Here is a 57,671-nt window from a genome sequence, read left to right on the forward strand (position 1 = left end):
TACCGCGCTGCCGCCGCCGCTGCCGCCGCCGCCGCCGCTCCCGCCCGCGCCGCCGCCGCCGCTCCCGCCGCCGCCGCCGCTCCCGCTCGCGCTGCTGCTCGCGCTTCCGCCGCCGGATCCGGGCCCTGCGCCTGCGCCGAGGCTCGTGCCCGAGGGGGTGCCGCCCAATTCATCGCCCCCGCATCCGAGGGCCGCGAGCGCGGCGAAGGAGACGAAGCACGAGCCCAGGGTGTTGCGAAGCACGTTCATGATGAGAAAACACGTCGCGTTTTCGCCCCGCTTGTCAAGCCCGAAGCGATTTGCGGTATCGTCCCGAACCATGACCGCCCTCGCCGCCGTCCCCCGGGCCAGGCTCTCGTTTTGGAACAAGCTCGTCTACGCCGCGGGGAACACGGGGAACGTCATCGGCTACCAGCTCGTCACGACCTACGTCCTCCGGCTCTACGCGCCACCCGACGACAAAGGCACGGCGCTCATCCCCGCGTTTCTCGCCGGCGCGATCCCGACCTACCTCCTCCTCAACCTCGTCGCGCGGGGCTTCGATACCTTCTGGGACCCGATCGTCGCGAACTGGTCCGATCGCAGCAAGCACCGCCTCGGCCGCCGCCGCGCCTTCATGATCGCGGGTGTCTTTCCCCTCGCGCTCACGGCGGGCCTCATCTTTTTCCCGCCCACGGCCGCCACCTCGCTCGTCAACGTCGTCTGGCTCGGCGCCATGCTCACGGCCTATTACGCGATGTTTTCGGTCTACGTCGCGCCCTACCTCGCGCTCCTGCCCGAAATCGCCCCCGACAAGCAGGAAAACACCTCGCTCTCGACCCTGCTCGCGGCCGCGGCCCTCCTCGGCGCGCTCGGCGTCATGGTCGTCGCCCCGGCCCTCTTCCTCGGCAAAGGCGGCAACGACCGCGTCGAGCTCCAGACCATGGCCGGAGCCCTCGCCCTGCTCTCGTTCGTCCTGATGCTCCTGCCCGTCGTGTTCCTCGACGAACGGCGCCTCGTGATCCGCGCGGAGGCCTCCGGCGCCGAGCCGAGCCACCTCGGCCTCGTGGATTCGCTGCGCGCCACCTTCGCGGACCGCGCCTTTTTGACGTATGTCCTCGGGTACACGCTGTATTTCTTTGCGTTCAACATGATCTCGACGGGCGTGCCGTTTTATGTCGAGGTGCTCATGGGCCGCCCGCTCGCGGAGGTGGGCAAGCTCCTCGGCCCCATGTTCGGCGTGGCCGCCCTCGCGTTTCCCTTGCTCGGCGGCCTGGCGCGGCGTTTCTCCAAAAAAGGCACGATGATCGCCTCGTCCCTCGTCTTCGGCGGATTGATGACCCTCCTCCCGTGGGTCCACGACGTCCGGCTCGGCATGGTCATCTTTGCGCTCGCGGGCGTCCCGGTCGCGATCTTCATGGCCATCCCGAACGCCATTCTCGCGGACGTGTGCGAGGCGTCCACGCGGCGCACGGGCCAGCGCCGCGAGGCCATGTTCTTCGGGGCGCAGGGATTCTTGCAGAAGATCTCGCTCGGCGTCTCGACGGGCGTCTTTCAGTGGGTGAAAGACGCCCTCGGCAGCTCCGCGGACAAGCCCCTCGGCGTGCAGGTCACGGGCCCGCTCGCCACGGCGATCCTCGTCCTCGCGGCCCTCACCTTCGCGCGGTACCCGGAGGCGCGGGTCACGAAGGAGATGGAAGGGGCGGGGTGAGCCTCACGGCCGCGGCACCACCGCGAATTGCGGCTCCGTGCTGTAGTCCGGCTTCACGCTCCTCGCCATGAACTGGTCCCACGCCTCCTTGGCGCCCGGGATCTTCGATTCCACCGCCGCCGCGAGCGCCGGCTGGAGATTCGAAGGATACCCCTCCGTGCTGGGCGAGTAGCCGACCATCTCGCCTTCCTGGAGCATGAGCGCGGCCGCCATCTCCGCGCCGCCACAGGACGCCGATTCCAGGGCCGATTGCCCCTCCAGCGCCAGCGTCGCCTTGTAGGCCTCGGCGAACGTCGGGTAGAACGTGCCTTGGGCCGTGTCCTTCACGCGCATGTGGTAGACGCTCGCGAAGATCCAGCAGAAGTCGGGACCGACCATCCGCCCGACCGGGAACTTCGCCTTGTAGTCGAGCAGCGGCCGCGCGTCCTCGAAGCCGAGCGAAACCAGGTGGCCGACGCTCCACGTGAAGAAGTCATCCATCCACGGCGCCACCGTGCCGTCGTCGTAGACCGAATAACCATTGGTGATGATGCCGAGCGCGTTCGCGTCCGCATGGTCGAGGTAGGTGGTCTTGTACCAGTCGAGGTTATAACCGACGCGGTCGGTGAAATACTTCTTCATCGGATCGGCGTCCGGCGTGATGTACGCCGCCTGCCCCAGCGTCCGCAGCGACCAGGCCTGGCCGCGCGTCTGATCGAATTGCACGAGCCCCTTCTCCTGTCCGCGGTACCCCGGGTTCGACTGGAGCATGTTGAAGTTCGCCCAGAACTGGAGCTCCTCCAGGTAGTAGCGATCCCCGGTGAGCAGATAAGGCAAGTAGACAAACGAAGGCTGGTGCGCCGAGTCGGGATCGAAGGGGCTCGTGCAGTCGCCCGCGCAGGCGGGGAACGCGTCGGAGACGCCGGTCTCGGGATTGACGGCGTCGCCGGGATTGCCGAGCAAGGTCATGTACGCGTGATCTTCGAGCGAGACGGGACGATCGGTCTCCTTGTCGCGGAAGTGGATGGGCCAGCTCCCCGCGCCGTCCGCGGTCCCGAGCGTGGCCCGCTTCGCGCGTTCATCCATGGAGAGGAGCCACATCGCGCTCCAGCCCGGCATCGGGCCGATATCGGGCCTTCCCCCGGTGGCGGGCATGTAGGGGTTTGCCAGGCCGATCCCCATGGGCTCGTACACCTTTTCGCCGTACTGCGCATCGATGTTCGCGAGCGCCGCTTCGGCCGGCACCAGCGTGGGATCGAAGTGCGGGACGGCGCCGGTGGAGAGCAGATAAGGGATGTCGTGCTGGACGTCGACCTTGGGATCCTCCCCCCACCAGAATGCCTTGCGCCAGCGCGCCCGTCGAAGATGAACGAGCCCGCTCTTCGTGGAGATGGATGCCTCGTCGGTGTCGATCGCGAGATCGTAGGTGAAGTTCTGCGGGTTCGGCTCGTACGCCCAATCGTTCTCGACGGTCACGCTCACGAACGCGCTCGGCTTGCCCGCATAGGCGCGCACGTCGAACCGCGCCGTGAGGTGCGGGTGCGCGCCGTCGGGGCCGGCCACCGGCGCCACCACGGACCACTCGGAGACCAAGGGGCCGTCGAGCCAGGCGGGTCCCTCCTTGGCCTCGAGGAGCGAGCGCGCGGACGCCTCGTAATGCGCGCCCGCGAGGTCCACCGAAACCTTGGCGTCGAACGTCGTCGCGAGGAGATCCGACGCCGCGACGGACGCGCCATTCTCGCCGGCCTCCGCGGGATACAGCTCGAGCGTCGTGCTGCCGCTGCCGGGCAACGTGGGAATACGCGCCGTCAGCACGGCGTGGCGGAGCGAGCCATCGGCGTGCGTCGCTTTGGCGTCGACCTGGAGGGGGACCTCCACGCCCTCGATACGCGCCGCCACGGTGGCGCCGGCGGGCACGTCGCCGACCACGAAGGGCTGCGCGAACGTGACCCGCACGTCCTGCCGATCGGACGCAGCGCCGCTCCGATCGACGACGACGACCTTGGTGAACGTCTCCCCCAGCGGAGAAGGACCGCCGGTGCCGCCGGTGCCGCCGGTGCCGCCCGTACCGGCGGGATCGGTGCCGCCGCAGGCCGCCAGGAAGGCGAGCGCGGCAAAAGCTGTGGTCAACGAAAAAGCAAGATTCCTCATCAGCAATCTCCGGGCACGTCGGCCTTGGGCTGAAGCCGGCCGTGTGCTTGCAAAAGGAGGCGTTGTCGTCCGGACCGTCGACAGCACAACCACGTCCGATTGCGAAATGCAATGGCTTCGCTCGTTTGTGTCCATGGCTTCGCGTGGGACCACATGATTCGAGTATGGATGTGGTTTTCGCGAAATCGTCCTACGACGAGGCGCGGCGTCGCTTCCCAGGGGCGGATTCGACGTGCTAGCGTCCGGTCATCGAAGTGACATCGCCGATATCGGGAGAGGTATCGGTGCAGCGTCCCGACGCCAGATCATTGCCGTCGGGAGAAAGAGTTTTGAATATGCTGAAATCGACCTTGCTTTCCCCGCGGCTTTGGCTCCCGCTCGTCGGGCTCACGGTGCTGTTCGCGGCGTGCGGAGACTCGTCCAGCACGCCGAACGAGCCGACGAACGCGTCCTCCTCCTCCTCCGGAGCGGGTGGATCGGGCGGCAGCGGTGGGGCCGGCGGCGAGGGGGCCGGTGTGACGTTGCCGGGCCCCGACGCGGATTGGGGGACCGGGAGCGACATCGGCTCTCTCGAAGGCAACGTGTGGACCCCGGGCCGCGATGAGAACGGCCTCGTCAATGCCGACTCATGGGCGCTCGTGCCCGGCGGACAATGGATCGAGGTGAACGGTACGAGGCTCGATGCCCTCGACGCCGAGGTAAAGGAGAAGGTCCCAGGCTGGAATGATTATGGCTCGGGCGACTGGAGCGCCGTCACGACCGCGTGGAACTCCCCCGCGTTCGACCCGGAGGGCAGCCGCGCGTGGTGGGTCTCCTCCGGCGGGCACGCCGATTCGAGCAACAATGGCATCTACCGGTTCGACGCGTTCCGGATGGCCTATGCCATCGAGCACCTCCCCTCGGACACCACGAAGTGGAGCGAAGCCTACAAGTCGGCGAGCACCTTCACGAGCTGCCCGGAGTCTTCCGCGGAGTTCGACGCCGCCGTCGCCGCGGGCACCTTGAAGGAGGAGAACGACTGGTTCTACGACGAGGTCTACTGGGATCGGCAGCCGACGGCGCGCCACACGTACTCGGGCGTGGTGTACGCGCCGAAGACCAACGAGCTCGTGATGGCCGTACGGCGCCTCTGGCGTTATTCGCGCGACGAGGGCAAGTGGGTCTACAAGCGGCTGCCCGCCATGGATTGGCAATACAAGCTGGGCGAGGAGAACCTCGCCATTTACGACGAGTACAAGGACCAGGTCCTCGTCGCGTCGTGTGGCTCCAACGGGCCGTGGAGCAACACCTTCGACATGAACACGTCGAACTGGACCGGCGAGGGCACGTCCTGGAATGGCTGGGACTGGAACGGCGCCGCCGATGCGCGCTTCGGCGATCTCGTTGGCATCATCAAGGTGCCGGAAGATCCCGCGACCGGCCAGTACGCGGCCAAGGGCCTGTACCAGCTCTTCAACGTGAAGGAACGCAAGGTCGTGAAGAGCGGCACCGTGCAATACGCGGACGGCCTCTCGGCGGTCGATTTCCCGGTGGGCGACGGTGGCGCCGGTATGGTGTACATCCCGCCGCTCGACCGCTACTGGGTGGCGGCGAAGACCAAGGAAGGCAAGCTCGGCTGGTTCGAGCTCAATCCCACGACGGAGCCGTGGACGCTCGGCCGGCTGGTGCAGGACGGCCCGACCCCCTCGCTCACGGAGGGCAACACCCTCGTGCGCCGCCGCATGCTCTGGATGCCGAAGCTCCACGCGCTCGTCTTCCTCGGGGTCGCGGAGAAGAACATCCTGGTCTATCGATTCTGAGGGGGATCGCGCGGAGGCACGGCACCTGCGAACCGGGTGCCGTGCGCCGACGCGGGGCTCGATCAGAGCGCGACCAGAACGGAGAAGCCGCCCCAGAACATGCGCTTGCCGTCGAAGGGCGTGTCCTCCGGCTTGTGGTTCGCGACGCGCGGGTCCTTCATGACCTGCTCGTTGACGCGATCGCGATGCTCGCGCGACTCGTAGACGATGTAGGAGAAGACGACCGTCTCGTCCTCCTTCAGGTGAACGGCCTGCGGGAACGACGTGAGCTTGCCGGGCTGGACGTCGTCGGCCACGCACTCGATGTACTCGAGCGCGCCGTACTCCCGCCATACCTTGCCCATCTCCTCCGCCATCTTGCGATATGCCTCCACGTTGGCCTTGGGGACGGGGACCACGAAACCATCGACGTACTTCGCCATGACAACCTCCTCGGTTTGTCTTAGCACGGCCTCGCGACCGTCGAGGGGTTCATGGGACCCGACCGGGCAGAACCTTGGGTCCTTTGCGCGCGGGCCCGGCCGGGGTAGAGTGCCCCCCGTGTATACCCTCTACATCGCGAACAAAAACTATTCGTCCTGGTCGCTTCGGCCGTGGGTCCTCATGCAGGAGGCCGGCATTCCCTTCGAGGAGCGGCTGCTCCCGTTCGGCGACGAGGCCGCGTGGGCGCCCTTCCGCGCGCTCACGCCGGCCGGGAAGGTGCCGGCGCTCGTCGACGAGGGGCGCGTGATATGGGATTCGCTCGCGATCGTCGAATATCTGGCCGAGCGGCACCCCGGCGTCTGGCCGCGCGACGCCGAGGCCCGCGCCTTTGCGCGCAGCGCGGCCGCCGAGATGCACGCGGGCTTCACCGTGCTGCGTTCGTTTTGCAGCATGAACGTCGGCATTCGCGTGCGTTTGCGCGAGACGCCGCCCGCGCTCCTGCGTGACGTCGGGCGGATCTCGGCCTTGTGGACCGAGGGGCTCACGCGGTTCGGCGGGCCCTATCTCGCAGGGGACACGTTCACGGCGGTGGACGCCTTTTTCGCGCCGGTCGTCTTCCGCGTGCAGACGTACGGGCTCGCCCTCGGGGACGCCGCCGCGGCCTACACGACGCGGATGCTCGACCGCCCGTCGATGCGGCTTTGGTACACGCAAGGGCTCGCCGAGACCTTGCGCGACGAATCCCACGACGCCGAATGCCGCACCGTCGGGGAATGGACGGCGGATCTCCGGGCGATCTGAATCCCCTCAGCGGATCATGTATCCGCCGTCGATGGCGAGAGACGTCCCCGTCACGTACGACGACCAATCCGAGAGCAGGAACACCACGGGCCTGCCGATCTCTTCCGGGCGCGCATAACGGTTCATCGGCACGCCCGACGTGAAGGCCGCGAAGACCGCGTCGCCCTGGTTCACGTGGCTCCAGATCTCCGTCTCCACCGGCCCGGGCAGCACCGCGTTCACGCGGATCCCCTCGGCGGCGTAATCGAGCGCCGCGGCCTTGGTCAACCCGACGAGCGCGTGCTTCGCCGTCGAATACGCGCCGAAGGTCTGCGCACCGACCATGCCCAGGATCGAGGCGCAGTTGACGATGGCCCCGCCCCCGCTCTTGCGCATGGCCCGGATCTGGTGCTGCATGCACAGGAGCACGGAATCCAGGTTGACGGTCATCAGCTTGCGGTATTCGTCCAGCGGCAGGTCCGCGAGTGATCCGAGCGGCCCGGGGATCCCCGCGTTGTTGAACGCGCCGTCCAGACGCTCGAAGGCCTGCAGCGTGCGCGCCACGAGCGCCTCGATGTCCGCGGGCACGGAGACGTCCGTGCGCACGAACAGCGCCTTGCCGCCCTCGCCGCGGATGCGCTCCGCGAGCGCCTCGCCCTTCTCCTCGCGCCGGCCCGCGAGCACCACCTTCGCGCCCTGACGCGCGGCCTCCAGCGCCGTCGCTTCGCCGATGCCCGACGTCGCGCCGGTGACAATGATCACCTTATCCCTGAGAAGCATGCTCGTTCCACCTCTTCCACGTCCCCCCGTGGCGCCGCATACTCCGCAGGTGGTGCCGAGGTCAACGCAATTCCATCCGCTCCCGCGTGGCATACCTGCTCTCGTCAGCGCTTGCTTTCGAGGGCGCGGCCGAGGAGCTCCACGAGCTCGTGGGATCTTCGAATACGGTGGGGAGAGGGGGCGGCGGGGGCGGCGGGGGCGGCGGAGGAGCGGCTCCGTAGGCGGGAGGGAACGTGGCGGGTTATGGGCCCCGAGCGCCGGCGGCAGGAGCGCGTCGGCTCATTCGCTCCAGTACGATTCCGTCAGCACGCTGAAGCCGGAGACGGTATCGACGAAGAACGCGACGTTGTTCCCGCTCCAGGGATCATGCGCGTAGCTGAAATAGCAGCCCTTGAAGGAGCGCCCCGTGATCCGCGCGTCGAGGTTCGCGAGCCCTTGCGCGACGACGCTCGGAGGGAGCTGATCATATCGGTTCGCATAATCGACCGTGGCCTCGACCTCCGCGCGCACCTCTGCCGCGTCGGCGAGGTTGGATCGGATGCTCGTGCCATAGGGGAGGGAGTCAGGATCGATCCCGAAGCACTCCAGCCCCTGCATGGAATAGTACTGCGACCCCGTCGTGAGCTCGTACCTGTCGAAGTGGCGGGCCATGATCGCGCCGAAATCAGGCTGCGGCAGCGCGTTCACCGCCGCGATCAGGTCCTCGAGGGGATCACTCAACGTCGCGGCGTTCCGGAGGTTCCGCAGGCTCACCGAGCCGATCCCCGCCGTGGCGGCGATGCTCTCGACCGTCGTGAAGGGTCGCAGGTTGAGGAGGTTCACCGCGCCGTTCCACGCGTAGGGCAGGATGTCGTGCAGCTCCGTGGAGCTGACCGAATTCACCAGCGAAACCATCCGGGACGCGTCGTCGGCGGAGACCGCCAGCTCGTCGATGATTCCGACACAGCTCGCCCCGATATACCCCTCGCTCCGCGCCCCGCCTTCGATTTGCTCGAGGCGCGCGGAACCGACGAGCGGAACGGAAGAGACGTCCGCCAGCGTCGCGAAGGGCGAAAGGGCGCGATACCCCACGAGGTTCGATGCCACGTCGCTCGGCAGATACTGATCCAGCGTCTGGAACGATGCCACGTTGAGGAAATCGATGATCCCCTGGCATTCCGGCGCCACATCGACATCGGTCTCGGTGAGCGGCGCTTCTTGTGTCCCGAGCAGCTCGGACGGCTCCTGGGAATCGATACCACCACAACCAACGACGAAAAAGCTCATGGCAAGAAAGGGCAGAGCTAGACAGCGCATTGGAGACTCCTCGTGGTAAGCAGGTCGAGGCGCCGAAGATAGCAGCGAAGACTCTGACGGCAAATCCATATAATTTTCTTCGTATACGATCAGGTGACCGAGCAAGCAGCGCCGCGCGTGTGGGGGGCGACAGGTGCAATTCTGTGTTTCTTTTTCGTGAAGATCACGAAACGCCCTGAAGGCACACGCGACGGCGCCGGGTGGGAGGAGACCGTCTCCGGGAGGGGGAGGACGGTCTCCAGAGACAGAGGCGCGTGTCTTCCGGGAGGGTGCGACCCTCTTGCAAGAGGGTCGGGAGCGTCGTCGAGGGGGAGGAGAGCCTCCTCCGGAAGGGGCGCGGGTGTCTCGGGGAGGAAGGACAGGGCCTCCAGGGAAGGACGCGACCCTCCTGCAAGAGGGTCGCGCGTGTCCTTGGGGTGCATGAGAACCCTGTCCCGGAAGGGACGAGGGGTCGCGAGCGGCGGTCGGGAGGGTCTCGGAGAGGGGGGATGGCATTCGAGGGGAGGGACGAGAGCGTCCTCCGGGAGGGGCGAGAGCCTCTTGAAGAGGGATGGCGGTGTTTTCGAAAAGGGTTGGGAGCGTTTTTGGGGGGGATGGGACCGTCGTGGGGGAGGGGCGAGAGGGGCGCCCGACTTCCGCCTTGCCCCTGCCCGTTCGTCCTGCGACCCTCGACCTCTCCGCAGGAGACCGTCTTGAGCCGCGCAACCGTCCTCCTCGCCGTCCTCGCCGTCCTCGCCGCGAGCCCCGCGTGCGCCGTGACCCCCGCCGGCAGCCACCCCGACGTCGTCACCATCGAGTCCCCGCGCCCCGCAGCCCCGCAACCCGGCCCCCGCGCGGCCTCCGTGATCACCACGTCGGCCACCCTCGACGTCCCCGCCGCCGTGATACGGGCGCATTCGAACGCGTGGAGAAGATCCCCGACTCGGCGCTCGTTCTTCGATCCGACGAATCGGGCGCGAAGGACATCACCTTCCACGCCCCCGACGGCCGCGTGCACGAGGGCGATCTGCTCCGCCCAGGGACGGGCGTCGGCGCGCACGTCGTCGGCGACGTCGCCGTCATCCTCTCTTTGCCCCGTCCCGCGACGAACGACGACGTGGTGCTCGATCGCCCGCTCGAATTCGCACTTCTGCCGCGCGCGAGCACCACGGCGCGCCGGCTCCCGGGGCGTTACGCGAAGCACCTCTTCGACGCTGGGCCGGCCCTCTGGATCGGCAGCCACATGCTTTCGGGCCCGCTGGTCTTCTCGCTCATCGACAAACGCTCCCAGGACATCCTCGCCTCCGCCGTGGCGCGCGACGATGCCCAGGGGGGATGTGCGATCGCAGGCGCCGCCGCCGGCGGCCAGAATGCGCTGGCATTCGTGGAGGCCGGCGCGGATTGCCGGCCGCGGATCCGGGTCGTGCGGGTTTCGCGCTGACGTCGCCGAGCATCAGCGCAAGAGCGCGTCTTGCAGGTACGTCACCCAGCTCCCGGTCTTGACATCCATGGCCTTCATGCTGCCCCCATCGTCCCAGTAGGCCCAGGCAATGCCTCGCAGCTCGGCTTCGCGCCGGATCAGGCGCACGTAGGTCGCGCGTGATGGCTGATCGGCGTTGTCGATGCAGCCGAACTCGCCCATGTAGACCCGGCGCCCGGTGGCCTGGATGTAGCGGTCCACCTTCTCGAACTCGGCCCGCACCCCCGCCGGCCCATTGGGGTTCTGCGACGCGGGCTGTGTATTGTAGCGGGTGAACCAATCGTTCACCCAGCCCACCCGCTGCGCCGCGGGGACAGGCGTGAGCGGCGCGGCCGGGGGGCCGGGGAAGACGATCCCGGTCGTGCCATATTCCGGATCCATCCACGGCGAGCCCTGGTGCGTGAAGAGGATGGGCTGATACATGTGAAACGTGGGGATCAGGTTGGGGTCGTCCTCGGGCAGGACGAGCTCGTCCAGCCAATCCGCCGAGGCCCAGAAGTAGCCGTCGACGATGATCCGCCGCGTGGGGTTTTTCGCCCGGATGAGGGTGATGGCCTTGTTGGAGATCTCATTGACGATGGCGGCGTTCAAGTTTCCGTTGGGCTCGTTGAGCAGCTCGAAGACCACGCTCGGGGGGCGATTCGCGTAGCGCTCGGCGAGCTGCGCCCAGATCCCCAGGAACCGCTCCTTGTGCGCGGCCGGGTCCTTCATCAGCTCCTCATAGTGGTGGAAATCGACGATCACCGAGAGCCCCCGCGCCGTCGCCCGATCGAGCGCCCAGTCGACGCGCCCGAGGAAGGCCGCGTCGAGGGTGAACGGCTCGCTCGCCTGCGCGTGCGCGTTGAAGCGCACCGGGAGCCGGACGTGATCCAGGCCGGCGGCGGCCGCCATCTCGAAATGGCGCTCGTCGAGCGTCACCCCCCAGGCCCCCTCGCTCGGCGCGTCGAGGGCGTTGCCCAGGTTGATGCCGCGCCGGAAACCCTCGAATGGCGCGGAATGCGCGACCCCGGCGGGGTTCGGCGTGATGTCCCGGGCCGAGCCCCGAGGGATGCAACCGGAGACCAGGGGAATCCACAAAAGTACAGGCCACGACGCGCGCATTCGAATCGCCTCCAGCCGCCACGCTGCCATGACGAGCGGCCGGCGGCAAGACCGGTTCCGCGGCATTGCGTGGGGAGACGATTCCGCTGCCGCACGAGGCCGCTGCGCTCGAAGTGGCGCCCACGTGTGTCCCTCGACGACTGTGAAGCCCGTGTGAAGGAATGTTGGGACAGTGCCTTCCCCTTCGCCGGGCGTGGACGTGCCGCTACAGTGCGCGGCACGAGGTGATTCGATGGACACGACGACGGCTTCCCCGAACTCGCTGAACCGCGCGGATGTGCGCGACCTGCTCGACCGGCTGCACCGCCGCGCGCGTGGAGACTACCTGAAGCTCCCCTTCAAGGTGCCGGCCCTGGCCAAGGGCCTTCTCCGCGGCCAGACGGTGACGGAAATCTTCACGGCCGGGGTGGCGCGTGATCTTTATCTGCCCGTCTCGCCCGAGCAGGGGCGTTTTCTCTACCTGATGGCGCGCACCGTGGGCGCGCGGTCGATCGTCGAGTTCGGGACATCGTTCGGCCTTTCGACCCTCTACCTCGCCGCGGCGGTGACCGACAATGGGGGAGGGAAGGTGATCGGCACGGAGCTTGAGCCGGGCAAGCACGCGGTCGCGACCGACAACCTCCGGGTCGCGGGTTTCGGCGAGGTGGCCGAGGTGCGGCTCGGCGACGCCCTCCAGACGCTGCGCGATGTGCCAGGGCCGGTGGACATGGTGCTGCTCGACGGCTGGAAAGACCTGTACATGCCGGTGCTCGAGCTGCTCAAGCCGAAGCTCCGCAAAGGTTCGGTGGTGCTCGCGGACAACATCTTCACGTTCAAGAAGGCGCTGCGGCCGTTCGTAGAATATATGCAATCGGGGAAGAACGGATTTCAGTCGACGACGCTCTCCATCGCCGACGGCTTCGAATATTCGTATTACGAAGGGGCGTAATCGCTCGCGGGAGGCGGAGGCGGGAGCAGGAGCGGCCGAAATCTGTTTGTGGACCGTTCTCGAGGAAGGCAGGGCAGGTCGAGCGCCAGAACCGTCGCCTTCGCCGCGGCGGCACGGTAGAAGGACGCAGAACGGACCCATGACCCGCCGCCACCTCAGCCTCCTCGCGCTCGGCGCGCTCCTCATCGGCTTCCTCGTGATCCTGCTCCGCGAGCCCGCATGGGCCGCGCGCAACGCGGCCATCCTCGTGGGTTTGATCGCGGCCGTTCTCTGGACCCTCGCGCGAGATTTCGTGATGGGGCAGGTCCCGGAAGAGGACTACAGCGCGCTTTCGTCATGGCTCGTCGCCCCCAGCCGCCGTAACACCTATCCCGTCGCCCAGATCGCCATCGTCGGACGCCAGGGGTGCGCGCGCGCCGACAGCCGCGCGCTCCGCGACGAGCTACGCGCCGCGCGACGCGCGCTCGCCAGCGAGGGTGTGTACGTGAAGCGCACGGACTGGGAACAGTTCGCGGATCGGCTCGACAAAGCGCCGCTCGTCCTCGATAGGGGCGAGGACGACCTCTTTCGGCTCGCCGTGCTCGGCCAGCTCGACCGCGGGCGAGAGCACCTCGCCGCCCGGGTCGCCGATCTGCGGAACGGCGGCAACGAGGAGGCCCGTGCCCTCGCGCTGCTGCTCGAATGGATGGCCTCCGGCGCGGCCGACGAGGCGGAGGCGGAGAGGATCGCGGAGAAGCTCGATCCGGACGCCACCCACTTCGAGTCCTGCGCGCCCTGGCTCCTCTTCGCTCGCCCCAACAAACGAGCGCGGCGCCTGCTGTCGCAGGCGCGCAAGGAGTGGAAGAAGGACTTCGCGGAAGCCGATGAGGAGGACAGCGATGAAGATTTCGCCGACCACGTCCATCGGACGGGCGCCGTGGTCGAGCTGCTGTCCGTCGTGGTGGCGGCCTGGGACGGCGGCGACGCGCGCGCGAGGCTCCCGCAGGCCTTCCGCACGTACTACGAGAAGTCCGTCGACTTTTACGGGCTCATCGCCCCCGTCTCGGCCGCCTGGCTGGAGACGAAGATCACCGGAGAGCCACGATCGCCCCGTGAGGCGCTGGCGCAGCTTCGAGCCTACATCCCGCCCATCACCCCGCCCCCCGATCAAAAGGCCGCCGCCGCCCCCGCGATCCGGGCGATCGACGCGACCCTCGAGAAGCTCGTGCTGGGCATGGGGCTGACGGTGCGTGAGGGCCCAGGTGGGATCTGGCTCGTGGCGAAGCCGCAGGAGGTCAGCCGGGACTTCATCTGACGGCGCGCGGCCGCTCCCGCGCCACGTCCTCCAGGATGGACCGCGCGATGCGTCAGCACGCGCCAATGGCAAGAACACGGGGCGCTTCGTCTGGCACGGGATCCAGGCGGATTGACGGTGCCGCAATGGAGGGCGCTGAAGGAGGCGCGTGATCCAGGTAGGTCGTCCATCCCCCTCTTCCACCCTACCCGATGCCCGGATATACCCTACCATCCGTGGCTCGAGCCCCCGTAGGGTTGTGATGACGAACGACTGCGCGTTGAGAGACGTTGATTCAGCGACGGCAAGCGAGTCCATAGACAGCTTCGTTCGCAAAGTGGCCCGCGCGCCGGCGATGCAGCCCCCCGTCTCCTTGGAAGTGGGCTCCGTCATCGATGATACATTCCGCGTCGAGCGGGCTCTGGGTCGCGGAGGCATGGGAATCGTCTTCCTTGCGCGCGACATCCGGCTCGATCGACCGGTCGCGATCAAGGTTCTACGCTTCGCCGACGCGCGCGCCGAAAAGCTCATGCTCCGTGAGGCGAGGGTCCTGGCGCGTTGCGCGCACCCCAACGTCGTCACCATCTACGAAGCTGGGACACACGCGGGGCAGGTCTTCCTCGCCATGGAGTACGTGGACGCGGGGACGCTTCGGAGCTGGTTGAACGAGCGATCCCGCACCTGGCAGGAGATCCTCGAGAAGTTCTTGCAAGCCGCGCGGGGACTCGCGGCGGCCCACAAGGCGGGCCTCGTGCACCACGATTTCAAGCCGGATAACGTGCTCATCGGCGAGGACGCCCGCGTGAGGGTGGCTGATTTCGGGCTCGCTCGGGTGATCGCCCCCCAGATGGACAGCGAGGAGCACCTCGGCATCGGTCAAAGCCACGTCCCTGCAGGCACACCGACGTACGCATCACCGGAGCAGCGCACGGGGATCACGGATGCGCGATCGGACCAATACTCGTTTTGTGTTGCCCTTCGTGAGGGGCTCGACGGCGTTCCGCGCGTCCCGAGTCGGATCCGTCGAATCATCGCTCGCGGGCTCGAAGAAGACCCGAGCCGTCGCTGGGAATCGATGGAGGTCCTGGCGACGCAGCTCGAGCTCGCGCGTCGGTCGAGCGCGCGGCGGCTCGTGGCGCTCGGTATCTCCATCGCAATGGCAGCATCGCTCGGGTTCGTCGCATTGCGCCCCAAAGCGCTGGTCGTCGACCCCTATGCGTGGACCGGCAGCACCTACGATGGGTACGACGCGGACTTGGGTGCGACGGACGAGCGTACGTGTTTCCTCACGGGATTCTCCGCCAACCTCGAGGGCGTCGACTGGACGAGGCCCGCACGCGCGGGTATTTACGAGGATCCACAGTCCAAGCGGTGGGGGCTGGAAGTGGACTCTGCCAGAGGAGGGGTCGTGCATGTCGAATCGGCGTGTGTCGATAGCATAACTGGATACATCGGTGTCAAGAGCTGGGACAGCGCGTCGAGCGATCCCCATCCGATCCAGCTCGCAGCCGTGACGCCGCGTCGTCAATGTTTCTTCACCGAAATCGCCGTCGTGGATGGTCTGGAATCCGAATTGGATGACGTGCGTGTTTGGCACGACGGGCAAAATTGGTGGCTCGGGGGGAGCCGCGCGAGCCCGGGAAAGCTTGGGCTCCGCGCCTACGCGGCGTGTATGGACATCGGTCGCGCGTTCACGTCCGGGAGCGTCGAGGGTCAAGCGACACCCTTGAAGAACGGCGTACCGGGGCAGGACCTGTCCCCTGACGCCAAAGTATGTTTTCTCTCCAGTGTTGGTGGGAGGTTTCGCTCGGACGAGCTCTACGACGGAGCGGGCATCCGCTACGATAAGCGGACAAAGAAGTGGCAGGTTTATGCCACGAAGGGAAAGCGCGTGTCGTACGTCTGCGTCAAGTAGACCTTGTGCTCCTTTGGAGGCGAAGGTATGTCGAAAGTGCCTGGAAATTCGGCCGACAGAATCGAATTCGAAGCGGAGATGCAGAGCTTATTTCGTGCCGGTGAGCTCAGGCAGGTGGTCACACGGACGTTGCAAGCGTATGGGCCCGAGGTCTTCGGCTTCTTGTTCGCGATCGTCGGCTCGGAGCACGATGCAGCGGACATCTTTGGTGAATTCAGCTTCGACCTATGGGCAGGCATCGCTGCCTTCGAGTGGCGCTGTTCGCTGAGAACGTGGGTCTACACGCTCGCTCGGCATCAACTTGGGCGATTCGATCGCACGCAAAAGAGGGAGCGGCGGCACCTGCGTCAAACCCCTTTTTCGGACATTGCGGAAATCCTGCAGTTCGCGGCGCAGCTCAGCTCCGAGACGCTGCCCCATTTGAAGAGCAACGCCAAGTCGGCCTTTGTTCGCATGCGTGAAGAGCTCGATCCGGAGGACCAAATGCTGCTCATCCTCCGCGTGGATCGGAACCTCTCTTGGACCGACGTGGCGAGCGTGATGGGGGGGGTCAACACCGCGGCGCTTCGCAAGCGCTTCGAACGGCTCAAGGAGCGGCTGCACGAGATGGCTCGCGCGGAGAAGCTCTTGCCGGAGTGACAATCCGCGAGGGCGCGACGCGTCGAACGCGTGGCCCGAGGCCTGCGCGCACGACCGATCGACGCGGGGGCGGGAGGCCAAGGGCCGGCGAGATGGGGTAGCTTGCGCGGCCTCATTCCCGCCCTCGACGCTCTTTTTTGTCCCCAGCAAGATTTCGACGGTCACGCGTCGAGCGAGCGTGGCTCTACCACAGATGTCACGCGCCGCGCATGGCGCATCACGCTCGATCTATCCATTGCTCGATGGCTGGAAGAAATGCCGCCATGGCGGAGCTACGTGATTTTTGTCTCTGCCGAAGATGATCGGACGGCGTGAACGAGGCGGCCGAAAGAAAGGATGAGGAGATTCATATGAAGCGATGGTATATCGGATTGGGCGCGTTCGCCACGCTACTGTCTTTCCACCTCGATGCGCGTGCGACTTGTACCGAGGGCATGAAACAGGACTGCATCAGCGCGAGCGGCTGCCCAGGAGAGAAGGAATGTATCCTGGGATTCGACTGGGGCACGTGTGAATACATTCCGGGTGCCAAGATAAGCTGTACGGCTCCGACCGCGACTTGCGGCAATACCGCGGGGACCAGGACATGCGACGAATACGGTAATGCCGGTGCATGTACCGCTACACAATCGTTCTGCAATACCAATGACTGCGACGCCGTCAACTACGCAGAGCTTTCCTCGCTTGCGAATCGAATCGAGGACCACTTCAACCCGTATGGCGGAACGCAGCTCGCGGTTGTTCGCAAGCAGAGCAATGGCCAGCTCTGCACGGTCACCCGTAACCACGGATTCGCTGTGAGTGCCTGGGATGTGTACAATCACAGCACGGCGATTTCGACCATGACCTACGACATTCCGATGAACATCTGGAGCGTTTCCAAGGCCCTTACCGGGGCGCGCATGGCGGAAGTTCTCGCGGCGCTCCAAATAAGTCCCCAGGCCGCGATCGGTCCCTACATCCCCAATTGGCTGTCCCCAGGCCCCGGTGTCGAAAAGATCACGTTCGAGGAGCTGTTGGAGCACAAAAGCGGTATGCCGCAGCCAGCCGGGGACTGCAACGTCCCGTCCGTGTTCCATGACTGGTTGGAAGAGGGTTGCGAGATACACTTCATCACACAGGAGTGCCTCAACAACGGCACCGATGAGTACAACAGCATGACGTACGTGTTGCTGCAGGTGCTCATCGCCAACATGACAACCAACCTGTCGCAGGAGATGACGAATTACGGCAAGTCGGACGCTTGGACGGCAGGGAAACTGCTGGATCTGCATGTAAGGGGCAGCTATTTCATGGGGGAAGCTGCGTACTCAGGCTGCACCCACACGCTTTCTCATTCCCCTTTTGCGTATCCGCCGAATGCCACGAGTACAACGGCGGGCTACCAGTACGGCACGGATTTCAACACAGGATGCGGCACAGGAGGATTCGCTTTGACAGCGTATGACCTGGCCAAAACCTTCTCTTTGCTGTATGCTGGAGACATCATGCAGCAGGAAGCTGTCGATATGGTTTTCGATTCAGGCTACGGTATGGACTGGGCTGGAACGACCATCGGCGGGACTCCTTTTGTGATGAAGGGTGGCGGATTCGAGACGAGCGGCACGGAGCAGCAGTCGATTCTGTTCGTCTTCAAGGACCATCCCGGAACGGTCGTCGTTCAGAACACCAATATCCACTCAGATGACAACGTGGGCATGCTCGTCAACGCTTGGGATGAAGCCAGGCTCTGTGCCAATGGGGTGCCTGCTGAAGCGTTGGGCAATCAGATGTGGGGGTGCCCAGGTTCGGAATCCTACGCAAATAAGGCGACGCTTTGCGGATCCGAGACCCACGTCTGCACACCTGCCGAGTGGGAAGCCAGGAGATTCTCAGGGGCCGCCGGGACCCCGGATCACATCTACTGGACGGACTATGGGTCCACCGAACTGGGCTATTCCGGAAGCTCGAGCAACTGTTCCGCGCGCTACGTGAATGCTTCGCCGGCGGGCACGACGTGTGGCAGCAGCGGGAACGCACCGATGCGAATCTGCTCGGGAACTTCGGATGCGGAGGGGAATGCGTGCAACTGGACGGGGTGCAAGTACGAGTCGTCAACCAATACGAATTATTGGGGTGGATGCCTCGGCAACACGACGGCAGGCGCACTCTGTTGTGCGAATCGTCCTTGTGCGGATGGCACTGCCGAACAGAGCTGGGGCACGAACATGTATGGCTGTGCGGGCTCCGTTTCCTATGCCAACCGAGAGAGCCTTTGCGGCCATCGGATGCATGTGTGCACCGCCGAGGAGTGGAACGCCAAACGGGCGTCAACAGCCCCCACGCACATTTATTGGACGGACAATGGGGCGTCGGACCTCGGTTTTTCTGGCTCGGGTTCGAACAACTGCGCCGCCAAGGCATACCCCTCGACAGGGACCACGAGCTGCGGCACGCTTGACAGCAATGGCGACAGCACCCGTCCGATGCGCGTTTGCTCGGGAACCTCGGATGCGGAAGGAAACACCTGCACGTGGACGGGGTGCAAGTATGAGAGCGAAGCCGCGGCCAACTACTTCGGTGGCTGTGTGGGCAATGCAAATGCGGGTGCTCTCTGCTGTCCTGACTGAGATAAGAAGCCCGGACGAGCCCATGGAACGCGCTTCCCGGCAGCGGAGGCGGAAGCCCGAACGGAAGCGGGCGTGGCGCCGGAGGCGGAAGCCCTACGAATCGGAAGGCCCGAGCAGCGCCGCGCTCTTCGATTCGGCCTCCGTTTCCTCGCAACAACGCTTGTACTTCTTGCCGCTTCCGCAGGGGCACGGGCCTTTGCGGGCGGGGCCCTCGGGGGGCGCCTGTCTCCTGCCAGGGGCCACGTGATCCCGCATCGCGCGCAGCACGCCGAGCGTGAGATCCGGCCGGAAGGGCACGTGGACTGCCGCGATCGCGGCGCGCGGCAGGTAGAGCGCCTCCGGCGCGGCGCGGGCGGCCCACGGGGTCAACATGAAGAGCCACGTCAATGCGTTTGAAAGGCCCTGCGACCCGCGCAGATAACATTGGAAGGTATTCGCCACGACCGCGCAGGCGAGATCCTCCGGGACGTCCTCCGGTCGCTCGTACCGGAGGGGGCCCGCGGGCCTCGATTGCATGAGGGCCACCCATAGGTGCGCGCCGAGGTCCCGCACGCATGCTTGCCGCGCCTCGGGCGAATCCCGATCCGTCTCCGCGATCCCGCGCGCGAGCTTGCGTATCGCGCCCGTGACCTTGCCGTGGGGCGTGCCTCTCCATTTGACGGGGATGTCTGCGCCGAGCGTCTTCTCCGCCTCGGCGCGGAGCCGCGCGTGGCGCATTCCGATCGCGAGGATCCCGAGCGCGCCGTCGATGTTCTGAAGCTCGCTCTCCGCTTCCTGGTAAAACCGTTTGTACTTGGCGAGCAGGGGCTTGCCGACCCGGGCCGTGGCCCAGGCGCCGCGGATCGCGAAGGGCAAGAATCCTTGCCGCGTGGTGGGCCAGGAGAACGTGCCGCCCTCGCCGAACATGTCGAGGAGACCTGGGGGAAACGTCTCTTGGCCGTCGAGGGTCGCGAGGATGGCGAAATGGCTCATGGCCCAGAGGGTCCGCCAGTACGCGCTGAGCGCGTCGTCGTAGATGGGCTTTGGCTTGTCGGTCTTGCGGAGCAGCGGCAGGAGGATCTGGCGGGCTTCGTCGAGCTCGACCGCGGCGCGGAGGTAGAGGTGCAAGAATTCGAAGCCGTAGAGCGGCTGGAGCGCCGAGATCGCGACGAACTCCTCGCGCGAGAGCTCGTCGGCGGCCTCGTAGATCCGCCGGAGCAGCGCTTTGACCCCTTTCCCCCCGGCGAGCGCCTTCGCGGCCTCCATGCGCTCGCGCAGCTCCCCGACCTTGGCGGCGATTGCGTCGATCTGCCCGCGCGTGACCACGGGCAGGTTCGAGACCTTCATGCCCGCGCCGAGGCAGGTGACGAACCTCCCGTCGCGCGTGACGATGAGGAAAGGCCCCTCCTCGGGGTGATCGAGCGAGAGCGCGACACGCTCGGCGCCCTCGGGCACGCGAGCCCGGTCGAAGAGGTACCGGAGCAGGCCCTCGTCCCGGTACAGGGAGAGCGCGAGCTCGACATGCGGGAGCGAGACACGATCGAGCCGGGAGAGGAAGTGGTGCGCGTGTCCCATCGAAGCGATGGAAGAGCAAGCGCATCCCCGGTGCAACGAGGAAATGCAAGCAGCCCCGCCAGGCACGAATCGAACGACCCCGGGCAGCGCGGGCCGCGTCGACGCCGGCCGACGGCGGCGCGGCACTCCGTTCGCATGCGTGATCCGGCGGGCCCCTACATGCCCGGAAGGAGGAATGAATTCATGACGAGGCTGGAACGATGGCCGCTCTTGGCGTCGCTCGCGTTCGCTTTGATCGCCCTGCCGGCCGCCGCCGGCGCGCAGGGGGCGCAGCCGGACAAGATGACGCCGTCACCCGTGGACACGGGCGGCAAGTCGCTCGAGGCGTTCCTCGACCAAGGCAAGGAGTGGGAGGTCTCGCTCAGCTCCGCCTCGCCGGCGGCGCGCGACACCATCCTGAAGTGGGCACAAGGCGGCAAGCTCGACAAGGTCGAGATGTATACCCTGCCCGGTGGCCAGGTGTTTTTCGAGGCTCACATCAGCAAGGGAGGGGAAGAGCTCGAGGTGCTCGTGACGTCCGATGGGCAGACAGTCGCCGCGGGTCGTGACATCGCCGATTGACGCGGCGTTCGCCGGACCGAGCGCGCGCATTCACAAACACGTCAGCCATCCCCGCCATCCCACACACGCCGCCCGCCGCTCCGTCGCGCGCGAGGCCTCCGCCGCGAGCGGGTGCATGAAGCGCGCATAACAATCACGCCGGAGCCCGAGCATGCGTTCGTCCCACGGCGGATGGGGTTCGAAGATGGCAAAGGCGGCCACGCACGCGTTTTCCTCGGGGAGCACCTCGGAGAGGTCGACACGCAGGCTCCTCCGCGTCGATTCGAGCACCAGCACCGAGAAGGGCGTGTCGAGCGCTGCAAAGAGGCGCCTCGCGTCGGCGGGCGCGCTCTGGCCGAGTTCGCGCGTGAGGTCCATGGCCCGGTTCATGACCGCCGTCGAGGGCCACGGATCACGCCGGTAGGCGGCGAACGCGCCTTCGAGCAGCTTGACGGCCTCGGCGCGTCGGCCCTTCGCGTATTCGTAGCGGGCGCGGATCACGTCGGCCTCGATCGGGAAATCACGCGCGTGCCGTTCGAGCAGCGGGAGCACGGCGTCGTCGGCCTTCCACGCGAGCCCTTCGGCCACGAGCGTCGTCTCCACCGGGCCGACCGGGGCTTGCTCCTGGAATCCCCATTTCGCGAGCGCACCTTCGAGGTTGCCCGCCGCGTAATTGACGAGCGCCTGCACGCGCACCTCCGCCTCCGGCGTGAGGTGCTCGGGCATGGCCGGGTCCGAGCCGTCGCCGGCGACCTGCGCCGCGCGATCCTCCGCGACCCGCACGAAATCGAGGTTGCCCGATTTCAGCTTCGGGCGATCCTCCTTGCGGTGCCGGACGGGCTCGAAGAACGTCGAGACCGAGCCGAAATTGCCGACGGCCCGCGCGAAGCCGAACTCCACGCGGTTCCGGTCGTCCGTGTTGTAGACGGCGCCGGGCACGTCGGCGAGGGCCCGCGCGAAGGGAGGGCCGGCGACGTAATGCGCGAAGAGCCCCTCGATGCCCTCGGTGCGCCAGGCATTCAAGAGGGCCCGCCGATAAGGCTCTGCGGCGAGCTTCGTCCGGAGGAGATCCGTATCGTGCACGAGCGGGGCCTCGGACGCGACGAGGACGAGATCACTCCAGCCGAGATACCACGTCTCCACGGCCGGAAAGACCGAGGCGAGCGTCGCATAGATCGTGCGGAGCGTCTCGACGTCGATCTCGTAGATCTGCACCCATTGCAGGAAGAGCCCGCCCTCCTTGAGGCGGCCGCGCACGGCGCGGTAATACTCCTGCGTGAACAGGCTCGCGACGCCGGCGCGGTACGGGTTCGACGGCTCGGAGAAGACGACGTCGTAGCGGGCCGGTACGGTGGGGAGGATTTCGCGCGCGTCGCCGAGGAGGACACGAACCTTCGGGTTCGAAAGGACGTCCTCGTTCACCGGCGCGCAGCGGCGGCCGATTTCCAGCATGGAGGGCTCGAGCTCGGCGACGTCCACGCGCTCCATGGCGGGCACCTTGCCGAGCCACCCGGCCGAGCTGCCGGTGCCGAAGCCAATCACCATGGCGTGCTTCGGATCGGGGTGGAGCAAGGCGCCGAGGAGGCCGCCCATCACCTGCGTCGAGGCGTCGCCGCGCGCATTGCCGTCGATCTTGCCATTGACGACCATCGCGATGCCGTCGGTGCCGTCGATGGCCACGCTGCTCTCGCGCCCCTCGGTTTGCCAGATGATCAAGCGCTTGACGTCCTCGATCCAGGCGCGCGTGAACGCGGGGGTGTCGAGCAAGACGCGATCGACGCGGCCCGCGCCGATGGGCGTATGCCGGAGGACGGCCGAGGGGCCCGGCGTGAGAATGGCGGCGAAGGCGAGGGCGGCCGAGAGCGGGGCGGCGATCATGCGCCGCAAAGCAGGGACCCGAAACGCGAAGAACGCCGCGCCGGCCGCCATGGCGAGGAGCCCGAACACCACGACGCGCATGGATCCGAGGGCGCCGAGCGAGGGGACGAGGAGAAACCCACCGGCGAGCGAGCCGACCATGGCGCCGAGGGTGTTGTGCGCGCCGACGGTGCCGAGGTGCGATCCGACGCGGGTCCGGCCCTCGCCGAGCAATGCGACGAGGAGCGGATATTGCACGCCGGCCACGAGCGCCGCCGGGAACGCCATGATGGCCGTGAGCGCGATCCAGCCGGGCACGTAATGAAAGAGGCCCGCGCCCGCCTCGGGACGGACCGCGAGCGCGAGCACCGCGAGCCGATCGCCGAGCGCAAAAGGAACGGCCACGAAGAGCGCTTCGAGCGCGGCCGTGAGCGCGAGGCCGCGCGCCGACGGGGCGCGCTTGCGGAAAAGGAGGGGATACAAGAGGCCCCCGAGCCCGATCCCGAGGAGGACGACGGCGAGGATGACGCCGAACGTATACACCGTGCCGCCGAGCAGCGGGCCGAGGAGCCGATACCAGACGAGCTCGAGCCAGAAGAACAAGAACCCCGAGAGCGCGGCGAACACGAGGACGAACCGCGGCGGCATGTTCGCCTTCGATTCCGCGGCGTTCTCGTCGGCCTTCGAGGTGGGCTCCTCGGTCATGGGGGCGAGCCGTTGGTCCACGAGGAGCGCGAGGCCCGCGACGATCGCATTGAGCAGCGCGGCGACCCAGAGCGCGCCGCGGGTGCCGAGCGTCTCCAGGAGGAGGAGCGTGCAAAGCGTGGCGCCCGCGACCGCGCCGAGGGTGTTCGCCGCATACAACCAGCCGACGGCGCGCCTCTGCGTATCCGTTTGGCTCTCGGCCGAGCGCGCGGCCGAGGGCAAGGTGCCGCCCATGAGGACCGTGGGCGCGCCGATGACGAGGGCCGCGAGCGCGAGGCGAAGGGCCGTGCCGAGCGTCATTCCGAGGAGAAAGGTGCCGCCCGCGGCGCGATACACGATGCGCGCGAGGTCGATCGCGAACGGGCTGACGGCGGCGAGGGCGGCAATGGCAAGCTCGAGGCGGCCATAAAGGCGGAGCGGCCGGGGCGAGGCGTCGCTGCGCTTGCCGAAGAGCAAGCTGCCCGCGCCGGCGCCGCCGATGAAAATCGCGAGCACGGCGGCGCTCGCGGCCGTGGAGGACCCGAACACGAGGCGAAGCTCACGTTGCCAGGCCGTCTGGTACACGAGCGCCGAGAGGCCGGAGCCGAAGAGCAGGAGCGCGACCTTGAGGGGATGGGCCGAGGAGCTCGGAGGGGAGGGGCGGGGCTGGGTCATCGGGTGGGGCGCGCATCCTAGATCGAGAGGAAGCGGGAGCGGAAGCGGCAAGCGGGCGCGGAGGCGGGGGCGGAAACGGAGGCGGACCCGGAAAATGGAGGCGGAGGCGGAGGTGGGAGGCGGAAACCGAGGCGGGGGCGGGGGCGGAAACCGAGGCGTCGGAACAGGCGCGGCGTCAATCGGGGGTGGGCGCGGAAGGGCCTACTCGAGCGCCGAAATGCCGTAGGAGAAGCACTGGTGGATGTCCTCGGTCGCGTAGTCGGTGGAGAAGCTGCCCTCGCCGCTGGCAAGTTGTTCGAATGCCTGCACGGCCTGGGCGAACTTCTTCGTTCGAACGCCGGCTGCGCGAAGGTGCTCCACGACAGGGCGGAGCGCGCTGGCGGCGGCGTCGAGCTCGAGCTTCGCCGCGGCGGTCGGCCGATACGGCCCCATCCCCGGCTTTTGCGAACGAAGCTGCCGATCGATCTCGGGCTCGGCGCGGCGGAAGTGGGCGTACGACGCGGCGACCGCGCTCATTTCGCTCGCCCATTTCGCCGCGACGTGCTCGCGCGCCAGGGTCTCGAAAGGCGGAATCTTCAAGGTCTCGCCGGCGCGAAGACCCTTCCGCTCGTGGTGGTTGTGCGACACGAGGAGGTCTTGATACGTGCGGCTCCCATAGCAGCGGTTGGTGATGGACTCGAAGGAATCCCCTTTTTCGACGCGGAGGGTGCTCGGGCACGAAGGCGACGCCGTCTGCGGCGTCGATCCAGGCGCCTCCTGGACGTCCGAAGCCTTCGCATCCGGCGGTGTCGCCGGCGGCGCTGCGGACGCGGTGGCGCTCGGCGCTGCGGATGCGATGGCGCTCGGCACGGGAGCGACGGCGCTCGGCGCGGCAACCGCGGCCCCGTCCGGCTGGCCACGCGTGCATCCCCCCACGCTGAGGCAAAGGGCCAAACCCTGCGCCCGTCGCATCAGGCGTGTGATCCCTGAAGCCCTCTCCATACAAGATCGGTTGCGATACCAGAGCCCCATGCGCCGCGACCTCCTGCCGGAGGCCTAGCAGGCGTCCCGATGTGCCAGCAAGTTCCCCTCGACGGTTCAGCGGAGGTTCTGCGTCCCGGGGACCACCTTGGGCGGTTCGCTGAGGCTCTTCAATCCGCGCCGGCCGAGACCTCGGCGCCTCGAAGGGCGCCTCGCGGTTCAGGCTCGTCACGCCGAGTCGCTTGTCGCGGCCGCGCGCGCTCTTGCCAGATGGACGCGGCCACGAGCACCGCAATCGACGACCACGCGAGGACCTGAATCTCCCCGAGGACGTGGCTCGCGACGAGCCCGGCCGAGCCGGCGAGCGAGAGCATGAGCGGACCCGCGCGACGCGAGCGGGCATAACGACGGCCGCTCACGGCGAGCGTGATCACGACCGCGGCGACGAGCAAAATGAGGTGCTGCGTCTCGGTGACCACGAATCCGACGCCGAGCGCAGAGAGCGCCTGCGCCCACGCGCCGAGGCAGGTCGGGCACACGGCGCAGGCGAGCACCGGAAGCACGGCGCCGAGGAAAGACGAGCGGCCGGGCGTCGTGGTCCGCGTCTCGGGGGGGTGACCTCCGCAGCAACCGGCGTGATGCTTCTCGGAAGGCTCGGCCTGGCGCGTGGGTGCGTTCACGACGTGAACATGAACGCGGGGGCCGTTGATGCAATCCCGCTTTCGTCGCAGCGCCGCTGCTTCGTCGGGGACGATTCACCGCCATGGGGGATTTCCTCCGTCCCCATCGTTTGGCGGGAATGTACGGAATTCCATTGGTGCGACCGAATTCCATCGTGTAACATGAAAAATAGCGTCATCGCGTCGACATTGGGGGGAAAAGATGCGAGCAGCCACAGTATCCATCGTGCATACGGATGCCCTGACCGCGGGTCGGGAGGTCGCCGAAGAGCTGACCTTCGAGCTCGGCGGTCCGCCGGAGACCGTCCTTCTTTTCGTATCGAGCCAGCACGATCCCGTGCAGGTGCTCGCGGGCCTCCGGGGCCGCCTGCCCGCGGGGGTCGTGGTCGCGGGTTGTTCGAGTTTCGCCGAGATCAATACGGACGAAGGCCTCACCTCGTCCGTGACGGCCATGGGCCTGCGGGGGATCGAATGCGCCGCGTTCAAGGTCGATAGTCTGCTGCCCGACAGCCGGCGCGCCGGGCATGCGCTCGCGGAGAAGGTTCGAGGCTTCGGCCCGAGCCTGCTCGTCACGTTTCCCGATGGCATCCATGGGAGCCCCGCCGCGTACGTCCGCGGGTTGCAGGACGTGCTCGGCGCGACGTTCCCCATCGTGGGCGGCGTCTCCGCGGAGCACCTCGCATTCGAGCGCACCTCCCAGATTTGCAATCGCGAGGTGCTCACCGGCGGCGCCGTCGCCCTCGCCATCCGCGGCACGAGGGCGATCGCCACGGCCGCAAAGTCGGGGTTTCGGCCGCTCGGCGCCGTCCGCACCGTGACGCGCGTGGAGGGGAAGAACCTCATCCTGGAGCTCGACGGAAAACCCGCGCTCCGGATCTACAAAGACTTTCTCGGGCACGCGTTCCGGGATCAGCAGATGATCGGGATCGAGTTCCCGCTGCTCGTCATCCTCGATTTCGAGGGCAGCTACATGGATTCGGACGAGCGCGTGAACGTGGTGCGCGTGGTGCGCAAGCTCGACGAGGAGAAAGGTGGCCTCTTGCTCAGCAGCGAGATCGCCGTGGGCATGAAGATTCGTCTGACGTGCTCGACCCGGGACGATCTGCTGCTCGCCGCGGCCCAGGCGGCCGAGGAAGTCCATCGGAAGATGCCTTCGCCCTCGCTCGCGCTCGTTTTTGGTTGCGCCGGGCGCAAGCTCATCCTCGGCACGCGTTATCAGGAGGAGATCCGGCGCGCGTTCTCCGCCCTCGCGCCGGGCGTGCCCAAGGTCGGGTTTTATACCTACGGCGAGCTTTGCCCCGTGCGTGACATCACCCTCTGTCACGACGAGACGTTCACCGTGGTCCTCCTCGGGGCGTGAGCATGCATTGTGATCGTTGCATCCTCGAGGATGAATCGCGCGCCGAGCTGCCCCTGGATGCCTTTCTCTCCGATTTTCTCGCCTGCGATGCGTGCACAGAGGCGGCCGCAGGGCCCCTCGCGCTCCGGCTCGCGCTGGATCGGCTCCGGCAGAGCGCCCATTCGCTCCGCCGGACGCGGAGCTTGCTCCGGCAGCGCGAAAAGGACCTCGAAGCAGCCCTGGAGGCGACGGCGCAATACGAGGCGCGCATCGAGAACATGGAGCGCGTGTACAAGCAAAGCACGCGCGAGCTCGAGCCCCACGTCGCGGTGGTGGAGAAGCAGGCCGAGACCATCCGCGCGCTCTCCGCGCCGATCCTGGAGGTCGGCGAAGGCGTGGTGGCCATGCCGATCATCGGCGCGCTCGACGGCGAGCGCGCCGCGCTCGTGACGGAGGCGCTGCTCGCGAGGATCCACGCGCAGCCGGCGCGCTGGGTGATCCTCGACCTCACGGGGCTCGACGAGGTCGACGATACGACGGCGGTCGCTTTTTTGCGGGTCTGCGCGGCGCTCCGCCTGCTCGGGGCCCGGGTCGTGCTTTGTGGATTGCGGAGCCGGGTGGCCCAGGAGCTCGTTCGGCTGGGGGCCGATCTCTCGGCGCTTCAAATGCTCCCCACGTTGCGCGCCGCGCTCGCGCGGTGCCGGTGAAGGGCGGCGCCTCTATTCTTCCAGGGGGCAAGCGACGCGCTCGGCCCCCGAGAGCATCTGCCGCGCGATGTCGCGGGGATCGTCGAGCACGGTGACGCGGACGATCTCTCCCGCGGGGGAGAACGAGAATCGCTCGGTGCCCGTATACGAAATGGGGATTCCCTGGTGCCGGACGTCGAGTTGCCAGTCGACCTCGGCGCGGCCCTCGCGGGCGTCGATGCGGACGGCGCGCTCGGTCACGACGACGCCGCGCTCGAAGACCTTCATGAAGTTGCGGAAGAACACGCGTAGGCCGTGATGCCCGCGGAAGGGTCGGCTGCCTTCGGGCGATTCGATGGCGCCGTTCGTCGCGAACAGCCGGACCCAGCGATCGAGATCCATGTCGCGCATGGCGTCGAAATAGGCGGCGACGGCGGCGCGCATGCGGCTCGTGTCGAGGGCCGCGGGGGGCGGGGCCGGCGGCGGATCGGCCGGGGCGCGCTCCAGATCGCTGATGATACGCCCTGCGTGGTTTCCGTGGGCGAAGCTCGTGATGACGCTGTGCCGGTAGCGCGCCCGATCCAGGTCCGGGTAGAGCGGCTTGACGAAATGGTCGACCAGCGTCTGCACCTCGACGCCGAGGGAGCCGAGGCTCTCCGTCCCGAGGACACGCACGGCCAGTTTGTAATGGTTGAAGAGGAAGAGGGAGAGGCGATTCTCGAGGGTCGTGAGCGCCTCGAAAAACGCGTGCTCGTCCCGATGGATCTCGGGGCGTCGATAGATCGTGAGGAGAGAGGTGCCGCGCTCGGCCCGATCGGCGTCGAGGCGCTGGAAGAGCCTCCGGGCCGCCGCGAGGGCGCTCGCGAACTGGCGCGACTGCGCCCCGCTCGCGTCACGCAGGCGGACGCGGAGCGGGTGGTAATCGGAGAGGACCATCGTTTCGAGGATCAAGATGGCCTCGGCGAGGGAACTCACGATGCACGCGGCTTGCTGGATGGAGCGGGCCCCCGCGAGCCAATCGCGAAGGTTCGCCGCGGATTCGGCTGCGGCGAGCGCCCGGAGCGTGAGGAACATCCAGCATTCGACGCCCTGGTGGGTGGAGGCGAAGAGGCGATCCTCGGCGTTGAACGTGCGGCGCTGGAAGAGCGCGGCGACGGCGAGGGGCGCGGCCCAGGCGTCATAAGGGAGGGTCGGGACGTCCGTCCGGGGGCGTCGCTCGGGGAGTCCGTGGGCAGCCCGGAGGGCATCGATCGCGGGTTCGAGGCCCAGCAAGAAAGGGACGTCGGCACAGGTGGCGTCGTAGGTGTCGGCCCATTGCCGGACGAGCCGCGTGGGGACGCCGAGCTTCGTCGTATGGTGCGCGAGGTCCGCGAGCACGTGGAGATTCGTGGCGCGCGAGGGCGCTCCCGGCGGGAGCGTCGTCGGCGGCGGCGTCGAGGCGAGCACGTCGCCGAGCAGCCGAATTTGCGCGACCGCGCCGCTCCACAGGCGCGACATGCGCTCGTCCCTGGGCGCCGCGGCCCGGGCGTCGCGCGCGGTATCGGCGATCAGCAGGAACACGAGCTCGAGCGAGACGAGCGCCGCGCGCAGAGGCGCCTCGTTCTCCCAGCCCGACGTCCCCGACCAGAGCGGGGCCAGATCATCGAGGGAAATGTAAAGCTCATAAGGTCGGCCATCCATGGAATGCACCCCCACGATAACGTATCGGAGATGCATGGCCATTGCGAGCGAAATGGGAATGCGCGGGCGCGATTCCGTGATTCCGTATGCGACGGAGGAGATCCGTCCGGCGCGCCGGATCCGCGTCGACGGCGACAGGCCTTCTGCTACCTTGGCAGCGTATGACGGCCGCCTCCTCCGACGAATACGTGTTTCCCGTCGTCGCCTCGCCCGACGACATCGACGAGCTCGGGCACGTGTCGAACGTCGTCTACGTGCGCTGGGTGCAGGACGCAGCCCGGGCCCACTCCGAGGCCGTCGGCTGGGACAGGTCGGCCTACGTGCGCGCCGGCGCCGTGTTCGTCGTGCGGCGCCACGAGATCGATTACCTCGCGCCGGTGTTTCTGGGCGATCGCATCGAGGTCCGGACCCACGTCGCCAAATTCGGCGCCGCCACGTGCGAGCGCAGGACCCGCCTCGTGCGCTCGTCCGACAGCGTCGAGGTGGCCCGCTCCGTCACCTCATGGGCGTTCGTCGCGACCGCGACCCAAAGGCCCGCCCGGATCCCCCAGGAGATTCGCGACGTCTTCCCCGCCGCCCTGCCGCGCGTCAGCCCCTGAACCATTGCCGTTGCCGTCGCCCACGTCGAGGAGCACGGCGACGAGCATGTCGCTCATCACGTTCACGCCCGAGCGACACCTGGCAATGAACCAGTCGACCGTCATCACGAGCGGAATGGCCGTGGCGATCAAGGCGTCCGGCAGCCCCGCCGCGGTGAGCACGAGCGGCAGCACGACGAGCCCCGCCTCCGGGATCCCCGCGATGCCCGCCGCCGCCATCACCGAGGCGAGCCCGATCGTGATCTCCTCGCCGAGCCCGAGCGTCATCCCCGTCGCCTGCGTCAAGAAGACGGCCGTGATCGCCTCGTAGAGCAGAATGCCGTCGTTGTTGAGGTTCGTCCCGATGCACGCCGCGAGGCGCGCCGACGCGGGCGAGACGCCCATGCGATCGAGCGCCTTCAGCGTGACGGGCACCGTGGCGAGGCTCGAGTTCGTCGAGAGGCCCGTCAGGATCGCGTCCGCGCCAATGCCGAGGTACACGCGCGGGGGCTTTCCCCCCACGAGCCAGGCGACGAGCGGGTAATACACGAGCGAATGCAGCACCATCGCCGCGAGCACCGTGAACAAGAAGACCCAGATCGATTGAAAGACCCGCAGCCCGGCCTTGCCCACGACGTCCGCGACGACCCCGAGCACCGCGATCGGCACGATGCCCACGACGATATCGAGCGCCTCGACGAGGATCGCATACACCGCGCCGATGCCCTGCTCGACCACCGTCATCGCGGGCCCCGTCCCCTCGTCCGACCGCGCCCGCGCGCGCCGCAGCGCGACGCCCACGAGCAGGCCGAGCAGGACGACCGTGATCACGCTGTTCTCGGAGAACGGGTCGACGAGGCTGCGCGGGACATACCCCGAGAGGTTATCGAGGAAGCCGAGGCTGCCCTTTTTCGAGGCCGCGAGGAGCTCCTGCGCCGCATCCGAAGGCACGTCGCCCGGCCGGTGGAGCTCGGAGAGCGTGCCCGCGAGGTGCCGTCCCGGCGAGAAGCCGTTCATGATCGAAAGGCCGATGCCGAGCGCCACCGTCGCATTGACCGCGCAGATGAGGACGAGGCGCGCCCCTTTGCGGAGCGATATGTCCGTCTTGACGAATGCGTCGAGGATCGCGAAAAACACGAGCGGGACGGCGAGCGCCTTGAGGAGCTTCACCACGAGCAGCCCCAGGCGGCCGAGCTCGGCGTTGCCCACGCTTCCGAAGAGGTACTTTCGTTCCTTGAAGACGAGGCCGAGCAAGATGCCGGCGACGACGCCGGAGAGCACGCGCACGTAGAGTGGTACGCGTCGTTTGGGTTGCTCACCCCCGCGGCTTTTTTGCTCCCCCATGACCGTGCTGTTTTCACGCGGGTCCGGAGCGCCGTCAATTGTCATGGTGAGCGGTCTACGTGAGGGCTAGCATGGAGGGATGCTCGCGCGTGTCTTCGCAGCGAGCGTCGGCGGAGAGGATCGGGGCGATGAACCGGGAGCCATCGCGAGGGTCGGAGGAGACGGAGCGAGGTCAACCCGCGACGAGCGCGCCCCCGACGCGCGGCGCAGGGGCGGACCTCGGCGCGGCGACGACGCTCTCGAAAAGCCAGGCGCCGTCGGGCGTCACGACCCACGTGCCGTCGTCGGGGCGGTGGAGCGCGGCGCGGCTGCCGCTCGTCGATCGGGCGAGTTATGCGGTGGAGACCGAAGTCGCGCAGGGCGGGATCGGGCGGGTCCTCTCGGCGCGGGACCAGCGGCTCGATCGGCGGGTGGCGCTGAAGGAGCTGCTCGACTCCGGCTCCGCCGCCGAGGATCGGTTCGTCCGCGAGGCGCTCTTGACGGCGCGGCTGCAGCACCCGTCGATCGTGCCGGTGTACGAGGCCGGGCGCTGGCCGACGGGTGAGCCCTTTTATTCGATGAAGCTCGTCTCCGGGCGCCCGCTGTCCGAGATCATCGACGGCGCCCGCACGATCGACGAGCGGCTCCCGCTGCTCACGCACGTGCTCGCGGTGGCCGATGCGGTGGCGTACGCGCATGAGAAACGCATCATTCATCGAGATCTGAAGCCCGCGAACGTGCTCGTCGGCGCGCACGGCGAGACACTCGTGATCGACTGGGGCCTCGGCAAGGATCTGTCCGAGCCCACGGGGAACGGGCAGGGGAGCCGCGAAGGCGAGCGGAGTTCGGCCCCCGAAGGCGGTGACGACGTGGACGAGGCCGCGCTGGGCGACGGGATCACGCTCGTGGGCTCGGTGATGGGGACACCCGCGTACATGCCGCCCGAGCAAGCAGCGGCGGAGGCCGTGGACGAGCGTGCGGACGTGTACGCGCTCGGGGCGATCCTTTATCACGTGCTCGCGGGGCGCCCGCCGTACGCGGGCGTGAGCGGCATCAAGGTCCTGCAGCGGGTGCTCGAGGGCCCGCCCACGCCGCTGCGGAAAATGCAGCGCGGGATCCAGCTTGATCTCCTGGCGATCGTGGACAAAGCGATGGCCCGGGATCCGGCCGGCCGGTACCCGACGGCGAAGGCGCTGGCGGAGGATCTACGGCGGTTTCTCGCGGGGCAACTCGTGGGCGTGCACTCCTACACGACCCGCGAGAAGATATGGCGGTTCGCCCGCAGGCACCGGGCGGCGCTCTCCGTGGCGGTGGCGGCGTTTTGTGTGCTCGTCACGGCCGGGGGGCTCTTCGTCACGGGCGTGCTGAAGGAGCGCGATCGCGTGACGCGGGAGCATGCGATGGCGGAGGAGGCGCGCAAAAAAGCGGTGGAAGCCGAGCAACGGGCCGTCGCGCACGCCGACGAGCTCACGCTGGTCCAGGCGCGCGCGGCCGTGCTGCGGGATCCGAACGAGGCGCTCGCGTGGCTGAAGACGCTCTCGCCGACGTTCGATCAATGGAGCTCGGCGCGCGTCGTGGCCGCGGACGCCTGGGTGCACGGGCCGGCGCAGGTGCTTCGCGACCAAAAAGGGGCAGTCAATCGCGTCGATATCTCGAAGGACGGAAAGCGGCTCGTCGTGGCCAGCGACGATCACACGGCGCGCATTTACGATCTCACGACGGGCGTGTCGATCGAGCTGCGCGGGCACGAGGACGAGGTCTGGTTCGCCACGTTTTTCCCGGACGAACAGCGCGTGCTCACGACGGGGAAGGACCGGACGATCCGCATCTGGGACGCCGCCACGGGCGCCGTGATCTCCACGCTGCGCGGGCACGCGCGCCCCATCGTCTTTGCGCTCCCGTCGCGCGACGGCAAAGAGGTCGTGAGCCAGGCGGACGACTGGACCGTGCGGGCCTGGGACGTGGCGACGGGCAAACACCGCGTGCTCGCGTCGGACCCGGAGATGACCCGAAAAGGGGCATTCGCGCCGAACGAGCGCCATTTCGTGACCGCAGGGAAACACGGCACCCTGACCCTGTTCGATCGGAAGACCGGGGAGTCGTTCGTGCTGCCCGAGATGCGCGTCCACGACGCCACGGCCCAGTTCCTGCCGCGGTTTCCCATGGGTTTTTCGCCAGACTCGCGCGTGCTCGCCGCCGGCGACCCGGACGGGACGTTGTGGCTCTGGGACATGCAAAAGAAGGACAAACCGCGGAAGCTCGAAGGGCAGGCCTCGGCCATCCAGCGGCTCGCGTTCGCGCCCGACAGCCAGCGGCTCGCGACCGCCACGGTGGATGGAACGGTTCGGGTCTGGGACCTCGCGACGGGCACGGCCACGACGCTGCCCACGTACGACGGTTCGGTGTTCGCGCTCGCCTTCTCCCTCGACGGGCGCATGCTCGCGTACGGCGGCAACGATCACGAGGTGCGGCTCGTGAATTTCGCGACCGGGGAGCGGCGGCGGTTCGTCGGCATGCGCGACAACGTGTCGGACGTGTTGTTCTCGGACGACGGCACGCGCCTGGTCGTCGCGAGCGTGGACGGCACCGCGCGTGTCTTCACGCTCGACACCACGCCGGGCCGCGTGCTCGGGCGGCACGAAGGGGCAGCCTTCGAGGTCGACATCACGCCCGGCGGGGATCACGTGCTCTCCGCCGGCGCCGACGGCGTCGCGCAGCTCTGGCCCACGCGAGGCAGCGGCCGCGCAAAGCCCGTCACGCTCACGGGGCACGTGGGACGGGTGATCCACACGGAGATGTCCCCCGCCGGGGATGTGGTCGCCACCGCAGGCGAAGACGGCACGGTGCGGCTCTGGGACATGCAAGGCCACGAGATCCGGGCGGCGCGCGCGGACGGCGCGAGGCCGCCGGTGATCAAGTTCTCCCCGGATGGCGGGTCGGTCGCGATCGGCCACACGAGGGGCGACGTCGAGCTCTGGAACGTCGACTCCGGCGAGGCGCGCGTGATCGGCCGCCACGAAGCGTCGGTCCTGGCGCTCGCGTTCTCCGCGGATGGATCGAGGCTCGCGACGGGCAGCGCCGACAAGACCGCGCGCATCTGGATGCTCACCACCGGCGAGAGCCGCGTGCTCGGCGGTCACGAGGAGGCCGTCGAGTCGGTGGCGTTCTCGCCCGACGGGAAGGTCTTCGCTTCGGGCTGCTTGGATCACAAGCTGCGGCTCTGGGACGAGGGCGCCGCCGCGCCCCGCACCTACGACGCGAGCGGGTATCGCGTCGCGGGTTTGTCGTTCACGCCGGACAGCGAGACGCTGCTCAGCCTGGGCGACGACGCCACGGTGCGGGTCTGGGACGTCGGCACGGGCGCGATTCGCAGCGCGCTCCGCGGGCACAACGGTCCCATTCGTACGCTCGCGCTCGCGGCGAACGGCGCGGCGCTCGTGACGGGCAGCGACGACAAGACCGTGCGTCTCTGGGATCTCGCGATCGGCGAGGGGCGCGTGCTCGGCACCCACGAGAGCGTCGTGCGGGACGTGGACATCGCCCCCGACGGGAGCTGGGCCGTGTCCGTGGGCCGCGACGGCACGGTGCGGGTGTGGCCGGACGATCTACCCCGCGAGCCCGAGGCGTTACGCACGTGGATCGCCCGATCGGTCCCCGATACGGTCGAGCATTTCGCGGGCCATCTGCTCGCCGACTGAGTCCCGTCACTCGGGAGTTCGTCCCATCGCCGCGGGCCAGCGCGGGTTTTTCCCGGCCGCGCGTTTCCCGTGCGGGGAGGGGAGCCGCAGGTTCTGGAGCGCGTCCTTCAACGAGGCGCGGGTCTCGACGCGGCCGAGGCCGATCCCGAGCGAGACGATCGTGCGCGCGACGTCGGGCTGGATCCCGACGATGAGCGCGCGCGCGCCGAGCAGCTCGACCGCGCGCACGATCCGGAGCAGGTGCTCGGCCGTCACGGCGTCGACGCTCGCGACGCCCGTCAAATCCAGGATGGCGCAATGGACGGCGCGCTGCGCGATCGTGCCGAGCAGGACCTCCATGGCCCGCGCCGCGCGGGACTCGTCGAGGGCGCCGAGCACGGGCATGGCCACGACCCCGTCCCACACGTCGAGCAGCGGCGTCGAGAGGGTGCGGATGTCCTCGCGCTGGCGGTGGATGATCTCGAGCTGCTCGCGCAGCGTCTCCTCGGCGTGCTTGCGCGCCGTCACGTCGAAGAAGAAGCCCGAAAGGAGCCTTTGCCCGCCCTCGCGCTCGGCGACGCTGACGACCATGTGCAGCCACACGGCGCGGCCGTCCTTGGTGCGCAGGCGGTATTCGAGCCCGCCGGGGGTCTCGTCGGAGGCGGCGCGCGTGAAGGCCGCGAGGGCGAGGTCCCGGTCTTCGGGGTGCGCGTGATCGCGCAGGAAGTTCGGCTTGTACCAGGCGCTCGTGGGCCAGCCGAGCCGCTCCTCGGCCTGCGGGCCGACGAAGGTGAAGCGCTCGGTCTCGGCGTCGGCCTCCCAGGGGATCACGCCGGCGATCTCGACGAGGCGGCGCATGCGCTCCTCGCTCCGGCGGAGCGTCTGCTCGGTGCGCCGCCGCTCGCTGTTCTCGCGGGCGAGGTCGGCGTAGAGCTGGGCGTGATCGAGGGAGATCGCGGCCTGGGCGGCGAGGAACTCGAGCAGCGAGAGGCGCCGCGGGGTGAACGCGCCCGGGACGAGGTTGTTCTCCATGTAGAAGATGCCGATGAGCTTGGTTTGCCGCGTGATCGGCATGCAGAGGACCGAGCGCGGGCGGGCGCGGGCGATGTACGGATCGGTGGAGAACATGGGCTCCGCGGTCGCGTCTTCGAGCAGGATCGGCTCGCCCGTGCGCCGGACGTAGCCGATGACGGACGCGGGCAGGAGCGTGGAGATGTCGCGGGCGCGGCCGCCGGGGACCTCGATGTCGAGGCCCTGCGAGGTCACGAGGGCGCGGCCCGCGTGGGAGAGCTCGCCGCCGTCCGTCGCGAGCAGGACGTGGCAGCGCTGGGCCCCGCCGTGCTCGATGACGATCCGCATGAGCGTGACGATGAGGCGCTGCAGGACGATCTCCTCAGAGACGGCGTGCGCGGTCTGGACCGCGGCGAGGACGTCGATGTCGAGGCTCGATCCGCCGCGGAGCGGGGGCTTCGAGGTGCCCGTGACCGGGTCCTCGACGAGCTTGGCGTACCGGCGATCGAGCTTCTCGACCTTGCCGCCCGCGCCCCAGCGGGCGTAGGCCGCGCGCGCGAGGCGCAAGTAGGCCGCGGCGATCGTGGGGAAGCCGCGGTCGACGTAGAACCGGACGGCGGCGTCGGCGGCGATGGCCTCGCCGTGGGTAAAGCCGTTGTCGCGGGCGGCGGCGATGGCCTGGTCGTAGAGGCGCATCGCGTCGACGTCGCGGCCGGCGAGGCGGCTGCGCTCGGCGAGGACGAGCGCGTGTTTGTGCTGGAAGTTCTCGGGGCAACGATCGGCCCAGCGCTCGAGGTCCGAGGCGAGGTCGTCGAGCGCGGCGAGGCGTGCGGCGAGCGTCGCGGGCGTGCGGCGGCCCGCCTCGGCGAGGGCCGCGAAATACCGCTCCTCCGGGAGGAGGACCTGCGAGGCGAACGCGGGGGCGTGGGCCCGGAGCGAGGCGCTCACGAGGAGCGCGTCGTCGTTCTCGCCGGCGAGGACGAGCGCGGCGAGGTCGAGGACACGCCGCACGAGCGTGCCGAAGCGCATCGGGGCCGCGGGGGTCCGCGGGTCGACGTGCGGTTCGGGCGCGAGATCGTCCCGGCGCGCAGGCGGCGGGACGGCGCGGCCCTTTTGTTGTGCAACGAATCGCTCGATCGCGCCGACGAGCTCGCCGATGCCGTCGGGATCACTTGCATCCAGGCGCGACGCCTCATGGTTTCGCACCTCGCGGGCGACGTCGTCGAGCGGATCGCCTTTCAGGAGCATGAAGAGCGCGACGAGGGCGCCGCTGCGCCGCGCGCACGGGGTGTTGCCGGAGGAGAGGGCCGCTTCGTGGGCGCGCCTCGAATAGGCGATGCTCGCGCGCAGGTGGTGGGTCCAGATAGAGATGTTCGTGGCGAAGCACGCGCCGACGATGCCCTGGAGCAGCGCCGAGCCCATCTGCTCGGAGAGGTCCATCGCGACCTTGCCGAAGCGGTAGCCGCCCCGGTGATCCCCGCGACGCCCGACGAGCGCCGCGCCGAACGCGACGTGCCCGACCACGGACGCGGCCGCGTTGCCGTGGAGGAGCGAGAGCCGCACGAGGTGGCACGCCACGATGTCGGCGACGTCGGGCCCGAGCGCATGCGCGGAGGGGTGGACCGCAAAGAGCGCCGCCGTGGTCGCGAGCGCCTCGGGGTTCGTCATGGGCTCGAGGTCGGCGATCTCCTCGATCGCGCGGTCGCCGAGCGCATCCCAGGTGGCCTCGAACGCCGCCGCGACGTCGTCGGGGCCCGGCCGCTCGGGCAGGCGCACGCCGAGGGGCGCGAGGCAGGCCGCGGCGCAGGCGTAGGCCTGTTCGTGCTCGCCGAGGCCCGCGTGCAGGTCGATGAGGAGCCGCGCCGCGGCGTGTCCCTCCAGCTCGTTTCGCGCGCGCCGCCGGAGCTCTCCGACGCGCGCTTCGGTCGCGCGTCGATCGCCGCGCCTGGCGGCGCACTCGGCCTGCGCGAGGCGGATTTTCCAGGTGAGGTCGGGCGGGATCTCCGCGGGATCGTCGTGGCCATCGAGCAGGTCGCCCGCCGCGCCGAGGTGGTCGGCCGCGACGCTTGAAGCGCCCGCGGACCGCGCGCGCCGGGCTGCGGCGAACGTGATCGCGCAGAGCCGCGCCCTCTCTCCGGGCGCGAGCGTCGCGCGGCAGGCCGCGGTTTTTCCGAGAAGGATGTGTCCGGCTGCCTCGTAGAGCCGCGCGTTCGGCTCGTCCTCGCCCATCCCGCGCGTGAGGAAGGCGCCGATGCGCAGGTGCATCTCCGCGAGGCGCGCGGGGTCGCTTTTCGTGGCCTCGCGCCGGAGGTCCTGCGCGGCGAGCGCGTCGGCGAACACGTACGCGGCGCCCTCGCGGCCGAGCAGATCGGACGTCTCGGCGGGCGCGAGACGGGCGGCGGCCTCGACCGGGGTCGTGCCGAGCGCCGCGGCGACGGCATCGAGAGGGGCCGACCTGCCGAGGCAAGCGGCGGCGGCGAGCGCGAGGCGCGAGGGCTCCGGGAGAAACGCGACGGCGGCGTGCCTCGCCAGCATCTCCGCGTCGACCTGCGGGCCGAGGTGCACGCCGTCCACGCGGGGCCCGCTCTTCTGGAGCCACGGCCCGAGCGTCTCCTTCCAGGCCGCGTGCGCGCCGTCCGACAACGTCGCGACGATCAGCAGGTACCGGCACGTGGTGCTCTCCAGCAGGCGCATGACGAGGCGCAACGTCGCGCCGTCGGCCGCGTCGATGTGCGAGAGCGCGAGCACGATCGGCCGCTCGGGCACGGCGAGCGCCGCGAACAGGCGGAGCAGGGTCGTCGTCATGCGCTCGTCGGCGAGCGCGGGGGGCAGGGGTTCCGCGGGACGATCGTCGGGCACGAACGAGGCGAGCGCCGGGCAGAGGTCGAGCAGCAGGCGGCCGTTGCCGAGCATGGCCTCCTCAGCGCGCTGGCGGAGGAGCGGGCCGAGGGAGCCGGGCTCGCTGCCGAGCGTCGGGGCGACGCGGCGGAGCGCGGCGACAATCGGGCCGTAGGGTTCGCCCGCGTGGATCAGGTTGCCCTCGCCCGAGAGCACGAGCGTGCACAGCCCGATCGCGCTCTCGCAGAACGAGCGCAGGAGCTGGGAGCGGGTGGCGCCTGTCCCGCCGCCCAAAAGGAGCAGCTCGGGCGCGCCGCCGGCCGCGACGCGGAGCATCGCGCTTTCCAGACGGAGGTGCGCGTCGTCAGGGGGGTGTGCCGCCGTGGGCGGCGTCGCATTGCGGTGGGACGCTGTCGATTCCACGAAAGGTTTCCTGGGACGCACCACGCGCCGTTCGACCCAATCGCGGGCGAAAGGTCGGGCTGCGTGTAAGCGAGGGGCCTCGTACGGTATCGAGCCCGTCACGTTCGCGTCAACGCCGCGTCAACGAGCTTGCGTGCGTAATCGTTTTCGCTCCCCGGAAACGCGCATCAAATTCGCGTGGGGACGGCCTTTTCGGCGGTGGGACAGAATGCGGGGGGAGAGCGGGTCAGTGAATGGCGCTCGCCGTGGCCTCGGCGGCCTTGGCGCGGTCTTCGGCGGCCTTGCGCTGGGCGGCGTCGCCGAGCAGGCCCGCGGCCTCGCGGAATCGCGCCGCGACGTCGCGGAAATAGGCCGCGTCCGCGCCGATGGGCGCCGTGATCTGCTTGATCAGCGCGGCGTCGAAGGCCGCGGCGCCCGCAAAGGGGCCTTTCGCCTTCGTGATCGTGTCGAGGCCGGCGATCTGCCCCATGCCGAGCATCGACACCGGCGCCGTGCGGACCATCGTGGCCGCGTCCTCGGGCCCGTTTCGCAGCGCGCCGACGAGCGCGGCGAAAAACGCGTCCTCGTCCGTGCGGGCTCCCTCGGGCAGACCGGCATACAACGCCGCGGCTTGATCGAAATCGACGGCGCGCAGGTAGACGCGCCCGAGCTCGATGCGCGCACGGGCATACATGCGGCGCGCGTCGTCGGGGAGCTTCTCGGTTTTGAGCGCGGCGCGGTACGAAAGCGGCACCCCGCGCTCGATCAGGGCGCGCAGCACGCCGGCCTTCGCCGCGGCGTCCTTCGGCAGGAGCTGGCCCGCGTAGAATGTCGGCAGCTTCGTCGCGAGCCGCTCGGTCACGTCCGCGGGCGCGGCCTTCGACAGCGGCGGCACCACGAGCCCGTCGAGCGCGTCGATGCGCCGCCCGCCGTAGAGGCGCGAGAGCAGCCCGCGGGCGCGGTCGATCCGCGCGTCGCGCAGGACGCCCACGACCGCGAGATCCCGCAGGCCCACCAGCGTGGCGTCACGGCCGCGGTCCTTGCGCGGGTCGAGCGTCTGATCGAGCTCGGCGTAGTAGACGTTCCGCGCTTCGGGGTCCTTCGCGAGCTCGGGCGGCAGCGGCACCGCGCGGACGGCCTCGACGAGCCGGAGATCGGCCATGCCGGCCTCGATGGCCGCGACGCCGCGCGCATACGAGCGCAGGCCCGCGCCCTCGTTCGAGAGCGCCTGGATGGCCGTCGCTTGTTCGGCGACCCAGTCCTTCATCGGACCGCCGATGAACGTGAGCAGCTTCTTCTTGTCGTACGGCGCCGCGATCTTGGGGGGCGCGTCGCCGGCGCGCGAGAGCCGGGCGGCTGTCGCGAGGCCACGCATCGTGGTGTAGATGGCGCCGTCGATGCCCTTCGGGGGCGCGGCGATCACGGGCTCCAGGATCACGTCGGCGCAGGCCGTGGGCGCGAGCTCGGCGCGGAGCGCGCGCGTGAGGCCCGGCGGCAATCCCGCGCACGACTCCAGACCAGCGAGGGCAACGTCTCGTTTGTCCGCGTTCCCTTCGGCGAGGGCCTTGTCGAGCGCTTCGAGCGCCTGCGCGCGCTCGGCGCACACGGGCGCGGCGGCGGGCTTTCGTTTGACGAACGCGTCGCACGCCTTGGGCGCCGCGGACAGGCCTTTCGGGGCCGCGGGCAGGGGCGTGATCACGAGATCGAACTTCGGCTCGCTGAGCTCCTCCTCGCGGTAGGCGGCTTTCTCGCCGCCGGCCGGCTTGGCCTCGTCGGGCTTGGGTTTGGGCTCGGCGCTGGCGGTCGCATCCGGCGCGGGCGGCTTCGTGGTGTCCGGGGTGGGGGTTTCGTTGCCCGCGTTCGCGGGCGTCTGGGGGCCGGGGGTCGGGGACGCGCTGCATCCGGCCATGGCGACAAGGAGGAGAAACAGGGGGACGGGGGTTCGGGGGCGCAACGCGGCTTGTCCGCGTGGAGCCCCCGCGCGTTGAAGAAGCTTGCGCATGGGTATCTCGCTCTCGTTGTGCCTGGCTTAGGCTGGTCTTCGGAGCGCGACAACAGCTTGCTGCGCGGAGTTCCCGGAAGGCCGGGAGGGGCGGATCCCGAGGGCCGCGGGCCCGAGAATTTGCTACAAGGGCCGCGATGCTGCGCCGAACACCGAGGAGGGCCGCCTTCGGGCTCGTGTCCCTCGCTTTGCTCGCCGTGCCGACGGGCCTTTCCCTGGCCCAGGTGGCCGCCCCCACGCCGCCCGCACCCGCGCCTGCCGCGGCGCCGGGCATGCGCGTGTCTTTGCCGTTCGAGAAGTACGTCCTTTCGAACGGCCTCGAAGTGATCCTGCACGAGGATCACCGCACGCCCGTGGTCGCCGTGAACGTCTGGTACCACGTGGGATCCAAGGACGAGGGACCCGGGCGGAATGGCTTCGCGCACCTCTTCGAGCACGTGATGTTCCAGGGCTCGCGCAACGTCGGCGAGGATCAGTTCTTCCGCTACCTCGAGCGCGCCGGCGCGAGCGACAGGAACGGCACGACGAACACGGACCGGACAAACTATTACGAGACCGTACCGTCCGGGGAGCTCGGCCTCGCGCTCTGGCTGGAGAGCGATCGCATGGGTTTCCTCCTCGACCACGCCAACGACGAGACGTTCAAGAGCCAGCGCGAGGTCGTGAAAAACGAGCGCCGGCAGAACTACGAGAACGCGCCCTACGGCCTCGTACGGCAGTTCGTGCGCTCCACGTTGTTCCCGAAGACGCACCCCTACCACCGGCTCACGATCGGCACGCCGCAGGACCTCGACGCCGCGACGTTCGAGGACGTGCGCGGATTCTTCAAGCGGTACTACGTGCCGAACAACGCGACGCTCGTCATCGCGGGGGATCTCCAGCCGGCGAAGGCGAAGGAGCTCGTCGCGAAGTATTTCGGAGGCCTGCCGCGCGGGGCCGACGCGAAGCCCATTCGCGGGCCCGTGCCTTCGCCGCTCACGAAGGAAGTGCGCCTCGACGTCGAGGCGGGCGTCACGCTCCCGCGGATCGTGATCTCGTGGACGACGCCGCCGCATTACGCGCCCGGCGACGCGGAGCTCGACATGGTCTCCGACGTGCTCGCGAGCGGGAAATCGAGCCGCCTTTACAAGCGGCTCGTCTACGACATGCAGATCGCCCAGAGCGTCACGGCCTCGCAGGAGTCCGCGGAGCTCGCCAGCGTCTTCGAGATCACGGTCACCCTGCAGAAGGACAAGAACCTCGACGAGGCCTTCAAGGTCGTCGACGAGGAGCTCGACAAGCTGCGCGCCGCGCCGCCCGCCGCCGCGGAGGTGGATCGGGCCAAGACGCGCGCGCTCTCCGGGCTCGTCTTCGGCGCCGAGCGCGTCACGGGGCGGGCCGATCTGTTGAACAACTACAATCGACGCACCGGGGATCCCGGGTTTTTCGAGAAAGACCTCGCCCGGTACGAGAAGGTCGCCCCCGGCGACGTGACCCGGGCGCTCGCGACGTACCTGCCGAAGGACAAACGCGTCGTCACGTTCGTGCGGCCCGTCGCGGACGCGCCGCGCGCCGGTCGCCTCGTGGGAGGGATGCCGTGAAGAAGCTCGCTCGCCGCTCGCAGATCGTGGCCTTGCTCGGCCTCTCCCTGGTCTCGCTCGCCGCCTGCCAGACGCCCACGCCCGTCGTGCCGCCGCCGCCCGATCCGCCGCCGGATCCCGCGGCCACCGAGCAGGCGCCCAAGGAGGCCGCCGCGCCTCCGCCCGAGGATCCCTCGTTCCGCAAGACCCCGCCGCAAGCCGGGGCCGACATGCCGTTCCTCGCGCCCAAGATCGACGAGGCGCGCCTGCCGAACGGGCTGCGCGTGCTCTACGTGATGCGGCGCGAGATGCCGGTCGTCGCGGTGAACATCGTGGTGGACCGCGGCGCGGAGCAGGAGCCCTCGCCGGGGCTCACGAGCACCATGGCCGCCATGATGCTCTCCGGCACGAAGCAACGCTCGGCCATCAAGCTCTCCGAGGAGCTCGGCGCCCTCGGCGCGCGGTACGGCGCGTGGGCGGATCACGACGGCGTGGGCCTGACGGCCCAAGCGCTGCGCGAGAAGACGCCCGAGCTCTTCGCGGTCCTCGCCGACGTGGTGCTGAACCCGGCCTTCGATGCGGCGGAGCTCGAGCGCGAGCGCGCGCGGCGGCTCACGTCGATCCTGCAGCAGGCCGATCAGCCGGGCGTGCTCCTCCAGAATGCCATCACCGAGCGGCTTTACCCGGCGGGGCACCCCTACCGCGAGCCGCTCATCGGCACCGAGGTGTCCGTCAAGGCGATCAAGCCCGCGGAGCTTTCGCGCCAGCACGCGGCGCTCTTCCGGCCGGAGCACACGACGGTCACGATCGCGGGCGATATCGACAAGGCCGCGGCCCTCGCGCTCGTCGAGAAGAGCTTCGGCGGCTGGACGGGCAAGGCGACCGCGGCCAAGGCGCCGAAGGATCCGCCGGCCGTGGGCAAGGGCGAGAAGCGGGTGTTCCTCGTGGATCGACCGGGCGCCACGCAATCGTACGTCGCCGTGACGCTCGCGGGGGTGCCCCGGAAAAACCCGGACTTCGACGCCCTGATGGTCATGAACACGCTGCTCGGCGGTCAGTTCACGAGCCGGCTCAACATGAACCTGCGCGAGAAACACGCCTACACGTACGGCGCGCGGAGCAGCTTCGACATGCGCCACGGCCCCGGGCCTTTCACCGCGGGCGGGGCGATCATGACGCCCGCGACGGCCAAGGCCGTGCGGGAGATCTTCGCCGAGATCGAGCGGCTGCGGAAGGAGCCGGTGTCCGCGGAGGACCTCGCCGACGCCAAGGCGAGCCTCGTCCGGCAGCTCCCGGCGCGCTTCGAGACGGCCGGCGAGACGGCGGGGACGCTCGCATCGCTGGCGGTGCTAGGGCTGCCGCTCGATGAGCTCGCCACGCGTCCTTCGCGGATCTCGAAGATCACGCCCGAGGACGTGAAGCGGGTGGCCGAGAAGTACCTGCGGACCGATCAGATGCGCGTGATCGTGGTCGGAGACGCGGCCGTCGTGGAGACGGAGCTCGCGGCGCTGGATCTCGGCGGCGTCGAGGTGCGCAAGGCGCCGGCGAAGAAGGACACGAAGCCGGGGTCGAAGAAAGATGCGGGCGCGCCGGTCGGGCCGACCGGGCGGCCGAAGGTCGACCTCGGGCGGCGGTAGGCGAGCCCTGCCTTGCCGTTCCACGTGATTGAGCCTCTCCGGCAGCAGGAGAGCCTCCACCATCGCAAGGGCCTCTTCGCGCCTTCGCTCCGCCCGACGGGGCTCCCCACGGAGCCCATCCGGCGGGCCCTCGTCTTCGGCGGGGTCGCAGCGGGCCTCATGGCCTACATCTTGTGGGGCTCCTTCGTGGACCGGTCCTTCGAGCTGGAGGACATTTACCTCATCCCGCTCGTGTTCGTCGCGATCACGCTCCTCACCGCGGCGGTCACCCTCGTCGGCCCGTTTTTGCAGGCCCTGCGCGTGGAGCTCGCGCTCGACGAGGCCGGCCTGCGTTGCGTGGCCTCGGGCCTCGTCACGTATTATCCGTGGATGCTCCTCGGCCCCGCGCAAATCGAGCCCGATTGGCGCGGCATTCCGACGTTGACCCTGACGAACGCGAGCGGGCGCGCCTTCATGCGGGTGCCGCTGTTCGGCAAACGCGTGCATGCGAGCGCGGTTGCGCTCTTGCGATCGTACGAGCTGCGTCGCGCGGGGCCGATCCTGCCGGCGCCGCCCATCGCGCGGACGCTCGCGCGGCAGGGCCGGCCGATGGCCGCGTGGCTCGAGGCGCTCGCGGCGCTCGCGGCGGCCGGGAACAAACGGGCGGGGTATCGCGAGCAGGCGCCCCTCGAGCTCGGCGAGCTGCCGTCGATCGTGGCCGACCTCGGGCAAACCCCGGAGCACCGCGCGGCGGCGGCGTACGTCTTGCTCGCGCAACGCGCGCCCGACCTCGACGTCGTGAAAGACGCGGTCACGGCGGCGGCGCCTCCGCTCGTTCAGCTCCTCGTGCACCTGTCTCCGGCGGGCAAGGCCATCGTCTCGCGGGAATCGATCGAGGACGTGCGGCCGTTTCTGGAGCCCGACGAGGCGGCGGCGATCGACGGCGCCGCCTAGAGCGATCGGGCGAACGACGCGCTTCTCGCATCCCGCGGGTTCTGGCATCATCGGCCTCCTCGTGGATTTCTTTGCTCGATCTCTCGCGATCGCAGGACTTTCCGTCTCCCTGGCTGCTTGCTCGGGCGCACCCGCGCAGAGCCGCCCCGCCGCCGTCGCGCAGACCGCGGCCGCGCCGACCCCCATGGCTCCGCCCGGCCCTTGCGCGCTCCGGCCTTCGTGTGACACGCCCTTTCCCGCGCCGTCGAAGCGGGAATTCCGGCACAACCGCTCGGGGCTGCTCGCGAGCGCGCTGGGTCCGCGGCACCGGGGTCGGGATCTGTTCCTGCTCCCGGGCACCCCGCAATGGGTGCTCGGGAAATTCGCATACGGGCCCGCGGACAAGGATCTGAAGGACGAAGACATCGACGTGTATTTGCTCCGCGGCTGCGGAGCGGCGTGGGAGAAGGTCGGGACGTACCGCACGACCGAGGACGAGGGCTCGCACCCGGCGGTGGTCGGCGTCGCGGACGAGGGCGGGCAGATCTTCGTGAATCTCGCGCAGGTGCTGCCCGGCGGTCCGCTCGGCGAGGGGCGGCACCGGATCAAAATGGTGGTCGCGGGCGACGGGACGAGCGTGGACTTGTTCCTCGAAGTGCTGCCGGCCGGCGCGCGGATCGTGGTGACGGACATCGACGGGACGTTGACCGAAAAGGAAGAGGCGCTCGTGGGGGACGTGCTCACGGGGAACCATTCCCAGACGCACCCGGGCGCGGTGGACGTGATGCGGTCGCTCTCGGGTCGCGGGTTTTTCATGTTTTACCTGACGGCGCGGCCGCACTGGCTCGAACCGCGGACGCGGGAATGGCTCAGGCTGCGGGGGTTTCCGCCGGGAATCGTGCACACCTCGGTGACGGCCACGGGGCGCATGGGCGGGGCCGCCGCGTCGTTCAAATCGGGCGAGCTCAGCCTGCTGAAGACGGCGACGGGGCTCTTGCCCGAGCTCGCGTTCGGCAACATGCCGAGCGACGTGGACGCGTATTGGAGCTCCGGGATCCCGCGGACGTTTTATTACAAGCTCGCCGACGACGCGCGGGGCGGGGTGAAGCACGACGATTATCGAACGCTCTTGCCTTCGCTCGGCGAGCTGCCGGCGGTGTGTCCGTGAAGAGCCCGCGCAAGGCGTACGAGGACGCGAAGGTGCACCTGCACGTGCTCGGCGAGGAGCACGAGATCGAATGCAAGGTGCGGGTCGGGCGCACGCAGTTGCACGAGCTTTTGCCGCTCGCGCGGTCGCTCTCGGCGTCGATCCTGGCGATCTCGACGGCGCACGCGCGGGCGCAGGGCAAGGAGATCTCGTGCCAGAAGGGCTGCACCCATTGCTGCCGCCAGCTCGTGCCGGCCTCGCCGATCGAGGCGCGGCGGCTCGGCGAGGTCGTGGCCGCGATGCCGGAGCCGCGCCGCGCGGAGGTGCGCGAGCGGTTCGTCCGGGCGATCGAGCGGCTCGAACAGGCGGGGCTCGTGGATCCAAGGGCGCCGAAGGGTCGGTCCTCGCTGGTTTCGAAGGAGGCGACGTCCTCGGCGGCGTGGGACGACGTGAGCCGGCGGTATTACGAGCTCCGGATCGATTGCCCGTTCCTCGAAGGCGACCTGTGCAGCATTTACGAGGAGCGGCCGATCGCGTGCCGCGAATACAACGCGGTGACGGATCCGGCGTTGTGCGAGGCGCTCGATCCGGGGATCGAGATTGCCCCGCGGCCGTCGCCGATGGGCGACGTGCTCACGAAAGCCACGGGGGAGCTCACGGGCAAGAGGCAGGCGGGCATCCCGCTGCCGCTCGCGCTCGAATGGGCGCGCGTGCACGGAAAGACGGTCGAACGCGAGCGGGACGGCGAGGCGATGTTCTGGGCGCTGCTCCGCGTGATGGAAGAGGACGGCGCCTGAGGGGCGCTCATTTCTCGACGATGCGATACACGAATTTCTGCGGGGCCCCGCGCCGTTCGAGCGTCATCTCGACCTTCTTCGCGCCCCGGAGCTTCGAATAAGCTTCGAGCGCGAGGTCGGGGCTCGTGAGCGCGTATCCCCCGAGATCGAGCACGAGATCGCCATTCTGGAGCCCGAGCGTCGCGAGCATACTTCTCGAACGAATGCCAAAGAGCTTCAGGCCCACGATCTTTCCGTCCTTCTGCGCCGGAACGAAGCGGCCCGATCGGACGAGCCCGGCCTGATCGTCCCCCAGGAGAGCGACCGACGCTTGCGTGATCTCGTATTCGGTCTCGGAGACCTTTCGCACGCCCGCCGCGAATTTCTCCACGGACGCGTCCGACGGCGCAGGGGCACGCTCGGACGGCTCGGCCTGCGCGCTCACGCTACCTGCGCAGGTCGCGGGCAGGGGTTTGTCCGGGATGCGGCGCACGACGAGGCCGCCGGTCTCGCTCTCGACGAGCGAGAGCCCGGCCGGATCGAGGGCCTCGCGGAGGAGGCGGATCGCATTCGGAAGGGGCACGGGGCCGCCGGTGAAGAGCGTGATCCGCGCGCAATGGGCGACGGCCTGGGCGTCGGCATCGATGGCGAAGGGTTTGCCCGCCGCGGACGCGAGCTTCTCGGCGACGACGTCGACGGGCTCGTTGCGAAGCTCGAGGGAGACCGCGCCGGCAGGGACGTCCGCGGCGGCGTCGTCTCCCGCGACCGGCTGGGAAGGGCCGGGGTCGGACTTGTGGCAGGCGGCGAGGAGGAGCGCCGCAGTCAGGGCGAGGGGGAGGGCGGAGCGCAGGCGGGAGGGCGTGGGCACGGCAGAGCAATGTGCATGGGCTGGCGGCGGGGAGCAATGGGCGTCACCGGCATCACGGGCCGACGGCTCATGGCGAGCGGCGTTTCTCTTCGAGGGTCGCTTGCAGCACGAGGAGCATGGCGCGGTCCTTCGGGCGCGTGAGCTTCTCTTTGATCTGGATGAGGCGTTCGAGAGAAAGGACGCGGACCGGCGCGCCGGCGACCTCCAGCCACAAAGCATCCTGCAGGAGGTCTTCGTAGGAGGTGTCCTCCTCGATGGTCCCGAGGACGTCGAGCACGCCGTGGCGCGTCGAAAGGAGCTTGTGCCCGGTGGAGCGAAGGTGGGACTCGTTGGGCACGAGCCTTCGAGGATCCGTGCGAAAGACGGCGTCGAGGTCTTGCAACGCGGCGAGCAGCCGCGCCACGTTCTCCTCCGCACGAGAATAAACGATATCGATGTCGAACGTGTGCACAGGCGCGCCTTGCAGGACGGCGGCCATGCCTCCGACGACGACGAAATCCACCTGATGGTGGAGGAGCGTGCGGAGGATGTCAGCCAGCGCCATCGGACAGCGGGCGGACGCTCTCGACGAGGTCGATCGAGCCCTGCGCCACCGCGAGGCGTTCGGTCGGCGACAGGCTGAGCATCCAGCGAATGAGCGAGCGATCGATCCCGTTGGCGTCGTAGGGATCCTGATCCGCTCCTACGAGGTTTTGCGGTGTCTCGAACACGAGGGCGAGGGTATCACGGGCGCGGGGCGCAGGGGAGGCCCCTCACCGCAGCCCCGCCCCCTTCCGCGTGACCCGCGGCAGCGCCGTCTTGGTCGACGGTTCCAGCGCGAGGTCGTCCGCCTCCCCCGCCGCGAGCCGCAGCGCGCCCGCGTATGCGATCATCGCCGCGTTGTCCGTGCAGCTCGCGAACGACGGCACGAAGAGCGCGATCTTTTGCCGCGCGCACGCCTCCGCCATCCGCGCGCGGAGCCCCCGGTTCGCCGCGACGCCCCCCGCGAGCACGATCCGCGGCACGCCTTCCACCTTCGCCGCGCGTACGGCCTTGTCCACGAGCGTGCCCACGACCGACGCCTGGAACGCCGCGCAGAGGTCGGCCAGCGCTTGCCCCTCGGGCGCCTTGCCCAGCGTCGCCACGTGGCGCATCACCGCCGACTTCACCCCCGAGAAGCTGAACTCCAGGCTCTCGCGATGCGCCAAAGGCCGCGGCACCACGTCCTTCGCCCGGGAAGCATCCCCCGTGGCCGCCAGTCGATCCACCACGGGGCCGCCCGGATAGCCGAGGCCGAGGAGCTTCGCCGTCTTGTCGAACGCCTCGCCCGCGGCGTCGTCGCGCGTCGCCCCGAGCTCGCGGATCGACGAGAGCCGCGGCGCGTCCACGCGGTAGAGCGCCGTGTGCCCGCCCGAGGCCAGGAGCGCGATGAACGGGTACGACGGCACCGGCGCCGCCGCCTCGGCCTCGCCCCGTCGCAGGAACACCGCGAGCAGGTGCCCGACGAGGTGATCCACCCCGACGAGCGGCTTGCCCGTCGTGAAGGACAGTCCCTTCGCCGCCGAAAGACCCACGAGCAGCGCGCCGAGCAGGCCCGGCCGCGACGTGACCGCGATCCCGTCGACGTCGCCCGGCTTCATCTCGGCCCGCGCGAGCGCCTCGCGGATCACCGGCACGATGGCGCGCGCGTGGTCCCGCGAGGCGATCTCCGGCACCACGCCGCCGTAGGGCGCATGCGCCTCGACCTGGCTGCGCACGACGTCGGAGAGCACCACGCCCTCCTCCGTCACCACGGCGGCGGCCGTCTCGTCGCACGACGTCTCGATCCCTAGAACCCGCATTGGCCCTCCCGGCGCACCAGCGAAAACATCCCGAAGATCGGCCGCCGCCCCTCGTCCGCCTCCGGATCCTCCGAGCCCGCGCGCACGAGGCGCACCTCCACGCCCCCGTCCGAGCGCAAGGACAGGAACGCGAGCATCGCCTCGGCCAGGGGCTCGCTCGGCGAGACCGCGAAGATCGTATTGCGCACCCGGCCTTCGCCCATCTCGAACTGCGAGAGCGGATCGTGCGCGAGCGGCCGGATCGGGCGGAGCGCGGCGCCGTCGAAGAGCCGCCGCTCGGGCCTCGTCTCCGTCGCTGCCTCGAAGGTCCAGAGCCTTCCTGGCGCGTCATCGCCGTCGAGCCGCGTCGCGTCGAGCGTCAGGCGCATCTGCACGCGGGGGCTGAGCCCCTCGCGAAACGGGCTGCCGAGCGTGATGGCGCCGCAGTACGCATGCTGCGCGTCCGTGGAGAAACGATCGACGTCGTTGCATCCGGCGAGCACGGTCCCAGCGGCGAGGAGTTGCGCGAAAAAGGGCCCATATCGCGCCCGTTTTCCGATCTTCCTCGCTCGGCCCGTGTGCATCGGCGCGGATTGTGCCCTCGCCCCCCCTCTCCCGCCACCCCTCTCCGCGCGCCCTTGGTAGACTGCCCACCCTTCGATGGAAACCCAAGCCCAAGGCCCCAGGATCGATCCGCGGGAGTTTTTCGAAAAGGCCCCGGCCTTGTTCTGTGTCCTCGACTCCGACAACCGGATCTACCAGCCGAACGGGGCCTGGGAGCGCGTCACGGGGTTCTCGCTCGAAGCCCTCGAAGGCATGCGGCTCGAAGACCGTTTGCACCCCGAGGACCGGGATCCGACCCGGCGCACCTCGCGCATCTCCGTCGAGGCCCAGGGCGCGATTGTACAGGAGACGCGCTTCCGTTGCGCGGACGACACGTACAAGTGGCTCGAATGGACCATGCGCGTGGTCTTCGAGCGGGGGCTCGTGTTCTGCTGCGCGCGCTCCATCGAGCAGCCGCGGCGCGCCACCGTCACCGCCGCGCGGCGCCTGGAGGCATACCTGCGAAGGGCGCCCGTCGCGATGATCGAGACCGAGGTCGGCCGCGGGGTCGTCGAGTGGAGCTCGGGCGCCGAGCGGATCTTCGGCTACACGCGGAGCGAGGTGCTCGGTCGGAGACTCGTCGACCTCATCGTGGCCGAGCCGCAGCCCGAGACCGTCGTCGATGCCGGGTTCGCGATCCGCGACGGCCGGATCCCCTCGGGGCGCGCCGTCGCGACCGAGAACATCACGAAGGACGGCCGCACGGTCGTGTGCGAATGGCACAACGCGCCGCTCGCCGACGAGGAGGGGCGTGTGCGTGGGGTCCTCAGCATCGCCCTCGACCGGACCGAGATCGAGCGCGAGCGCGCGCGGGCCGAGGAGAGCCTCGCGCGGTTCGAGCTGCTCATGCGAGGCTCGAAGAACGGCCTCTGGGATTACGTGCCGCAGGATCCGAAGAACCCGGGCGATCCCACGCAGCCGATCTACGTGTCCGACGGGCTCACGCGGCTGCTCGGCATCACGGCGGAGGCGGCCCCGAAGACGCTCCGCGAGTGGACGGCGTTCGTCCACCCGGAGGACCGCGAACGCGCGAGGCTGTTCTTCGCCGAACACCTCGCGTCGCGCAAGGAAGAGACGTCCTTCGAGAGCCGGCTCCTCCGCGTGGACGGCTCGTACCTGTGGGTGTCCAGCACCTTTCAATCGCTCTGGAGCGAGAGCGGGGAGCTCCTGCGGCTCGCCGCCGCGATCGTGGACATCACCGAGCGCAAGGGCGCCGAGGCGGACCTGCGCGACAAGCTCGCGGTCATCGAGCGGCAAGCCGCGTCGATCCGGGAGCTCTCGACGCCGATCCTGGAGGTGCAGGAGGGCGTTTTGTGTTTGCCCGTGATCGGCGTCGTCGACAGCGGTCGCGCCGCCGAGATGATGGATGCCGCGCTCGGCAGCGTGGTCGAGCTGCAGGCGCGGTTCTTGATCCTCGACCTCACGGGCGTGCCGGTGCTCGACACGGGGACGGCCGATCGCCTGCTCGCGATCGCCCGCGCCGCGAGCCTCGTCGGCGCGAAGACCGTGATCACCGGCCTCCGGCCCGCGGTCGCGCAGACCGTGGTGACCCTCGGGGTCGGGATGGGCGACGTGAAGACGTTACGGAACCTGAAGGACGGCCTGCGGTATTGCCTTCGCGAGGCCAGCCGGTAGTCATCCCTCCGCGGGCGCCTGCTCGACGGGGCGCGGCTCCCCGCGGCGCTGCAGCGCGAGCAGGAGGCCGAGCAGGCTGAAGCCCGCGCAGAGGAGGCCGTACATCACGACCTGGTTGCGGTCGATGAGCCAGCCGGCCGCCGCGGGCCCCGCGATCTGCGCGAGGCTGCCGAGCGACTGGCTCACGCCGAGCACCGTGCCCTGCTCCTCCTTGGCGACGCTCCGCGTGATGAGCGTCGTCACGCTCGGACGCACGACAGCCGCGCCGAACGAGCCGAGCACCACGAGCACGAGCAAAAAGCCGAGGCTCGTCGCCACGCCGAGCAGGCAGTAGCCGAGGACCATGGTCCCGAGGCCGATCGCCGTGAGCCGCTCCTCGCCGAGCCTCTTCACGAGCCGCTTGAGCAGCCCGCCCTGCACGATCGCGCCGATGAGCCCCGAGAGGCCGAAGATGAGGCCCGCCTGGTGCAGCTCGTAGTTGAACTGGCGCTTCAGGTAGACGCCGAGCGCGCCCGTGAGCGCGGCGAACGAGACGCTGAAGAAGAAGAACTCGGCGAGGTGCTTGCGCGGGCCGGGACGCGCGAGGTACTCGGCCATGCCCGAGAGCCGCCGGCCCGTCTGAGCCGCGGGCTTGCGCGCCGGCAAGAAGAACGCAGTGAGCAGGATCGCGGCCAGGCTGAGCCCAGCGGCCGCGAGCGTGGGCGGCTTGTACTTGAAGAGCGGATCGGGGTGATCCCGGAACAGGTACGTGAGCAGCGCCGTGATGCCGGGGCCGAGCAAGAAGCCGGTGCCGAACGCGATGCCGAAAAAGCCGAAGGCCTGCGTGCGCTCCTCGTTCGGCTTCGTGACGTCGGAGATGTACGCCTGGGCGATGCTGAGGTTGCCCGCCGTGAGGCCCGCGATGATACGGCCGACGAAGAGCATCTCCAGGTTGTGCGCAGCCGCGAGCGTGAGCCAGCCGATGAGCGTGCCCACCTGGCTGAGCAGGAGCACGGGCTTTCGACCAATACGATCCGAGAGCCGGCCGAGCATCGGCCCGGACACGAACATCGCCGCCGCGTAAACCGAGGTCAGGAGCGTCGCCTGAAAATCCGACGCGCCGTAGTCCTTCGCGTAATACGGCAGCAGCGGCAGGATGAGCGTCAGGCCGAGGACGTCAACGAAGACGGTGAGGAATATCGGCAAAAGCGGGGATCGCATCGACGGCTCGCCTCGTTCGTACGGCGCGCCACGAGGCGTTCGGGTGGCGCTGGGCGCGCATCCTGACACAGGCGCCGCGAACATGCCCTTTCGTCGCGTCAACTTCTGGTCCCGCGTTGGGGCGTTGCCCCAAACCCCACCAGGGGCTGTCCGCCCCTGGACCTGGACCAGCGAGGCGCTGGACCCAGGACGATGAACTGCGCGGTGCGCAGTTCATCGCACAGGCCGGGTCAAGACTGGCAATGAAGTCAGCAGCGCTGACGTTTCGACGGGCAACCCTCCTGGCTGCTGGAAGAACTGCGCATTGCGCAGTTCTTCCATCCTCGGTCCAGGCCGTGCCTGGTCCGGGTCCAGGGGTGGACAACCCCTGGTCGGGGTCCGGGGTGAAACCCCGGCGCTGCGTCAGAAGCTCAGGTAGGTCTGATCCTTGAGGCCACGCTCGTAATCGGCGAGCAGGCGCATGCCCTCGGTGGGCTTGAGGAGGTCCTGCTTGATCGCGCCGTCGACCTGGGCCTTCACCTTCGCGATGAGGCTCTGCGTGTCGTACTGCGTCATCGCGAGGACCTCGCGGATCTGGTTCCCCGCGATCGTCTCCTCGATGTAGTAGCCGCACTCCTCGTCGTCATCGAGGAAGACGTGCACCTCGTTCACCCGGCCGAACAGGTTGTGGATGTCGCCCATGATGTCCTGGTAGGCGCCGGTGAGGAAGATGCCGAGGTAATACGGCTCGTCGCCGCGCAGCGCGTGGAGCGGCAACGTCTCCTTCACGTCGGAGAGGTCGATGAACTTCGAGACCTTGCCCTCCGAGTCGCACGTGATGTCGACGAGCGTGCTCTCCGCGCCCGGCCGCTCGTGCAGCCGGTGGATCGGCACGACCGGGAAGAGCGCGCCGAGCGCCCAGTGATCGAGCAGCGACTGGAACACCGAGAAGTTGCAGATGTACTGGTCGGCGAGCTTGTTTCGTAGCTCGACGACGTCTTCCGGGATCTCCGCGGGATCGAGCGCGGCGATGAGCTTCTGCATGCGCTCGGCGGTCTCCCAGAAGAGGGCCTCCACCCGCGCCTTCACGTCGAGGTTCAAGAGGCCGAGCTCGAACATCTTCTGCGACTCCTCCTTCACCTGGAGGATGTCGTGCCACGACTCGGCGAGGTTCTGGACGGAGAGGCTGTCGCGCGTGTCGAGCACGTTCCGGATGAGCTTGTGCTCCTCCGTCTGGATGTCGATCGGCGCCTCCGGGGTCTTCTCGATCGAGCCGAACGCTTGCACCACGAGCACCGAGTGGTGCGCGACGATCGCGCGCCCCGACTCGCTCACGATGTTCGGGTGCGGGACCTTCTCGTCGTCGCAGATGTCCGCGATGTTGAAGACGATGTCGCGCGCGTACTCCTCCACGGAGTAGTTCATGGACGAATGAAACGTCGATCGCGAGCCGTCGTAGTCGATCGCGAGGCCGCCGCCGACGTCCATGTACTCAATGCGGTGCCCCATCTTGCGCAGCTTCGCGTAGTGCCGCGCCGCCTCGCGCACCGCGCGCTTGATGACGAGGATGTCCGGGACCTGCGAGCCGATGTGGAAGTGCAGGAGCTTGAACGCCGAGCTCATGCCCGCCTCCGCGAGGATCGCGCAGGCCGCGAGGATCTCGGCCGTGGACAGGCCGAACTTCGCGTGCTCGCCGCCGCTCTCGGCCCACTTGCCGGCGCCTTGCGTCATGAGCCGGACGCGCAGGCCGAGCATCGGCTCCACGTTCATTTCCTTTGCAACACGAACGATCGTCCGCACCTCGGAGAGCTTCTCCGCGACGAGGATGACCTTCTTGCCGAGCTTGCGGCCGATCATCGCGGTGCGGATGAAGTTTTCGTCCTTGTAGCCGTTGCAGACGATGAGCGACTCGTTGTCGGTGTGGACGCTGAGCCCCGCGAAGAGCTCGGGCTTCGAGCCGACTTCGAGGCCGTAGTGGTAGGTCCGGCCCGCTTCGAGGATCTCCTCCACGACCTCCTTGAGCTGGTTCACCTTGATGGGGAACACCCCGCGGTAGGTGCCGCGGAACTTGAGGTCGGAGATGGCGCGGTTGAACGCTTCGTTCAGCGTGCGCACGCGGTGGTGCAAGAGATCCTGGAAGCGGATCAGGAGCGGCGTGCGCAGGCCCTGCTCACGCGCCTCTTCGACGACGTCGATGAGGGCGATCTTGCGACCACGCTCCTGCAGGGGCGCCGCCGTGATGTTCCCCGTGGGGTTCACGTCGAAGTAGCCGCGGCCCCAGCGGTCGATCATGTAAAGGGCCTTCGCGTCGTCGGTGCTCCACGCGTCGGTGTCGGTGTCGTGATGGCTGCTGGTCAACGTCTTCGTCTCCCTTGGGACCCGAGGGCCATGGCCCTTGCGCGACGTGCTGTTCGGGGCAGAGCTTCCTCGCAGCGCGCGAGGAAACCAGGGGCGGCTTTGAGCGTGAAATGCTGTGCGGTGGACGTCGGTCTTCCGGTACGTCCGTGCTGCGGCTCAATACGCCAGGAAGGCCGAACCTTCAAGGGTGGGGTAGGGTGCCGCGAGGACGGGACAGACGGACGGGAGGAGAGGCGGAAGGAGGTGCCGGGAGGGGTGGGTCAGGCCTTGGCGGCCGTGGCGGCCTTGGCGCGCTTGGAAGCGGCCTTGTAGTGGTCGTAGAGGCGCGGGACGGGGTAAGCCTCGAGGCGCTTCTTGTACCCCGCGTCCTTCGACCGGTTCTCGGCCGTCAAGATCGCGTCGATGAGCTTCGCCCGGGTGCCGAACTTCTCCTTGACCTCGGAGAACGTGGCGTGGAGGCGCAGGAGCTTGGCGTTCGAGACGTGATCGAGGCCCTTGTCGCCGCCGCGGTCCGAGCTCGTCCGGCCGACCCACAGGTCCTCCGTCATGAAGCCCTTGACCGCCTCGACGAGCTTCGCCTTCTCGCTGAACTTCTCCTTCACGATCGCGAGCGGTGCCTTGCGTGCCATGTCGTTACCTCCGTGTTGCGCGAGATCACTCGCGCGGTGATGGATAGGGGGCGCCATGTAGCAGACAGGGAGGGGGGAGCGCAAGCCGCCCGGGGGAGGGTGACTTGGGCGCTCGGGGTTCGCCTGGGCGCGCGCGCTCGGGGCCCCGTCTGGCAGGAAAAACCTCCCGTGGCCCGCGCGACGCTTGCGGGTGATACGTGGCCTCGCCACGTAGCCCCCGAGGGCGCGGTGCCCTCCACGGGACGAAAGGGAAGAGGCGGACATGGACGAGAAGATCATCCAGTGTCTGAACGAGCTCATCGCGCTCGATCTCGCGTGCTCCGCGGCCTACGAGGTGGCGTGTGGGGTCTGCCGAGACGAGGAGATTAAGGGGACGTTCTCCGCGTTCCGGGAGGACCACCTCCGGCACGTGCGCGAGCTCGGCGAGCACGTCCGCAGCGCGGGCATCGAACCTCCGAGCGAGCTCGATACGAAGGGCGTGATCGTCCAGGGGTTCACCACGCTCGCCTCGCAGGAGGACCGGACGGCGGTGCTGTCGATGCGCGGCAACGAGGAGCTCTCGAACAACGCGTACGCGTCGGCGTTGCGCGCGGGGCTGCCGGAGGAAATCCGCGCGCTCGTCGCGGCGAACTTCGAGGACGAACGGCGGCACATGAGCTGGATCCGCGGCACCGTGCTCCTGCGCGGCTGGGACGTCGAGCAGCCGGAGATCCGCGAGCTCGCGGCCGAGGCGCGAGGGGCGCGCAAGGCTGCCTGACGAGGGCGTGCGGAGGGCGTGGCCGTTCTGCCATGGTACGTTCCCGACCCATGCACGAGGTGTTCACGTCGAGGCCCGCGACAGCGGCCGACTACGACGTTTACGCGCGTCTGCTTCCAGAGCTCGGCGTCGATGATCCCACGCTGCCGCGCGAGGCATGGGCCGTCGATCTCATGCCGCATACCCTGATCCTGGAGCGAGGCGGCGACATCGCGGGGTATGCGTACGTCGTGGCCCTGAAGGAGACGGGCTACGTGCGTCACGTGGTGGTCGCGCCCGAGGCACGCGGCAAAGGCGGAGGGCGCGCGCTGCTGCGGGCGAGCGCCGAGCGATTCCGCGCGGCCGGATGCTCGCGCTGGTGCCTCAACGTGAAGGTCGGCAACGTCGTCGCGATCGCGCTGTATTCGTCCGTCGGCATGACCAGGAACTACGCGTCCACGGCGATGCGGCTCGGCTGGAACGTGCTTTCGCGCTTGCCAGGCGGCGAGCAGGGGATCATGGCGC

The 57,671-nt window shown here is 68.8% G+C and carries 44 protein-coding genes and 1 pseudogene (1 of these 45 running past the window's edge); 23 read left to right on the forward strand and 22 right to left on the reverse strand.

Annotation, left to right across the window (positions count from 1 at the left end):
- Window positions 1-249: pseudogene (locus E8A74_RS32155) on the reverse strand (hypothetical protein); the annotation flags it as partial.
- 70 nt (window positions 250-319) lie between these two features.
- Here E8A74_RS32155 and E8A74_RS32160 point away from each other — a divergent pair.
- Window positions 320-1,690 carry an MFS transporter gene (locus E8A74_RS32160; protein WP_170229534.1) on the forward strand — a complete coding sequence of 457 codons (1,371 nt, stop codon included), beginning with the start codon at window positions 320-322 and terminating at the stop codon, window positions 1,688-1,690.
- 3 nt (window positions 1,691-1,693) lie between these two features.
- Here E8A74_RS32160 and E8A74_RS32165 read toward each other — a convergent pair whose 3' ends face one another.
- A complete protein-coding gene (locus tag E8A74_RS32165; RefSeq protein WP_136932944.1) occupies window positions 1,694-3,799 on the reverse strand; it encodes a hypothetical protein in 2,106 nt (701 codons plus the stop codon).
- Between the two features lie 356 nt (window positions 3,800-4,155).
- Between E8A74_RS32165 and E8A74_RS32170 the strand changes: the two genes are divergently transcribed.
- On the forward strand, window positions 4,156-5,619 hold the full coding sequence (locus E8A74_RS32170; RefSeq protein ID WP_136932945.1) for a hypothetical protein: 1,464 nt from the start codon (window positions 4,156-4,158) through the stop codon (window positions 5,617-5,619).
- Between the two features lie 62 nt (window positions 5,620-5,681).
- On the opposite strand, the gene E8A74_RS32175 is transcribed toward E8A74_RS32170, so the two are convergent.
- The gene (locus E8A74_RS32175; RefSeq protein WP_136932946.1) at window positions 5,682-6,041 is read right to left on the reverse strand and encodes a DUF1428 domain-containing protein; all 360 of its coding nucleotides are present in this window, start codon (window positions 6,039-6,041) and stop codon (window positions 5,682-5,684) included.
- Between the two features lie 118 nt (window positions 6,042-6,159).
- On the opposite strand from E8A74_RS32175, the gene E8A74_RS32180 reads away from it, so the two are divergent.
- Window positions 6,160-6,843, forward strand: a complete 684-nt coding sequence (locus tag E8A74_RS32180) for a glutathione S-transferase N-terminal domain-containing protein (RefSeq protein ID WP_136932947.1) — start codon at window positions 6,160-6,162, stop codon at window positions 6,841-6,843.
- 6 nt (window positions 6,844-6,849) lie between these two features.
- Here the strand turns inward: E8A74_RS32180 and E8A74_RS32185 are convergent, their stop codons facing one another.
- Both E8A74_RS32185 and E8A74_RS32190 read right to left on the reverse strand, forming a co-directional pair.
- Window positions 6,850-7,602 (reverse strand): SDR family NAD(P)-dependent oxidoreductase, encoded by a 753-nt coding sequence (locus tag E8A74_RS32185; protein ID WP_136932948.1) that lies wholly within the window; start codon window positions 7,600-7,602, stop codon window positions 6,850-6,852.
- 279 nt (window positions 7,603-7,881) lie between these two features.
- Window positions 7,882-8,868, reverse strand: coding sequence for a helix-hairpin-helix domain-containing protein (locus E8A74_RS32190; RefSeq protein WP_232379845.1), 987 nt, complete (start codon window positions 8,866-8,868; stop codon window positions 7,882-7,884).
- Between the two features lie 934 nt (window positions 8,869-9,802).
- On the opposite strand from E8A74_RS32190, the gene E8A74_RS32195 reads away from it, so the two are divergent.
- Window positions 9,803-10,318, forward strand: a complete 516-nt coding sequence (locus tag E8A74_RS32195; RefSeq protein WP_136932950.1) for a hypothetical protein — start codon at window positions 9,803-9,805, stop codon at window positions 10,316-10,318.
- A gap of 12 nt (window positions 10,319-10,330) precedes the next feature.
- Here the strand turns inward: E8A74_RS32195 and E8A74_RS32200 are convergent, their stop codons facing one another.
- The gene (locus E8A74_RS32200) at window positions 10,331-11,458 is read right to left on the reverse strand and encodes a glycoside hydrolase family 5 protein (protein WP_170229535.1); all 1,128 of its coding nucleotides are present in this window, start codon (window positions 11,456-11,458) and stop codon (window positions 10,331-10,333) included.
- Between the two features lie 232 nt (window positions 11,459-11,690).
- Here E8A74_RS32200 and E8A74_RS32205 point away from each other — a divergent pair, with 232 nt between their 5' ends.
- The 6 genes from E8A74_RS32205 to E8A74_RS32230 all read left to right on the forward strand — a co-directional run bounded on the left by E8A74_RS32205 (window position 11,691) and on the right by E8A74_RS32230 (window position 18,822).
- Entirely contained in the window at window positions 11,691-12,386 is a 696-nt protein-coding gene (locus E8A74_RS32205) for an O-methyltransferase (RefSeq protein WP_136932952.1), read from the forward strand.
- 139 nt (window positions 12,387-12,525) lie between these two features.
- Window positions 12,526-13,680, forward strand: a complete 1,155-nt coding sequence (locus E8A74_RS32210; RefSeq protein ID WP_136932953.1) for a hypothetical protein — start codon at window positions 12,526-12,528, stop codon at window positions 13,678-13,680.
- 334 nt (window positions 13,681-14,014) lie between these two features.
- Entirely contained in the window at window positions 14,015-15,574 is a 1,560-nt protein-coding gene (locus E8A74_RS32215; protein ID WP_269749904.1) for a serine/threonine-protein kinase, read from the forward strand.
- A 78-nt stretch (window positions 15,575-15,652) separates the two neighbouring features.
- Window positions 15,653-16,213: an RNA polymerase sigma factor gene (locus E8A74_RS32220; RefSeq protein ID WP_269749905.1), complete on the forward strand. Its 561-nt coding sequence runs from the start codon at window positions 15,653-15,655 to the stop codon at window positions 16,211-16,213.
- Between the two features lie 102 nt (window positions 16,214-16,315).
- A complete protein-coding gene (locus E8A74_RS32225) occupies window positions 16,316-16,528 on the forward strand; it encodes a hypothetical protein (protein WP_136932956.1) in 213 nt (70 codons plus the stop codon).
- Window positions 16,525-18,822 carry a serine hydrolase gene (locus E8A74_RS32230; RefSeq protein ID WP_136932957.1) on the forward strand — a complete coding sequence of 766 codons (2,298 nt, stop codon included), beginning with the start codon at window positions 16,525-16,527 and terminating at the stop codon, window positions 18,820-18,822. Before E8A74_RS32225 ends, E8A74_RS32230 begins: the two co-directional genes overlap by 4 nt.
- 93 nt (window positions 18,823-18,915) lie before the next feature.
- Here E8A74_RS32230 and E8A74_RS32235 read toward each other — a convergent pair whose 3' ends face one another.
- Complete coding sequence (locus tag E8A74_RS32235) at window positions 18,916-20,376, reverse strand: YecA family protein (protein WP_136932958.1); 1,461 nt, start codon at window positions 20,374-20,376, stop codon at window positions 18,916-18,918.
- A gap of 183 nt (window positions 20,377-20,559) precedes the next feature.
- On the opposite strand from E8A74_RS32235, the gene E8A74_RS32240 reads away from it, so the two are divergent.
- Entirely contained in the window at window positions 20,560-20,937 is a 378-nt protein-coding gene (locus tag E8A74_RS32240) for a hypothetical protein (protein WP_136932959.1), read from the forward strand.
- Between the two features lie 30 nt (window positions 20,938-20,967).
- Here the strand turns inward: E8A74_RS32240 and E8A74_RS32245 are convergent, their stop codons facing one another.
- The 3 genes from E8A74_RS32245 to E8A74_RS32255 all read right to left on the reverse strand — a co-directional run bounded on the left by E8A74_RS32245 (window position 20,968) and on the right by E8A74_RS32255 (window position 25,772).
- Complete coding sequence (locus E8A74_RS32245; RefSeq protein ID WP_136932960.1) at window positions 20,968-24,132, reverse strand: fused MFS/spermidine synthase; 3,165 nt, start codon at window positions 24,130-24,132, stop codon at window positions 20,968-20,970.
- A 201-nt stretch (window positions 24,133-24,333) separates the two neighbouring features.
- The gene (locus E8A74_RS32250) at window positions 24,334-25,083 is read right to left on the reverse strand and encodes a hypothetical protein (protein ID WP_136932961.1); all 750 of its coding nucleotides are present in this window, start codon (window positions 25,081-25,083) and stop codon (window positions 24,334-24,336) included.
- A gap of 179 nt (window positions 25,084-25,262) precedes the next feature.
- Window positions 25,263-25,772, reverse strand: coding sequence for a MerC domain-containing protein (locus tag E8A74_RS32255; RefSeq protein ID WP_136932962.1), 510 nt, complete (start codon window positions 25,770-25,772; stop codon window positions 25,263-25,265).
- Window positions 25,773-25,998: 226 nt separating this feature from the next.
- Between E8A74_RS32255 and E8A74_RS32260 the strand changes: the two genes are divergently transcribed.
- Both E8A74_RS32260 and E8A74_RS32265 read left to right on the forward strand, forming a co-directional pair.
- Window positions 25,999-27,132 carry an FIST signal transduction protein gene (locus E8A74_RS32260; protein ID WP_170229538.1) on the forward strand — a complete coding sequence of 378 codons (1,134 nt, stop codon included), beginning with the start codon at window positions 25,999-26,001 and terminating at the stop codon, window positions 27,130-27,132.
- A 2-nt stretch (window positions 27,133-27,134) separates the two neighbouring features.
- On the forward strand, window positions 27,135-27,818 hold the full coding sequence (locus E8A74_RS32265) for an STAS domain-containing protein (RefSeq protein WP_232379853.1): 684 nt from the start codon (window positions 27,135-27,137) through the stop codon (window positions 27,816-27,818).
- A gap of 12 nt (window positions 27,819-27,830) precedes the next feature.
- On the opposite strand, the gene E8A74_RS32270 is transcribed toward E8A74_RS32265, so the two are convergent.
- The gene (locus E8A74_RS32270; RefSeq protein ID WP_170229539.1) at window positions 27,831-29,513 is read right to left on the reverse strand and encodes a nuclear transport factor 2 family protein; all 1,683 of its coding nucleotides are present in this window, start codon (window positions 29,511-29,513) and stop codon (window positions 27,831-27,833) included.
- Window positions 29,514-29,638: 125 nt separating this feature from the next.
- Between E8A74_RS32270 and E8A74_RS32275 the strand changes: the two genes are divergently transcribed.
- Window positions 29,639-30,076, forward strand: a complete 438-nt coding sequence (locus E8A74_RS32275; RefSeq protein ID WP_170229540.1) for an acyl-CoA thioesterase — start codon at window positions 29,639-29,641, stop codon at window positions 30,074-30,076.
- Here E8A74_RS32275 and E8A74_RS32280 read toward each other — a convergent pair.
- Window positions 29,978-31,399 carry a dicarboxylate/amino acid:cation symporter gene (locus E8A74_RS32280; RefSeq protein WP_136932967.1) on the reverse strand — a complete coding sequence of 474 codons (1,422 nt, stop codon included), beginning with the start codon at window positions 31,397-31,399 and terminating at the stop codon, window positions 29,978-29,980. The two genes, E8A74_RS32275 and E8A74_RS32280, sit on opposite strands and share 99 nt — an antisense overlap.
- Before the next feature lie 128 nt (window positions 31,400-31,527).
- Here E8A74_RS32280 and E8A74_RS32285 point away from each other — a divergent pair, with 128 nt between their 5' ends.
- Window positions 31,528-35,076 carry a WD40 repeat domain-containing serine/threonine-protein kinase gene (locus tag E8A74_RS32285; protein ID WP_170229541.1) on the forward strand — a complete coding sequence of 1,183 codons (3,549 nt, stop codon included), beginning with the start codon at window positions 31,528-31,530 and terminating at the stop codon, window positions 35,074-35,076.
- A gap of 6 nt (window positions 35,077-35,082) precedes the next feature.
- Here E8A74_RS32285 and E8A74_RS32290 read toward each other — a convergent pair whose 3' ends face one another.
- Together E8A74_RS32290 and E8A74_RS32295 are read right to left on the reverse strand one after the other, a co-directional pair.
- Entirely contained in the window at window positions 35,083-39,240 is a 4,158-nt protein-coding gene (locus tag E8A74_RS32290; protein ID WP_136932969.1) for a GAF domain-containing protein, read from the reverse strand.
- Window positions 39,241-39,553: 313 nt separating this feature from the next.
- A complete protein-coding gene (locus E8A74_RS32295; RefSeq protein WP_170229542.1) occupies window positions 39,554-41,308 on the reverse strand; it encodes a hypothetical protein in 1,755 nt (584 codons plus the stop codon).
- 137 nt (window positions 41,309-41,445) lie between these two features.
- On the opposite strand from E8A74_RS32295, the gene E8A74_RS32300 reads away from it, so the two are divergent.
- From E8A74_RS32300 to E8A74_RS52955, 5 genes are all read left to right on the forward strand, one after another.
- On the forward strand, window positions 41,446-42,888 hold the full coding sequence (locus tag E8A74_RS32300; RefSeq protein WP_136932971.1) for a M16 family metallopeptidase: 1,443 nt from the start codon (window positions 41,446-41,448) through the stop codon (window positions 42,886-42,888).
- Window positions 42,885-44,504 carry a M16 family metallopeptidase gene (locus E8A74_RS32305; protein ID WP_136932972.1) on the forward strand — a complete coding sequence of 540 codons (1,620 nt, stop codon included), beginning with the start codon at window positions 42,885-42,887 and terminating at the stop codon, window positions 44,502-44,504. The genes E8A74_RS32300 and E8A74_RS32305 overlap by 4 nt, the downstream gene beginning before the upstream one ends.
- A gap of 12 nt (window positions 44,505-44,516) precedes the next feature.
- A complete protein-coding gene (locus E8A74_RS32310) occupies window positions 44,517-45,437 on the forward strand; it encodes a hypothetical protein (RefSeq protein ID WP_170229543.1) in 921 nt (306 codons plus the stop codon).
- Between the two features lie 61 nt (window positions 45,438-45,498).
- Window positions 45,499-46,584 carry an LNS2 domain-containing protein gene (locus E8A74_RS52950; protein WP_170229544.1) on the forward strand — a complete coding sequence of 362 codons (1,086 nt, stop codon included), beginning with the start codon at window positions 45,499-45,501 and terminating at the stop codon, window positions 46,582-46,584.
- The gene (locus E8A74_RS52955; protein WP_170229545.1) at window positions 46,575-47,360 is read left to right on the forward strand and encodes a YkgJ family cysteine cluster protein; all 786 of its coding nucleotides are present in this window, start codon (window positions 46,575-46,577) and stop codon (window positions 47,358-47,360) included. The genes E8A74_RS52950 and E8A74_RS52955 overlap by 10 nt, the downstream gene beginning before the upstream one ends.
- A gap of 7 nt (window positions 47,361-47,367) precedes the next feature.
- On the opposite strand, the gene E8A74_RS32320 is transcribed toward E8A74_RS52955, so the two are convergent.
- The 5 genes from E8A74_RS32320 to E8A74_RS32340 form a co-directional block, all read right to left on the reverse strand.
- Window positions 47,368-48,207 (reverse strand): hypothetical protein, encoded by an 840-nt coding sequence (locus tag E8A74_RS32320; protein WP_136932974.1) that lies wholly within the window; start codon window positions 48,205-48,207, stop codon window positions 47,368-47,370.
- Window positions 48,208-48,274: 67 nt separating this feature from the next.
- The gene (locus tag E8A74_RS32325; RefSeq protein ID WP_136932975.1) at window positions 48,275-48,751 is read right to left on the reverse strand and encodes a nucleotidyltransferase domain-containing protein; all 477 of its coding nucleotides are present in this window, start codon (window positions 48,749-48,751) and stop codon (window positions 48,275-48,277) included.
- On the reverse strand, window positions 48,738-48,917 hold the full coding sequence (locus E8A74_RS32330) for a hypothetical protein (protein ID WP_136932976.1): 180 nt from the start codon (window positions 48,915-48,917) through the stop codon (window positions 48,738-48,740). The genes E8A74_RS32325 and E8A74_RS32330 overlap by 14 nt, the downstream gene beginning before the upstream one ends.
- Window positions 48,918-48,959: 42 nt before the next feature.
- Window positions 48,960-50,027, reverse strand: coding sequence for a tRNA (adenosine(37)-N6)-threonylcarbamoyltransferase complex transferase subunit TsaD (tsaD, locus tag E8A74_RS32335; protein ID WP_136932977.1), 1,068 nt, complete (start codon window positions 50,025-50,027; stop codon window positions 48,960-48,962).
- Entirely contained in the window at window positions 50,015-50,590 is a 576-nt protein-coding gene (locus tag E8A74_RS32340) for a hypothetical protein (protein ID WP_232379846.1), read from the reverse strand. Before E8A74_RS32340 ends, tsaD begins: the two co-directional genes overlap by 13 nt.
- A gap of 76 nt (window positions 50,591-50,666) precedes the next feature.
- Between E8A74_RS32340 and E8A74_RS32345 the strand changes: the two genes are divergently transcribed.
- Entirely contained in the window at window positions 50,667-52,244 is a 1,578-nt protein-coding gene (locus E8A74_RS32345) for a PAS domain S-box protein (RefSeq protein WP_136932978.1), read from the forward strand.
- Here E8A74_RS32345 and E8A74_RS32350 read toward each other — a convergent pair whose 3' ends face one another.
- The 3 genes from E8A74_RS32350 to E8A74_RS32360 all read right to left on the reverse strand — a co-directional run bounded on the left by E8A74_RS32350 (window position 52,245) and on the right by E8A74_RS32360 (window position 56,410).
- A complete protein-coding gene (locus E8A74_RS32350) occupies window positions 52,245-53,444 on the reverse strand; it encodes an MFS transporter (RefSeq protein WP_136932979.1) in 1,200 nt (399 codons plus the stop codon).
- A gap of 402 nt (window positions 53,445-53,846) precedes the next feature.
- The gene (speA, locus tag E8A74_RS32355; RefSeq protein WP_232379847.1) at window positions 53,847-55,781 is read right to left on the reverse strand and encodes a biosynthetic arginine decarboxylase; all 1,935 of its coding nucleotides are present in this window, start codon (window positions 55,779-55,781) and stop codon (window positions 53,847-53,849) included.
- Between the two features lie 260 nt (window positions 55,782-56,041).
- The gene (locus tag E8A74_RS32360) at window positions 56,042-56,410 is read right to left on the reverse strand and encodes a hypothetical protein (protein ID WP_136932980.1); all 369 of its coding nucleotides are present in this window, start codon (window positions 56,408-56,410) and stop codon (window positions 56,042-56,044) included.
- A 262-nt stretch (window positions 56,411-56,672) separates the two neighbouring features.
- Between E8A74_RS32360 and E8A74_RS32365 the strand changes: the two genes are divergently transcribed.
- On the forward strand, window positions 56,673-57,167 hold the full coding sequence (locus tag E8A74_RS32365; protein WP_136932981.1) for a ferritin-like domain-containing protein: 495 nt from the start codon (window positions 56,673-56,675) through the stop codon (window positions 57,165-57,167).
- Window positions 57,168-57,217: 50 nt separating this feature from the next.
- A protein-coding gene (locus E8A74_RS32370; RefSeq protein WP_170229546.1) for a GNAT family N-acetyltransferase crosses the window boundary here: on the forward strand, window positions 57,218-57,671 show its 5' portion. It continues 374 nt past the right edge of the window; 454 of the gene's 828 nt are visible here — the first part of the coding sequence; the start codon lies at window positions 57,218-57,220; its stop codon lies off the right edge, out of view.

The sequence above is a fragment of the Polyangium fumosum genome, assembly GCF_005144585.1.
In the GTDB taxonomy this organism is placed as follows: Bacteria; Myxococcota_A; Polyangia; order Polyangiales; family Polyangiaceae; genus Polyangium; species Polyangium fumosum.

Excerpts from the sequence above, each read along its gene's own strand:
- E8A74_RS32160 (WP_170229534.1), top strand. The coding sequence starts at position 320 with ATGACCGCCCTCGCCGCCGTCCCCCGGGCCAGGCTCTCGTTTTGGAAC.
- E8A74_RS32170 (WP_136932945.1), top strand. The coding sequence starts at position 4,156 with ATGCTGAAATCGACCTTGCTTTCCCCGCGGCTTTGGCTCCCGCTCGTC.
- E8A74_RS32175 (WP_136932946.1), bottom strand. The coding sequence starts at position 6,041 with ATGGCGAAGTACGTCGATGGTTTCGTGGTCCCCGTCCCCAAGGCCAAC.
- E8A74_RS32185 (WP_136932948.1), bottom strand. The coding sequence starts at position 7,602 with ATGCTTCTCAGGGATAAGGTGATCATTGTCACCGGCGCGACGTCGGGC.
- E8A74_RS32190 (WP_232379845.1), bottom strand. The coding sequence starts at position 8,868 with ATGAGCTTTTTCGTCGTTGGTTGTGGTGGTATCGATTCCCAGGAGCCG.
- E8A74_RS32200 (WP_170229535.1), bottom strand. The coding sequence starts at position 11,458 with ATGCGCGCGTCGTGGCCTGTACTTTTGTGGATTCCCCTGGTCTCCGGT.
- E8A74_RS32205 (WP_136932952.1), top strand. The coding sequence starts at position 11,691 with ATGGACACGACGACGGCTTCCCCGAACTCGCTGAACCGCGCGGATGTG.
- E8A74_RS32210 (WP_136932953.1), top strand. The coding sequence starts at position 12,526 with ATGACCCGCCGCCACCTCAGCCTCCTCGCGCTCGGCGCGCTCCTCATC.
- E8A74_RS32215 (WP_269749904.1), top strand. The coding sequence starts at position 14,015 with ATGCAGCCCCCCGTCTCCTTGGAAGTGGGCTCCGTCATCGATGATACA.
- E8A74_RS32220 (WP_269749905.1), top strand. The coding sequence starts at position 15,653 with ATGCAGAGCTTATTTCGTGCCGGTGAGCTCAGGCAGGTGGTCACACGG.
- E8A74_RS32235 (WP_136932958.1), bottom strand. The coding sequence starts at position 20,376 with ATGGGACACGCGCACCACTTCCTCTCCCGGCTCGATCGTGTCTCGCTC.
- E8A74_RS32240 (WP_136932959.1), top strand. The coding sequence starts at position 20,560 with ATGACGAGGCTGGAACGATGGCCGCTCTTGGCGTCGCTCGCGTTCGCT.
- E8A74_RS32245 (WP_136932960.1), bottom strand. The coding sequence starts at position 24,132 with ATGACCCAGCCCCGCCCCTCCCCTCCGAGCTCCTCGGCCCATCCCCTC.
- E8A74_RS32250 (WP_136932961.1), bottom strand. The coding sequence starts at position 25,083 with ATGCGACGGGCGCAGGGTTTGGCCCTTTGCCTCAGCGTGGGGGGATGC.
- E8A74_RS32265 (WP_232379853.1), top strand. The coding sequence starts at position 27,135 with ATGCATTGTGATCGTTGCATCCTCGAGGATGAATCGCGCGCCGAGCTG.
- E8A74_RS32270 (WP_170229539.1), bottom strand. The coding sequence starts at position 29,513 with ATGCATCTCCGATACGTTATCGTGGGGGTGCATTCCATGGATGGCCGA.
- E8A74_RS32275 (WP_170229540.1), top strand. The coding sequence starts at position 29,639 with ATGACGGCCGCCTCCTCCGACGAATACGTGTTTCCCGTCGTCGCCTCG.
- E8A74_RS32280 (WP_136932967.1), bottom strand. The coding sequence starts at position 31,399 with ATGGGGGAGCAAAAAAGCCGCGGGGGTGAGCAACCCAAACGACGCGTA.
- E8A74_RS32285 (WP_170229541.1), top strand. The coding sequence starts at position 31,528 with ATGAACCGGGAGCCATCGCGAGGGTCGGAGGAGACGGAGCGAGGTCAA.
- E8A74_RS32290 (WP_136932969.1), bottom strand. The coding sequence starts at position 39,240 with ATGCTCCGCGTCGCGGCCGGCGGCGCGCCCGAGCTGCTCCTTTTGGGC.
- E8A74_RS32295 (WP_170229542.1), bottom strand. The coding sequence starts at position 41,308 with ATGCGCAAGCTTCTTCAACGCGCGGGGGCTCCACGCGGACAAGCCGCG.
- E8A74_RS32300 (WP_136932971.1), top strand. The coding sequence starts at position 41,446 with ATGCTGCGCCGAACACCGAGGAGGGCCGCCTTCGGGCTCGTGTCCCTC.
- E8A74_RS32325 (WP_136932975.1), bottom strand. The coding sequence starts at position 48,751 with ATGGCGCTGGCTGACATCCTCCGCACGCTCCTCCACCATCAGGTGGAT.
- tsaD (WP_136932977.1), bottom strand. The coding sequence starts at position 50,027 with ATGCGGGTTCTAGGGATCGAGACGTCGTGCGACGAGACGGCCGCCGCC.
- E8A74_RS32340 (WP_232379846.1), bottom strand. The coding sequence starts at position 50,590 with ATGCACACGGGCCGAGCGAGGAAGATCGGAAAACGGGCGCGATATGGG.
- E8A74_RS32345 (WP_136932978.1), top strand. The coding sequence starts at position 50,667 with ATGGAAACCCAAGCCCAAGGCCCCAGGATCGATCCGCGGGAGTTTTTC.
- E8A74_RS32350 (WP_136932979.1), bottom strand. The coding sequence starts at position 53,444 with ATGCGATCCCCGCTTTTGCCGATATTCCTCACCGTCTTCGTTGACGTC.
- E8A74_RS32360 (WP_136932980.1), bottom strand. The coding sequence starts at position 56,410 with ATGGCACGCAAGGCACCGCTCGCGATCGTGAAGGAGAAGTTCAGCGAG.
- E8A74_RS32365 (WP_136932981.1), top strand. The coding sequence starts at position 56,673 with ATGGACGAGAAGATCATCCAGTGTCTGAACGAGCTCATCGCGCTCGAT.